Origin of the sequence: Streptomyces sp. NPDC085596 (assembly GCF_044541565.1) — a bacterium.
Classification (GTDB): domain Bacteria; phylum Actinomycetota; class Actinomycetes; order Streptomycetales; family Streptomycetaceae; genus Streptomyces.
On the sequence record NZ_JBITTC010000005.1, the window covers coordinates 281,518 to 336,599 of the forward strand.

53 protein-coding genes and 1 tRNA gene (2 of these 54 only partly in view) are annotated in these 55,082 nt (G+C 71.8%); 23 read left to right on the plus strand and 31 right to left on the minus strand.

Going from position 1 to position 55,082, the window contains the following annotated elements; all coding sequences use genetic code 11:
• The 3 genes from ACIGA3_RS17370 to ACIGA3_RS17380 form a co-directional block, all read right to left on the minus strand.
• Nucleotide 1, minus strand: partial view of an AI-2E family transporter gene (locus ACIGA3_RS17370; protein WP_399716061.1) — a 1-nt sliver only. 1,043 nt of this gene lie to the left of the window's left edge; a 1-nt sliver of its 1,044-nt coding sequence is all that appears in the window; only part of the start codon is in view: it crosses the left edge, with 1 base visible at nucleotide 1; its stop codon lies beyond the left edge, outside the window.
• Between the two features lie 158 nt (nucleotides 2-159).
• A complete protein-coding gene (locus ACIGA3_RS17375) occupies nucleotides 160-1,137 on the minus strand; it encodes a pirin family protein (protein ID WP_399716063.1) in 978 nt (325 codons plus the stop codon).
• 109 nt (nucleotides 1,138-1,246) lie between these two features.
• A complete protein-coding gene (locus ACIGA3_RS17380; protein WP_135791428.1) occupies nucleotides 1,247-1,717 on the minus strand; it encodes an SseB family protein in 471 nt (156 codons plus the stop codon).
• A gap of 191 nt (nucleotides 1,718-1,908) precedes the next feature.
• Here ACIGA3_RS17380 and ACIGA3_RS17385 point away from each other — a divergent pair, with 191 nt between their 5' ends.
• The 3 genes from ACIGA3_RS17385 to ACIGA3_RS17395 all read left to right on the plus strand — a co-directional run bounded on the left by ACIGA3_RS17385 (nucleotide 1,909) and on the right by ACIGA3_RS17395 (nucleotide 5,480).
• Complete coding sequence (locus ACIGA3_RS17385) at nucleotides 1,909-3,735, plus strand: acyl-CoA dehydrogenase (protein ID WP_399716066.1); 1,827 nt, start codon at nucleotides 1,909-1,911, stop codon at nucleotides 3,733-3,735.
• An 85-nt stretch (nucleotides 3,736-3,820) separates the two neighbouring features.
• The gene (locus tag ACIGA3_RS17390) at nucleotides 3,821-5,131 is read left to right on the plus strand and encodes a M18 family aminopeptidase (protein WP_399716068.1); all 1,311 of its coding nucleotides are present in this window, start codon (nucleotides 3,821-3,823) and stop codon (nucleotides 5,129-5,131) included.
• A gap of 94 nt (nucleotides 5,132-5,225) precedes the next feature.
• A complete protein-coding gene (locus tag ACIGA3_RS17395; RefSeq protein ID WP_399716070.1) occupies nucleotides 5,226-5,480 on the plus strand; it encodes a DUF6458 family protein in 255 nt (84 codons plus the stop codon).
• A gap of 1 nt (nucleotide 5,481) precedes the next feature.
• Here ACIGA3_RS17395 and ACIGA3_RS17400 read toward each other — a convergent pair whose 3' ends face one another.
• Together ACIGA3_RS17400 and ACIGA3_RS17405 are read right to left on the minus strand one after the other, a co-directional pair.
• Entirely contained in the window at nucleotides 5,482-7,338 is a 1,857-nt protein-coding gene (locus ACIGA3_RS17400; protein ID WP_399716073.1) for an NHL domain-containing thioredoxin family protein, read from the minus strand.
• Between the two features lie 43 nt (nucleotides 7,339-7,381).
• On the minus strand, nucleotides 7,382-7,777 hold the full coding sequence (locus ACIGA3_RS17405; RefSeq protein WP_399716075.1) for a cupin domain-containing protein: 396 nt from the start codon (nucleotides 7,775-7,777) through the stop codon (nucleotides 7,382-7,384).
• 51 nt (nucleotides 7,778-7,828) lie between these two features.
• Between ACIGA3_RS17405 and ACIGA3_RS17410 the strand changes: the two genes are divergently transcribed.
• Entirely contained in the window at nucleotides 7,829-8,818 is a 990-nt protein-coding gene (locus tag ACIGA3_RS17410) for a GlxA family transcriptional regulator (RefSeq protein WP_399716078.1), read from the plus strand.
• Nucleotides 8,819-8,850: 32 nt separating this feature from the next.
• The gene (locus ACIGA3_RS17415) at nucleotides 8,851-9,345 is read left to right on the plus strand and encodes an LURP-one-related/scramblase family protein (RefSeq protein ID WP_399716081.1); all 495 of its coding nucleotides are present in this window, start codon (nucleotides 8,851-8,853) and stop codon (nucleotides 9,343-9,345) included.
• A gap of 3 nt (nucleotides 9,346-9,348) precedes the next feature.
• On the opposite strand, the gene ACIGA3_RS17420 is transcribed toward ACIGA3_RS17415, so the two are convergent.
• Complete coding sequence (locus ACIGA3_RS17420; protein WP_399716083.1) at nucleotides 9,349-10,143, minus strand: carbon-nitrogen family hydrolase; 795 nt, start codon at nucleotides 10,141-10,143, stop codon at nucleotides 9,349-9,351.
• Between the two features lie 220 nt (nucleotides 10,144-10,363).
• Between ACIGA3_RS17420 and ACIGA3_RS17425 the strand changes: the two genes are divergently transcribed.
• Nucleotides 10,364-11,188, plus strand: a complete 825-nt coding sequence (locus ACIGA3_RS17425; protein WP_399716086.1) for a maleylpyruvate isomerase family mycothiol-dependent enzyme — start codon at nucleotides 10,364-10,366, stop codon at nucleotides 11,186-11,188.
• A gap of 55 nt (nucleotides 11,189-11,243) precedes the next feature.
• Complete coding sequence (locus ACIGA3_RS17430) at nucleotides 11,244-12,014, plus strand: SAM-dependent methyltransferase (RefSeq protein ID WP_399716089.1); 771 nt, start codon at nucleotides 11,244-11,246, stop codon at nucleotides 12,012-12,014.
• A 16-nt stretch (nucleotides 12,015-12,030) separates the two neighbouring features.
• Here ACIGA3_RS17430 and ACIGA3_RS17435 read toward each other — a convergent pair whose 3' ends face one another.
• Nucleotides 12,031-13,335, minus strand: a complete 1,305-nt coding sequence (locus tag ACIGA3_RS17435) for a nitrate/nitrite transporter (protein WP_399716091.1) — start codon at nucleotides 13,333-13,335, stop codon at nucleotides 12,031-12,033.
• Nucleotides 13,332-13,982, minus strand: coding sequence for a GntR family transcriptional regulator (locus tag ACIGA3_RS17440; protein ID WP_399716094.1), 651 nt, complete (start codon nucleotides 13,980-13,982; stop codon nucleotides 13,332-13,334). The genes ACIGA3_RS17435 and ACIGA3_RS17440 overlap by 4 nt, the downstream gene beginning before the upstream one ends.
• 212 nt (nucleotides 13,983-14,194) lie before the next feature.
• Between ACIGA3_RS17440 and ACIGA3_RS17445 the strand changes: the two genes are divergently transcribed.
• Together ACIGA3_RS17445 and ACIGA3_RS17450 are read left to right on the plus strand one after the other, a co-directional pair.
• Nucleotides 14,195-15,091 (plus strand): D-alanyl-D-alanine carboxypeptidase family protein, encoded by an 897-nt coding sequence (locus tag ACIGA3_RS17445; RefSeq protein WP_399716096.1) that lies wholly within the window; start codon nucleotides 14,195-14,197, stop codon nucleotides 15,089-15,091.
• Nucleotides 15,092-15,296: 205 nt separating this feature from the next.
• Complete coding sequence (locus ACIGA3_RS17450; protein WP_399716098.1) at nucleotides 15,297-16,187, plus strand: Bro-N domain-containing protein; 891 nt, start codon at nucleotides 15,297-15,299, stop codon at nucleotides 16,185-16,187.
• A gap of 85 nt (nucleotides 16,188-16,272) precedes the next feature.
• Here ACIGA3_RS17450 and ACIGA3_RS17455 read toward each other — a convergent pair whose 3' ends face one another.
• From ACIGA3_RS17455 to pdhA (ACIGA3_RS17465), 3 genes are read right to left on the minus strand one after another with little or no spacing between them, the layout of a single operon-like run.
• Nucleotides 16,273-17,652, minus strand: coding sequence for a dihydrolipoamide acetyltransferase family protein (locus ACIGA3_RS17455; RefSeq protein ID WP_399716101.1), 1,380 nt, complete (start codon nucleotides 17,650-17,652; stop codon nucleotides 16,273-16,275).
• 10 nt (nucleotides 17,653-17,662) lie between these two features.
• The gene (locus tag ACIGA3_RS17460) at nucleotides 17,663-18,640 is read right to left on the minus strand and encodes an alpha-ketoacid dehydrogenase subunit beta (RefSeq protein WP_399716103.1); all 978 of its coding nucleotides are present in this window, start codon (nucleotides 18,638-18,640) and stop codon (nucleotides 17,663-17,665) included.
• Nucleotide 18,641: 1 nt separating this feature from the next.
• Entirely contained in the window at nucleotides 18,642-19,832 is a 1,191-nt protein-coding gene (gene pdhA, locus ACIGA3_RS17465; protein ID WP_399716106.1) for a pyruvate dehydrogenase (acetyl-transferring) E1 component subunit alpha, read from the minus strand.
• A 493-nt stretch (nucleotides 19,833-20,325) separates the two neighbouring features.
• On the opposite strand from pdhA (ACIGA3_RS17465), the gene ACIGA3_RS17470 reads away from it, so the two are divergent.
• Nucleotides 20,326-21,369, plus strand: coding sequence for a phosphotransferase (locus tag ACIGA3_RS17470; protein ID WP_399716108.1), 1,044 nt, complete (start codon nucleotides 20,326-20,328; stop codon nucleotides 21,367-21,369).
• Between the two features lie 66 nt (nucleotides 21,370-21,435).
• Here ACIGA3_RS17470 and ACIGA3_RS17475 read toward each other — a convergent pair whose 3' ends face one another.
• Nucleotides 21,436-23,085, minus strand: coding sequence for a protein kinase (locus ACIGA3_RS17475; protein WP_399716111.1), 1,650 nt, complete (start codon nucleotides 23,083-23,085; stop codon nucleotides 21,436-21,438).
• A 360-nt stretch (nucleotides 23,086-23,445) separates the two neighbouring features.
• Between ACIGA3_RS17475 and ACIGA3_RS17480 the strand changes: the two genes are divergently transcribed.
• Nucleotides 23,446-25,044, plus strand: coding sequence for a protein kinase (locus tag ACIGA3_RS17480; protein ID WP_399716113.1), 1,599 nt, complete (start codon nucleotides 23,446-23,448; stop codon nucleotides 25,042-25,044).
• A gap of 25 nt (nucleotides 25,045-25,069) precedes the next feature.
• Here ACIGA3_RS17480 and ACIGA3_RS17485 read toward each other — a convergent pair whose 3' ends face one another.
• On the minus strand, nucleotides 25,070-25,492 hold the full coding sequence (locus ACIGA3_RS17485; protein WP_399716116.1) for a hypothetical protein: 423 nt from the start codon (nucleotides 25,490-25,492) through the stop codon (nucleotides 25,070-25,072).
• 176 nt (nucleotides 25,493-25,668) lie between these two features.
• On the minus strand, nucleotides 25,669-26,208 hold the full coding sequence (locus ACIGA3_RS17490) for a bacterial proteasome activator family protein (RefSeq protein WP_399716119.1): 540 nt from the start codon (nucleotides 26,206-26,208) through the stop codon (nucleotides 25,669-25,671).
• 216 nt (nucleotides 26,209-26,424) lie between these two features.
• On the opposite strand from ACIGA3_RS17490, the gene ACIGA3_RS17495 reads away from it, so the two are divergent.
• The gene (locus tag ACIGA3_RS17495; RefSeq protein ID WP_399716122.1) at nucleotides 26,425-26,937 is read left to right on the plus strand and encodes a hypothetical protein; all 513 of its coding nucleotides are present in this window, start codon (nucleotides 26,425-26,427) and stop codon (nucleotides 26,935-26,937) included.
• 14 nt (nucleotides 26,938-26,951) lie between these two features.
• On the opposite strand, the gene ACIGA3_RS17500 is transcribed toward ACIGA3_RS17495, so the two are convergent.
• From ACIGA3_RS17500 to pdhA (ACIGA3_RS17530), 7 genes are all read right to left on the minus strand, one after another.
• A complete protein-coding gene (locus ACIGA3_RS17500; protein WP_399716125.1) occupies nucleotides 26,952-27,932 on the minus strand; it encodes an NAD(P)H-quinone oxidoreductase in 981 nt (326 codons plus the stop codon).
• A 46-nt stretch (nucleotides 27,933-27,978) separates the two neighbouring features.
• Nucleotides 27,979-29,076 carry a potassium channel family protein gene (locus tag ACIGA3_RS17505; RefSeq protein WP_399716128.1) on the minus strand — a complete coding sequence of 366 codons (1,098 nt, stop codon included), beginning with the start codon at nucleotides 29,074-29,076 and terminating at the stop codon, nucleotides 27,979-27,981.
• Complete coding sequence (locus ACIGA3_RS17510) at nucleotides 29,073-30,503, minus strand: molybdopterin molybdotransferase MoeA (protein WP_399716130.1); 1,431 nt, start codon at nucleotides 30,501-30,503, stop codon at nucleotides 29,073-29,075. The genes ACIGA3_RS17505 and ACIGA3_RS17510 overlap by 4 nt, the downstream gene beginning before the upstream one ends.
• Nucleotides 30,500-31,435 carry an NTP transferase domain-containing protein gene (locus ACIGA3_RS17515; protein ID WP_399716131.1) on the minus strand — a complete coding sequence of 312 codons (936 nt, stop codon included), beginning with the start codon at nucleotides 31,433-31,435 and terminating at the stop codon, nucleotides 30,500-30,502. The genes ACIGA3_RS17510 and ACIGA3_RS17515 overlap by 4 nt, the downstream gene beginning before the upstream one ends.
• 88 nt (nucleotides 31,436-31,523) lie before the next feature.
• Entirely contained in the window at nucleotides 31,524-32,849 is a 1,326-nt protein-coding gene (locus tag ACIGA3_RS17520) for a dihydrolipoamide acetyltransferase family protein (RefSeq protein ID WP_399716133.1), read from the minus strand.
• Complete coding sequence (locus ACIGA3_RS17525) at nucleotides 32,849-33,853, minus strand: alpha-ketoacid dehydrogenase subunit beta (protein WP_399716136.1); 1,005 nt, start codon at nucleotides 33,851-33,853, stop codon at nucleotides 32,849-32,851. The genes ACIGA3_RS17520 and ACIGA3_RS17525 overlap by 1 nt, the downstream gene beginning before the upstream one ends.
• Nucleotides 33,850-34,995 carry a pyruvate dehydrogenase (acetyl-transferring) E1 component subunit alpha gene (pdhA, locus tag ACIGA3_RS17530; protein WP_399716139.1) on the minus strand — a complete coding sequence of 382 codons (1,146 nt, stop codon included), beginning with the start codon at nucleotides 34,993-34,995 and terminating at the stop codon, nucleotides 33,850-33,852. Before pdhA (ACIGA3_RS17530) ends, ACIGA3_RS17525 begins: the two co-directional genes overlap by 4 nt.
• A 175-nt stretch (nucleotides 34,996-35,170) precedes the next feature.
• On the opposite strand from pdhA (ACIGA3_RS17530), the gene ACIGA3_RS17535 reads away from it, so the two are divergent.
• Nucleotides 35,171-35,671, plus strand: a complete 501-nt coding sequence (locus ACIGA3_RS17535; protein ID WP_399716141.1) for an Lrp/AsnC family transcriptional regulator — start codon at nucleotides 35,171-35,173, stop codon at nucleotides 35,669-35,671.
• Between the two features lie 15 nt (nucleotides 35,672-35,686).
• Here the strand turns inward: ACIGA3_RS17535 and ACIGA3_RS17540 are convergent, their stop codons facing one another.
• Together ACIGA3_RS17540 and ACIGA3_RS17545 are read right to left on the minus strand one after the other, a co-directional pair.
• A complete protein-coding gene (locus tag ACIGA3_RS17540) occupies nucleotides 35,687-36,274 on the minus strand; it encodes a TetR/AcrR family transcriptional regulator (RefSeq protein ID WP_399716142.1) in 588 nt (195 codons plus the stop codon).
• Nucleotides 36,271-37,785 (minus strand): 3-hydroxyacyl-CoA dehydrogenase, encoded by a 1,515-nt coding sequence (locus ACIGA3_RS17545; protein ID WP_399716144.1) that lies wholly within the window; start codon nucleotides 37,783-37,785, stop codon nucleotides 36,271-36,273. The genes ACIGA3_RS17540 and ACIGA3_RS17545 overlap by 4 nt, the downstream gene beginning before the upstream one ends.
• Nucleotides 37,786-37,997: 212 nt before the next feature.
• On the opposite strand from ACIGA3_RS17545, the gene paaN reads away from it, so the two are divergent.
• Nucleotides 37,998-39,689: a phenylacetic acid degradation protein PaaN gene (gene paaN / locus ACIGA3_RS17550; RefSeq protein ID WP_399716147.1), complete on the plus strand. Its 1,692-nt coding sequence runs from the start codon at nucleotides 37,998-38,000 to the stop codon at nucleotides 39,687-39,689.
• A gap of 8 nt (nucleotides 39,690-39,697) precedes the next feature.
• Here the strand turns inward: paaN and ACIGA3_RS17555 are convergent, their stop codons facing one another.
• The 3 genes from ACIGA3_RS17555 to ACIGA3_RS17565 are packed head-to-tail and all read right to left on the minus strand — an operon-like array spanning nucleotide 39,698 to nucleotide 42,488.
• A complete protein-coding gene (locus ACIGA3_RS17555) occupies nucleotides 39,698-40,438 on the minus strand; it encodes a TrmH family RNA methyltransferase (protein ID WP_399716149.1) in 741 nt (246 codons plus the stop codon).
• On the minus strand, nucleotides 40,435-41,649 hold the full coding sequence (locus tag ACIGA3_RS17560; RefSeq protein WP_399716152.1) for an HTTM domain-containing protein: 1,215 nt from the start codon (nucleotides 41,647-41,649) through the stop codon (nucleotides 40,435-40,437). Before ACIGA3_RS17560 ends, ACIGA3_RS17555 begins: the two co-directional genes overlap by 4 nt.
• Nucleotides 41,646-42,488, minus strand: coding sequence for a DUF5819 family protein (locus ACIGA3_RS17565; RefSeq protein ID WP_399716155.1), 843 nt, complete (start codon nucleotides 42,486-42,488; stop codon nucleotides 41,646-41,648). The genes ACIGA3_RS17560 and ACIGA3_RS17565 overlap by 4 nt, the downstream gene beginning before the upstream one ends.
• Nucleotides 42,489-42,835: 347 nt before the next feature.
• Between ACIGA3_RS17565 and paaA the strand changes: the two genes are divergently transcribed.
• Genes paaA through paaE form a run of 5 tightly spaced genes read left to right on the plus strand, consistent with a single transcriptional unit; the run spans nucleotide 42,836 to nucleotide 46,461 of the window.
• Nucleotides 42,836-43,855 carry a 1,2-phenylacetyl-CoA epoxidase subunit PaaA gene (gene paaA, locus ACIGA3_RS17570; RefSeq protein ID WP_399716158.1) on the plus strand — a complete coding sequence of 340 codons (1,020 nt, stop codon included), beginning with the start codon at nucleotides 42,836-42,838 and terminating at the stop codon, nucleotides 43,853-43,855.
• Nucleotides 43,852-44,139 (plus strand): 1,2-phenylacetyl-CoA epoxidase subunit PaaB, encoded by a 288-nt coding sequence (gene paaB / locus ACIGA3_RS17575; RefSeq protein WP_130337920.1) that lies wholly within the window; start codon nucleotides 43,852-43,854, stop codon nucleotides 44,137-44,139. Before paaA ends, paaB begins: the two co-directional genes overlap by 4 nt.
• Nucleotides 44,136-44,855 (plus strand): 1,2-phenylacetyl-CoA epoxidase subunit PaaC, encoded by a 720-nt coding sequence (gene paaC, locus ACIGA3_RS17580; protein ID WP_399716160.1) that lies wholly within the window; start codon nucleotides 44,136-44,138, stop codon nucleotides 44,853-44,855. Before paaB ends, paaC begins: the two co-directional genes overlap by 4 nt.
• Entirely contained in the window at nucleotides 44,849-45,397 is a 549-nt protein-coding gene (gene paaD / locus ACIGA3_RS17585; RefSeq protein WP_399716162.1) for a 1,2-phenylacetyl-CoA epoxidase subunit PaaD, read from the plus strand. Before paaC ends, paaD begins: the two co-directional genes overlap by 7 nt.
• A complete protein-coding gene (paaE, locus tag ACIGA3_RS17590) occupies nucleotides 45,397-46,461 on the plus strand; it encodes a 1,2-phenylacetyl-CoA epoxidase subunit PaaE (protein WP_399716164.1) in 1,065 nt (354 codons plus the stop codon). Before paaD ends, paaE begins: the two co-directional genes overlap by 1 nt.
• 109 nt (nucleotides 46,462-46,570) lie before the next feature.
• On the opposite strand, the gene ACIGA3_RS17595 is transcribed toward paaE, so the two are convergent.
• From ACIGA3_RS17595 to ACIGA3_RS17615, 5 genes are all read right to left on the minus strand, one after another.
• Nucleotides 46,571-46,900 carry a rhodanese-like domain-containing protein gene (locus ACIGA3_RS17595; protein WP_399716668.1) on the minus strand — a complete coding sequence of 110 codons (330 nt, stop codon included), beginning with the start codon at nucleotides 46,898-46,900 and terminating at the stop codon, nucleotides 46,571-46,573.
• A gap of 59 nt (nucleotides 46,901-46,959) precedes the next feature.
• Nucleotides 46,960-47,781, minus strand: coding sequence for a hypothetical protein (locus ACIGA3_RS17600; protein ID WP_399716167.1), 822 nt, complete (start codon nucleotides 47,779-47,781; stop codon nucleotides 46,960-46,962).
• Between the two features lie 101 nt (nucleotides 47,782-47,882).
• Nucleotides 47,883-48,356, minus strand: a complete 474-nt coding sequence (locus ACIGA3_RS17605; protein WP_399716169.1) for a hypothetical protein — start codon at nucleotides 48,354-48,356, stop codon at nucleotides 47,883-47,885.
• Nucleotides 48,357-48,429: 73 nt separating this feature from the next.
• Complete coding sequence (locus tag ACIGA3_RS17610) at nucleotides 48,430-49,944, minus strand: DUF2252 domain-containing protein (RefSeq protein ID WP_399716172.1); 1,515 nt, start codon at nucleotides 49,942-49,944, stop codon at nucleotides 48,430-48,432.
• 194 nt (nucleotides 49,945-50,138) lie between these two features.
• Nucleotides 50,139-50,225: transfer RNA gene (locus ACIGA3_RS17615), tRNA-Leu, on the minus strand.
• 439 nt (nucleotides 50,226-50,664) lie between these two features.
• On the opposite strand from ACIGA3_RS17615, the gene ACIGA3_RS17620 reads away from it, so the two are divergent.
• The 4 genes from ACIGA3_RS17620 to ACIGA3_RS17635 form a co-directional block, all read left to right on the plus strand.
• Nucleotides 50,665-51,519 (plus strand): FhaA domain-containing protein, encoded by an 855-nt coding sequence (locus tag ACIGA3_RS17620; RefSeq protein WP_399716175.1) that lies wholly within the window; start codon nucleotides 50,665-50,667, stop codon nucleotides 51,517-51,519.
• A gap of 10 nt (nucleotides 51,520-51,529) precedes the next feature.
• A complete protein-coding gene (locus ACIGA3_RS17625) occupies nucleotides 51,530-52,063 on the plus strand; it encodes an FHA domain-containing protein (RefSeq protein ID WP_399716178.1) in 534 nt (177 codons plus the stop codon).
• A gap of 141 nt (nucleotides 52,064-52,204) precedes the next feature.
• Complete coding sequence (locus ACIGA3_RS17630) at nucleotides 52,205-53,755, plus strand: Stp1/IreP family PP2C-type Ser/Thr phosphatase (protein ID WP_399716669.1); 1,551 nt, start codon at nucleotides 52,205-52,207, stop codon at nucleotides 53,753-53,755.
• Between the two features lie 27 nt (nucleotides 53,756-53,782).
• On the plus strand, nucleotides 53,783-55,082 hold the 5' portion of the coding sequence (locus ACIGA3_RS17635; RefSeq protein WP_399716180.1) for an FtsW/RodA/SpoVE family cell cycle protein. 164 nt of this gene lie beyond the right edge of the window; the window shows 1,300 of its 1,464 coding nt (coding positions 1-1,300); its start codon is at nucleotides 53,783-53,785; the stop codon falls past the right edge of the window.

The following is a 55,082-nucleotide window of genomic DNA, read 5'->3' on the forward strand; positions in this document are numbered from 1 at the left end:
CGTCTTCAGCGGAGCACGCCGTGGGTCCGGCTGTCCTGCTGCGGCGGGCCGGGTGGGTGAGTGGCCGTCTCCCCGTGCCCCGTCCCAGGCGGCTCCCGCACACCGCCGCCCCGGCAGACGCCGTTGTCTGCCGGGGCGGCGGGGTTCAGCGGGGCCGGGTCAGCCCTGGGGGCCGCTCTCCGTCATGCCGTGCACCGCGGGCACCGTGCCCAGGCGGCCCTTCTGGAAGTCCTCGAAAGCCTGCCTGAGCTGGTCCTGGGTGTTCATGACGAACGGGCCGTAGTGGGCCATGGGCTCACGGATGGGCTGTCCGCCGAGGAGGACGACCTCCAGGTCCGGGGTGTTCGAGTCCTGCTTCTCGTCCGCGCGGACGGTCAGCGCGCCCCCGGAGCCGAACACCGCGGTCTGCCCGGTGTGCACCGGACGGCGCTCCGCGCCCACCGAGCCGCGGCCGGCGAGCACGTAGGCGAGGCCGTTGAAGTCCTCGCGCCACGGCAGGGTGATCTCGGCGCCCGGTGTCACCGTCGCGTGGATCATCGTGATCGGCGTGTGCGTGATGCCGGGACCCGCGTGCCCGTCCAGCTCACCGGCGATGACGCGCAGCAGGGCGCCGCCGTCGGGGGTGGTGAGCAGCTGGACGCTGCCGCCCCGGATGTCCTGGTAGCGCGGCGCCATCATCTTGTCCTTGGCGGGGAGGTTCACCCACAGCTGGAGGCCGTGGAAGAGACCGCCCGACATGACCAGGTGCTCCGGCGGGGCCTCGATGTGCAGCAGGCCCGAGCCGGCGGTCATCCACTGGGTGTCGCCGTTGGTGATGGTGCCGCCACCGCCGTTGGAGTCCTGGTGGTCGAAGATCCCGTCGATGATGTAGGTGACGGTCTCGAAGCCGCGGTGCGGGTGCCAGGGAGTGCCCTTGGGCTCGCCCGGCGCGTACTCCACCTCGCCCATCTGGTCCATCATGATGAACGGGTCGAGGTGGCGGTAGTTGATCCCGGCGAACGCGCGGCGCACCGGGAATCCCTCGCCCTCGAACCCGCTCGGCGCGGTCGTCACGGTCAGCACCGGACGCGTCACGGCGTCGGCGGGCGCGGTCACACGGGGCAGCGTCAACGGGTTCTCGACGGTCACTGCAGGCATGGTCGGTACCTCCTTGTGGACCCAGTTTAGTTGAGCATTGAACTTTCTGCCAGTCACAACACAGGAGGCCCGGAGGGAATTCCCTCCGGGCCTCCACCGGTGATGCGGACTAGCCGTACATCCGGCGCATGGCGAACTCGACCATCTGCTCCACCGCCTTGGCGTCGAACACCATCCGGTGCTCGCCCTCCATGTCGACCACGAAGCCGTAGCCGGTGGGGAGCAGGTCGATCACCTCGGCGCCGGTGATCACGAAGTACTTGGACTCCTTGCCCGCGTACCGGCGCAGCTCTTTGAGCGAGGTGAACATCGGGATCACCGGCTGCTGGGTGTTGTGCAGGGCGAGGAAGCCGGGGGTGTCACCGCGCGGGCAGTACACCTTGGACGTGGCGAAGACCTGCTGGAAGTCCTCGGCGGGCATCTGCCCGGTGGTGAAGGCGCGCACCGCGTCCGCCAGCGAGGGCGCGGACGGCTCCGGATAGAGCGGCGGCTGCTGGCCGTACCCGCCGACACCACCCGGCTGCTGCTGCGGCGGCACGTACTGCTGCTGGGCGCCCACGTTCTGGTCGTAGCCGTACATGGGCGCAAGAGTACCCAGCGCGGGCGGCGGGGTCAGGGGGCACCGCAGACTTCCCGGCGGCCACACCCGCCGCATCTCACACCCGGCGGGGTTGCGTCTTATTACCGACGGGTAGCATCATCGTAGCTACTTGCTGGTACGTGATCAGTCGCGAGGAGTCAGTGCCTCGCCGAGTCCGTGATGGAGTCACCATGGGGCACTACAAGTCCAACCTCCGCGACATCGAGTTCAACCTCTTCGAAGTCCTCGGCCGCGACAAGCTCTACGGCACCGGCCCGTTCGAGGAGATGGACACCGACACCGCCAAGAGCGTCCTCTCCGAGCTGACCCGCCTCTCGGAGAACGAGCTGGCGGAGTCCTTCGTGGACGCCGACCGCAACCCGCCGGTCTTCGACCCCGAGACGAACACCGCGCCGGTCCCGGCCTCCTTCAAGAAGAGCTACAAAGCCTTCATGGACTCGGAGTACTGGCGGCTCGGCCTGCCCGAGGAGATCGGCGGCACCAACACCCCGCCGTCCCTGATCTGGGCGTACGCGGAGCTGGTGCTCGGCGCCAACCCGGCCATCTGGATGTACTCCTCCGGCCCGGCGTTCGCCCGCATCCTCTTCGAGGAGGGCACCGAGGAGCAGAAGAAGTGGGCGCAGATCGCGGTCGACAAGACCTGGGGCTCCACCATGGTCCTCACCGAGCCGGACGCCGGTTCGGACGTGGGCGCCGGCCGCACCAAGGCGGTCCAGCAGGAGGACGGCTCCTGGCACATCGAGGGCGTGAAGCGCTTCATCACCTCCGGTGAGCACGACATGGAGGAGAACATCCTCCACTACGTCCTCGCCCGCCCCGAGGGTGCCGGCCCCGGCACCAAGGGCCTCTCCCTCTTCCTCGTGCCCAAGTTCCTCTTCGACGGCGAGTCCGGCGAGCTGGGCGAGCGCAACGGCGTCTACGCGACCAACGTCGAGCACAAGATGGGCCTGAAGGCGTCCAACACCTGCGAGATGACGTTCGGCGACCGCCACCCCGCCAAGGGCTGGCTGATCGGCGACAAGCACGACGGCATCCGCCAGATGTTCCGCATCATCGAGTTCGCCCGCATGATGGTCGGCACGAAGGCCATCTCGACCCTGTCGACCGGCTACCTCAACGCGCTGGAGTACGCCAAGGAGCGCGTCCAGGGTCCCGACCTGGCGAACTTCATGGACAAGGCCGCGCCCAAGGTCACCATCACCCACCACCCCGACGTGCGCCGCTCGCTGATGACGCAGAAGGCGTACGCGGAGGGCATGCGCGCCCTCGTCCTGCACACGGCCTCCGTCCAGGACACCATCGCGGTCAAGGAGGCGAACGGTGAGGACACCTCCGCCGACCACGCGCTGAACGACCTGCTCCTGCCGATCGTGAAGGGCTACGGCTCGGAGAAGGGCTACGAGCAGCTCGCCCAGTCGCTCCAGACCTTCGGCGGCTCCGGGTTCCTCCAGGAGTACCCGATCGAGCAGTACATCCGCGACGCCAAGATCGACACCCTCTACGAGGGCACCACCGCGATCCAGGGCCAGGACTTCTTCTTCCGGAAGATCGTCCGCAACCAGGGCGCCGCGCTGAACGGCATCGCCGAGGACATCAAGAAGTTCCTGGCGCTGGCCACCGGCGGCGAGGAGCTGGCGGGCGCCCGCGAGCACCTGGCCAAGGCGGCCGTGGAGCTGGAGGCGATCGTCGGCCTGATGCTGACCGACCTCGCGGCCACCGAGCAGGACGTCAAGAACATCTACAAGGTGGGCCTCAACACCACCCGCCTACTGCTGGCCTCCGGTGACGTGATCGTCGGCTACCTGCTGCTGCGTGGTGCCGCCATCGCCGCCGAGAAGCTGGAGACCGCCTCCGCCAAGGACAAGGCGTTCTACACCGGCAAGATCGCGGCGGCGAAGTTCTTCGCGGCCAACGTCCTGCCCGGCGTCACCCTGGCCCGCAAGATCTCGGCCGATGTCGACCTGGACCTGATGGAGCTGGACGAGGCCGCGTTCTAGTCGCCTCCCCTTCTCCACGACCCCGTCGCGGGCCCGCTCCCTCCTACCGGAGAGCGGGCCCGCGCTCGTCGTTAAGGTAAGCGCCATGAGCGCACCGTCCCGTTTCGACCGCGGCCACACCGACGACCTGATGGCCTTCCTGGCGGCGAGCCCGACGCCGTACCACGCCGTGGCGAACGTCGCCGCGCGGCTGGAGGAGGCGGGCTTCACGCAGGTCACCGAGACCGAGGCGTGGGACACCCCCGCGGGCACCGGCAGCGGCGGCCGGTACGTGCTGCGCGGCGGCGCGGTCATCGCCTGGTACGTCCCCGAGGGCGCCACCCCGCACACCCCGTTCCGGATCATCGGCGCGCACACCGACTCCCCGAACCTCAGGGTCAAGCCCGAGCCGGACAGCGGGGCGCAGGGCTGGCGTCAGGTCGCGGTGGAGATCTACGGCGGCCCGCTGATGAACTCCTGGCTCGACCGCGACCTCGGCCTCGCGGGCCGGCTCACCTTGCGCGACGGCAGCTCGGTCCTGGTCGACATCGACCGCCCGCTGCTGCGGGTGCCGCAGCTCGCCATCCACCTGGACCGGTCGGTCTCCTCGGACGGCCTCAAGCTCGACAAGCAGCGCCACCTCCAGCCCGTGTGGGGCCTCGGGAACGACGTCCGCGAGGGTGACCTGATCGCCTTCCTGGAGGAGGAGGCCGGCCTGGACTCCGGTTCGGTGGCGGGCTGGGACCTCATGACGTACCCCGTCGAGGCACCCGCCTACCTCGGCCGGGACCGCGAGCTGGTCGCCGGGCCCCGGATGGACAACCTGCTGTCCGTGCACGCCGGTACGGCCGCCCTGATCGCCGCCGCGACTTCTGGAGAAACGCTCACCCACATCCCCGTACTCGCCGCCTTCGACCACGAGGAGAACGGCTCCCAGTCCGACACCGGCGCCGACGGCCCGCTCCTCGGCAGTGTCCTGGAGCGCTCGGTGTTCGCACGCGGCGGCAGTTACGAGGACCGGGCGCGTGCCTTCGCGGGCACCGTCTGTCTCTCCTCCGACACCGGCCACGCCGTGCACCCCAACTACGCGGAACGGCACGACCCCACGCACCACCCGCGGATCAACGGCGGCCCGATCCTCAAGGTGAACGTCAACAACCGCTACGCCACGGACGGTTCGGGCCGCGCGGTGTTCGCCGCCGCGTGCGAGCGGGCCGGGGTGCCCTTCCAGACCTTCGTGTCGAACAACTCGATGCCCTGCGGCACCACCATCGGCCCCATCACCGCCGCCCGCCACGGCATCAGCACTGTCGACATCGGCGTGGCGATCCTCTCCATGCACAGCGCACGCGAACTGTGCGGCGCCGAGGACCCGTTCCTTCTCGCAAAAGCCCTGACGGCCTTTCTGGAGGACTAGCCGACCGGTCAGTTGGAGGGCTAGTCGGGCGGATAGGGGGTACCCGCCGAACGGGACCGGAGATTCCGGAACCTCTTAGGGGAGGCGAGATCTCATGGGCCTCGGCGGATGCATCATCCTCATAGCCGTGGGAGCGATCCTCACGTTTGCCACCGACTGGCACATGAGCGGCGTCAACCTCGACCTGGTCGGCATCATCTTCATGGCCACCGGCCTCATCGGCCTGGTGACCTTCAGCGGGATCGCCCGGCGCAGGCGCGTGATGGTGCCGCCGACCACCCCGGTGGTCGAGGAGGAACGCCACCACCACGCCCGCCGGGACGGCTACACCGACGGCTACGGCGCCTGATCTACCGCTCGTCGCCTGCGTCGAGGCCGGCCAGCACCAGCGGCAGGCGGTCCGTCGCGCCCTCGACGAGGCGCAGCGGGACGCCCCAGTCCTGCTGGTGGACGTGGCAGGCCGGGTACTCTCCCCCAGTCTTCGACCGGGAGGTGCCCCCAGCGGGGTCGTCGTCGCAGGACGCGGCCATCGCGGAGACGTGCAGGACGCCCTCGGTGACGGCCGGGTCGAGCTCCAGCTCGCGGCTCAGGTCACTGTCCGCGCCCTCGCCCTTGAGCAGCAGCTCGGGCGGGGTCGCGGAGACCAGCAGCCGGGTCGAGGGGCCGTAGCGCAGGTCCAGCTTCTGGCCCGCCGGGGCCTGGAAGATCACGTCCAGCCGCAGCCGGCCGGGGGCGACCTCGGTGGCCGCGCGCTGCGTGCGGTGGGCGACCGCCTCCACCCGTACCGCCTCCTCCGGCAGCCGCAGCCGGGTCAGCCGGTGGCGGGCGGATTCGACCACCACGATGTCGTCGCCGACGAGCACGGCGTCGCTGGGTTCGCGCAGGTCGGTGGCGAGGGTGGTGACCTCGCCGGTCGCGGGGTCGTAGCGGCGCAGGGCGTGGTTGTAGGTGTCGGCGACGGCGACCGAGCCGTCCGGCAGCGCGGTGACGCCCAGCGGGTGCTGGAGCAGGGCCTGGCCCGCCTCCCCGTCCCGGTGGCCGAAGTCGAACAGACCGGTGCCGACAGCGGTGTGCACCGCGCCGTCGAGGTCCACCCAGCGCAGCGCGGAGGTCTCGGAGTCCGCGAGCCACAGCCGGTCGGCGGTCGCCGCGAGCCCGGAGGGCTGCGCGAACCACGCCTCGGCGCCGGGTCCGTCCACCAGCCCCTCGTTGGTCGTACCGGCCGCGACCTGGACGGTGTCCGCCTCCGGGTCGTACGTCCACAGCTGGTGCACGCCCGCCATGGCGATCCACACGTTGCCGCCGAAGACGGCCACGTCCCACGGTGAGGACAGCTCGACCTCGCGGGCCGCTCCCGAGGTGGGCGCGCCCTGCATCCACTGCTTCCCGGTGCCGGCCAGGGTGGTGACCGCGCCGGAGGCGAGGTCCAGGCGGCGCAGGGCGTGGTTCACGGTGTCGGCGACGACCACGGAGCCGTCACCGAGCAGCGCGAGACCCTGCGGCTCGTTGAACGACGCCTGCGCGGCGGAGCCGTCCGCGAACCCGCGCTCCCCGGAGCCGATCCGGCGTACGACGCTCTCGCCGTCCTCGGCCAGCTCCACCAGCTGGTGCCGGGTGGTGTCGCTGACCAGGAAGTTCCCCGAGGGCAACAGCAGCGCCTTGCCGGGGAAGCGCAGCACGGTCGGCTCCGGCTCCGGCGCCACATAGGGGCCGTCGCCCCGGCGCAGGGTGCCCTTGGCCTCGTGCTCGGCCTCCAGCTCCGTCACCAGCCGCTCGATGGCGTGCACATGCCCCTCACCGGCGTGCTGGGCGACCACGTACCCCTCCGGGTCGATCACCACCAGCGTCGGCCAGGCCCGTACCGCGTACTGCTTCCAGGTGGCCAGCTCCGGGTCGTCCAGTACGGGGTGCTCCACGCCGTACCGCTCGACGGCGTCCACGACCGCCTGGTGCTCCGCCTCGTGCACGAACTTCGGGGAGTGCACACCGACGACGACCACCGTGTCCCCGTGCCGCTCCTCCAGCTCGCGCAGCTCGTCCAGGACGTGCAGGCAGTTGATGCAGCAGAAGGTCCAGAAATCGAGGATGACGATGCGTCCTCGCAGGTCGGCCAGGGTGTACTGCTGATCGCCGGTGTTCAGCCAGCCCCCCTTGCCGACCAGCTCGGGAGCACGGACACGGACACGTCGAGAAGCGGAGTCGTTCATCCTTCAAGGGTGCCACCCGACTCCGCCGGACCGGTCCGGGGGATCAGTCCAGGGTGTGCCCCGTGGTGGCGTCCACATGGTCCGGGACCTCGTCATGTCGGTCGCCCACAGTCAGGGTGCCGGTGGGTTCGAGGAGCAGGATCTCGGTGGGGACGGGGGCGTACGGCTTGTGCTCGGTCCCCCGGGGGACGGTGAAGACCGAGCCCTGGGGCAGGACGACCGTGCGCTCACCGGCCGGTTCGCGCAGCGCGATGTGGAGTTCGCCGGTGAGGACGAGGAAGAACTCGTCGGTGTCGTCGTGCGCGTGCCAGAGATGCTCGCCCTCGACCTTGGCCACGCGGACGTCGTAGTCGTTGACCGACGCGACGATACGGGGGCTCCAACGGTCGGTGAAGGAGGCGAGGACCTGGGGGAGGGAGCGGGGCTCTTCGGTTGCCATGCCTTCATCGTGGGGTGTGTGCGCGGACCACACGAGTGCTAGGAATCGCATATGGCGCAAGAATCCTCGCAGGTGCGACGCACCCATCAGGTCGCCGTCCTGGTGGACGCCGGCACCAACCCGTTCGAGGTCGGCGTCGCCACCGAGCTGTTCGGCCTGCCCCGCCCCGAACTCGGCCTGCCCGCACCGCTGTACGAGGTCACGCTGTGCGCGCCCACCCCCGAGGTGCGGATGAACCACGGCTTCTTCACGCTCAGCGGGGTGGCCGGGCTGGACGCGGTGGACGGCGCGGACACCCTCCTCGTGCCCGGCCGGCCGGACAACGTGGTCCCGCGCGAGGCGGCCGTACTGGACGCGATCCGGCGCACGCACGCGCGGGGCGCCCGCATCGTGAGCTTCTGCACCGGCACCTTCGCGCTCGCCGAGGCCGGGCTGCTCGACGGGCGCCGGGCCACCACGCACTGGAGGTGGGCCGACACCTTCCGGCGACTGCATCCGCGGGTCCTGCTGGAGCCGGACGTGCTCTTCGTCGACGAGGGGGACGTGCTCTCCGCCTCGGGCAGCGCCGCCGCGCTCGACCTCGGGCTGTACCTGTGGCAACGGGATCACGGCGCCGAGATCGCCAACGCGGTCTCCCGGCGCCTGGTCTTCGCCGCCCACCGCGACGGCGGACAACGGCAGTTCGTGGAACGCCCGCTGCCCGAGGTCCCCGACGACTCCCTCGGCCCGCTGCTGGCCTGGGCGCAGGAGCGGCTCGGGGAACCGATCACGGTGGCCGGCCTCGCCGCCCGCGCGGCCGTCTCCCCCGCCACCCTGCACCGCCGCTTCCGCGACCGCCTCGGCACCACCCCGCTGGCCTGGCTCACCGGTGAACGGGTGGCCCTGGCCTGCCGCCTGATCGAGCGTGGGGAAACCCGGCTGGAAGTGGTCGCCGCCCGCTGCGGGCTGGGCACCGCGGCCAACCTGCGGGCGCGGCTGCGCCGGGAGACCGGACTGAGCCCCTCCGACTACCGGAAACGGTTCGGGCCCGCCGCCCGGTGAGGAACGCCTCCCGCCGGGGAAGCGCTTCAGACATGAGATTCCTCGTGCGCGACCGTCTGCTGGGTATCGGCGACGACTACTGGATCGAGGACGAGAGCGGCCGCAAGGTCTTCCTCGTCGACGGCAAGGCCATGCGGCTGCGGGACACCTTCGAGCTGAAGGACACCGACGGCAACGTCCTGATCGACATCCACAAGAAGATGTTCGCCCTGCGCGACACCATGGCCATCCAGCGGGACGGCGAGGATCTGGCCACCGTCCGGCGCAAACACCTCTCCCTGCTGCGCAACCACTACCGCGTCCACCTGGTCGACGGCACCGAACTCGACATCAGCGGCAAGATCCTCGACCGCGAGTTCGCCGTGGAGTACGAGGGCGAACTCCTCGCCGTCATCTCCCGCCGCTGGCTCACCGTCCGCGACACCTACGGCGTAGACGTCGTGCGCGACGACGCCGACCCGACCCTGCTCATCGCGGTGGCGGTGTGTGTGATCCACCTGGCGGAGAAGGAGCGGGAGGACGACTGAGGCTCAGTGGCGGGGCGGGTCCAGGCCGAGGACACGGTCCTTCAGGGCGGGGAACTGCTCACGGGTCGCCGGGACCCTCGCCGGGTCGAACTCGACGGTGAGGACCTCCTCGTCCGGGCCCGCCTCCGCCAGGACCTCGCCCCAGGGGTCCACCACGATCGAGTGACCCGCCTGGGGAACTCCGGCGTGCGTACCGGCCGTTCCACACGCGAGGACGAACGCCTGGTTCTCGACCGCCCGGGCCTGGGCCAGCAGCGTCCAGTGGGCGCGGCGGCGCTCGGGCCAGCCCGCGGAGACGACCAGGGTCTCGGCGCCGGCGTCGGTGAGGGTGCGGAAGAGTTCGGGGAAGCGGAGGTCGTAGCAGGTGGCGAGGCCGAGGGTGGTCTCCGGCAGGCGGACGGTGACGGGTTCGCGCCCGGCGCCCATCAGCACGGCCTCGCCCTGGTCGAAGCCGAAGCGGTGGATCTTCCGGTAGGACGCGGCGAGTTCACCGGAGGGGGAGAAGACGAGGGCGGTGTTGTAGAGGGTGCCGTCGGGGTCCCGCTCCGGGACGGACCCGGCGTGCAGCCAGACACCCGCGTCCTTCGCCGCCTCGGCCATCGCCTCGTGGGTGGGCCCCTCCAGCGGCTCGGCCTCGGCGGCGAACGTGTCGTAGGCGAAGGCCCCGGTGGTCCACAGCTCGGGCAGGATCACGAGGTCGGCGCCCGCCTGGGCCCGTACGAGTTCCGCCGTGCGCGAGCGCCGCCCGGCCACGGATTCGCCCTCGTCCACACGGATCTGGATCAGCGAGGCGCGCACACTACCACCGTCCTGGCATTCGAGTCGTTCCCACGGGCCTACGATCGTCACACGAAAGCACTGCCGGGGCGTATCGGAGCAGCGTAACTTGGGGGTCCCCCCTGCTCGGGCTGAGCCGAGAGCGCGGGGGAGTGTCCAGACACCCGCCGAGTGCAGCCGCCGTCCGCCGGCAAAGCCGCCGATTCTGCCCGTGTAACGACCGCCGAGGGGTCCTGTTCCTGTGAGTCTGCATCCCACCCTCCAGCCCTACGCCGACGCCTGGACCCACTCGATCGACGCGATATCCGAGCTGGTGAATCCGCTGGCCGAGGGTGAGTGGAACCGGCGTACGCCGTGCCCCGGCTGGTCGGTGCGGGACGTGGTCTCGCATGTCATCGGCCTGGACTGCGAGATGCTCGGCGACCCCCGGCCCATCCACACGCTGCCCAGCGACCTCTTCCATGTCACCAACGAGGGCCAGCGGTACATGGAGATGCAGGTCGACGTCCGCCGCCACCACACGGCGCCGGAGATGACGTCGGAGCTGGAGTACACGGTCATCCGCCGCAACCGCCAGCTGCGCAACGAGTCCCGCGAGCCCGGCACCCTGGTGCGGGGTCCGATGGGCAGGGAGATCACCCTCGAACTCGCCATGCGGATGCGGGCGTTCGACGTGTGGGTGCACGAGCAGGATCTGCGTACCGCCCTCGGCCGCCCCGGCAACCTCGACTCGCCCGGCGCGCTCGTCACCCGCGATCTGCTGCTGGCCGGGCTGCCCAAGGTGGTCGCCAAGAAGGCCGGGGCACCGCGCAGTTCGGCGATCGTCTTCGAAGTGCACGGGCCGGTGGAGTTCCTGCGCACGATCCGCGTCGACATCCAGGGCCGGGGCACGCTGGAGACGGCACCCGCGCTCGGGCCCGCCGCGGCCTTCACCCTCGACTGGGAGACGTACTTCCGGCTGGCCTGCGGCCGGATCAGCCCGGAGGCGGCGGGCGACCGCGTCAAGACCGAGGGCGACCCGGAACTGACGGCGGCGATCCTGCGGAACTTCACCGTCACGCCCTGACGCGGGCCCTCTTAATCGGGTGCCGGTTGTCCGCCGCGCCGTTAGCGTGCCCGGCATGACCACGGACACCGCGCAGGACACCCGGCCGCCCCGGCTGAGCCGGCTCACCTTCCACGGCCCGCTCTCCGAAGCCCGCGCGGGTGCGCTCGTCGCCCGCCTCGCCATGACCCGCCCCCGCACCGTGCTCGACATCGGCTGTGGCTGGGGCGAGCTGCTGCTGCGGGTGCTGGACGCGGTCCCGGAGGCGCGGGGCACGGGTGTCGACGTCAACGAGGAGGACCTCGCGCGCGGGCGCCGCGACGCGCAGGAGCGGGGGCTCGCCGGGCGGGTGGACTTCCTGGCGGAGTCCGCGCGGGGCACCGGGCGCGGGCCCGCCGACCTGGTCCTGTGCCTGGGCGCGAGCCAGGCGCTGAGCGAGGCCGATCCGCCCACGGCGGAGGCGCTGCGCTCGCTGCGGCGGCTGGTGTCCGACGGCGGCCGGGTCCTGCTCGGCGAGGGCTTCTGGGAGCGGACGCCCACAAAGGCCGAGCTGGCGGGCATGTGGCCGGGCGCCGGTGAGGCCGACCACGTCAGCCTGGCCGAACTCCTCGACCTCGCCGTCGCGGCGGGCTTCCGCCCCGAGTGGACGGAAACGGCGGCCCTCGGGGAGTGGGAGGACTTCGAGTCGGCCTACCAGGCCGACCAGGAGGTCTGGCTCGCCGGACACCCGGACCACCCGGAGGCCACCGAGATCCGCGAACGCCTCGACCGGCACCGGGGTCAGTGGATGAGCTACCGGGGGGGGCTGGGGATGGCCTACCTCACCCTCGTACCGGTCCTCCGCTGAACGCCGGTCACGCCGGTCACGCCGCGGGTACGTGCACCGTCTCCACCCTGCTCGCCACCAGCCGTTCCCGCTCGCGGCGGACCGCGCGGCCGCGCAGGCGGAGGATCTGGCTGAGGCCGAGGGCCTGGAGGACGAAGACCGCGCAGAACGCCACGGAATAGTCGTCGCCGGTGGCGTCCAGCAGGACACCGACCGCGAAGAGCGTGGTCATCGAGGCGATGAAGCCGCCCATGTTGGTGATGCCGGAGGCGGTGCCCTGCCGCTCGGGCGGGTTGGCGGGGCGGGCGAAGTCGAAGCCGAGCATCGAGGCCGGACCGCACGCGCCGAGCACCACGCACAGCACCAGCAGCAGCGCCATCGGCGCGTGCTCGCCCGGCCAGGCGAGGGTCAGCGCCCACATCAGGGCCGTCGCGGCGACCGTACCGAGGGCCAGCGGCAGCCGGGCCGCGTGGTGCCGGGCGACGACCTGGCCGTAGACCAGCCCGACCACCATGTTGGACAGCACGACCAGGGTGAGCAGCTCACCCGCGGTGGCCCGGCTGAGCCCCTGCGCCTGCACCAGGAACGGCAGCCCCCACAGCAGCAGGAAGACCATCGCCGGGAACTGGGTGGTGAAGTGCACCCACATGCCCAGCCGGGTACCGGGCTCCCGCCACGCCTCCGCTATCTGCCGGCGCACATACGCGGCGCCCTGGTGCGGGAAGGGCGCCGGCTCGTGCCCCTCGGGGTGGTCCTTGAGGAACAGCAGCGTCAGCACCAGCACGACCACACCCGCGAGCGCGCTGCCCGCGAACGCCGGGGTCCAGCCGAGCCCGTGCAGCAGCCGGGCCAGCACCAGGGTGGAGACGAGGTTGCCCGCCATGCCGACCAGCCCCGCGAGCTGGGCCACGAACGGCCCGCGCCGGGCCGGGAACCAGCGCGTACCGAGCCGCAGCACGCTGATGAACGTCATCGCGTCACCGCAGCCCAGCAGCGCGCGCGAGGCGAGGGCCGTGCCGTACGACGGGGAGAAGGCGAAACCCAGCTGCCCGGCGGTGAACAGCACCGCGCCGATACACAGCACCTTCTTCGTGCCGAGCCGGTCGACCAGCAGGCCGACGGGTATCTGCATGCCCGCGTACACGAGCAGTTGGAGGATCGAGAACGTCGACAGGGCCGAGGCGTTCACCTGGAAGCGGTCGGCCGCGTCCAGGCCGGCCACGCCGAGCGAGGTGCGGAAGATGACGGCGACGAAGTAGACCGCGACACCTATGGACCACACGGCGACGGCGCGACGGCCGCCCGGAGGGTCACCCGGCAGGGTGGTGGTGGCCCGGCTCATCGGACCTCTCCGCGCGCCAGCTCGGAGAACCAGCCGACGTGCCGGTGCACGACCCCTACCGCCGCCTCCGTGTCCCCGGCGCGCAGCGCGTCCAGGATCTCGGCGTGCTCGGCGAGGGTCTTGGCGATCCGGTCGGGGTGCGAGTGCATCACGGCGACGCCCATCCGCAGCTGGCGGTCGCGCAGCTGGTCGTAGAGGCGGGACAGGATCTCGTTGCCTCCGCTGCGCACGATCTCGGCGTGGAAGCAGCGGTCGGTGACGGCGGCGGCGGCGAAGTCGCCCGCCGCGGCCTGCTCCCGCTGCCGCTGGAGCAGCTCGGCGAGCCGGTCCAGCAGGGCGGGCGGCGCGGGGACGGCCTTACGGGCGGCGTGCTCCTCGACCAGCAGCCGGGTCTCCACCACATCGGCGATCTCCTGCGCGGAGACCGGCAGCACCAGCGCGCCCTTCTTCGGGTACAGCCGGATCAGCCCCTCGGCCTCCAGCCGCAGCAGCGCCTCGCGGACGGGGGTCCGCGAGACACCCACCGCCTCGGCCAGCTCGCCCTCGGTGAGCAGGGTTCCGCCCTGGTACCGGCGGTCGAGCACGCCCTGCTTGACGTGGGTGTAGACGCGATCGGCGGCGGGTGGCTGCCTGGTGGCCGTTTGCATGCCCACAGGATAGATACAACATGCACGCAGGGCACAGTGCGGTCCAGCATGCGGACCTGGGTGAGGGGGCGTCAGCGGAGCGCCGGAAAATTCCTTCCGACGGAGTGCAACCATGAGGGCCGTTCACCTGTCCCACACGTGCGGCCCTCCTTTCAGGGCACCTCAACTAGGCCGCATTTAAAGGGCATTCCAGACAATCGAGGTATTTCGCTTTGATTACCGGCATCAAGGGCACCTCCCTCCGCAGGGCCGCCGCAGTCGCCGTCGCGTCCGGCGCGCTGCTCACCACCACCGCCCTCACCGCAGCGCCCGCGCAGGCCGCCGCCGCGCCGTCGATCGTGGCCGCGGGCGGCTACGTGATGAACAACTCGACCGGTGCGTCGCTGTTCACCAAGGCCGCGGACACCAAGCGCTCCACGGGCTCCACGACCAAGATCATGACCGCGAAGGTCGTGCTCGCGCAGCCGAACCTGAACCTGGACACCAAGGTCACGATCCCGAAGGGCGCCAGCGACTACATCGTCGCCAACAACGCCTCCTCGGCCGGCCTGATCGTCGGCGACAAGGTCACCGTCCGCCAGCTCCTCTACGGGCTGATGCTGCCGTCCGGCTGCGACGCCGCGTACGTCCTCGCGGACAAGTACGGCACGGGCAGCACGCACACCGCGCGTGTGAACTCCTTCCTCGGCAAGATGAACTCCGCCGCGAAGAGCCTCGGCCTGAAGAACACGCACTTCGATTCCTTCGACGGCATCGGCAAGGGCTCGAACTACTCGACCCCGCGCGATCTGACGAAGATCGCCAGCAGCGCGATGAAGAGCGCCAACTTCCGCGCGATCGTCAAGACCAAGTCGTACACGGCGAAGACGGTCACCAAGACCGGCAGCACGCGCACGATGAAGGCGTGGACCAACACCAACACGCTGCTGAGCAGCTACAGCGGCACCATCGGCGTCAAGACCGGCTCCGGCCCCGAGGCCAAGTACTGCCTGGTCTTCGCCGCCACCCGCAACGGCAAGACGGTCATCGGCACGGTCCTCGCGTCGTCCTCCGTCACCCAGCGCGGCACGGACGCGACGAAGCTCCTGAACTACGGCTTCACCAAGTAAGCCCGCAGCGCTTCAGGGCCCGCTCCTACGGATCACTCCGTGGGAGCGGGCCCTTTACGTTGCACCAACTCGCCCTCCCTATAACGGGATAGCCAGCACGAAGTCAGCGGAACAAACAACCTTCCCTCGCAATCGTGAACATCCCAGCCATCAACTGGCATATGCCTTTTGCCGGGCTCTACGTTCCACCGCGGAGGTGGTTCATATGAACGAGGCGATCGACATCAGCGACTTCGTCTACGCGGCGACCGGGGACCGCGTGCGGAGGCTGACGATGCCGGACGGGACACACTGGTTCCCGGCGGTGGATGTGTGCCGGAAGCTCGGTCACAGCAACACCAGCAAGGCACTCTCGGACCATGTGCCGGACGCTCATCGAGAGATGATTGAGACCCTAACTGGAGGTTACACTCTCAGCGTTCCCGCAGGTCGGGAGTGGCGCCGAGACATGAATCTGATCGACCTCCAGGGCCTGATCCTCCTCGTCAACGCCTGCACCAAGCCCGCCTGCGCGCCCTTCAAGCAGTGGGTCGCCCAGGTGATCGAGACGGTCCAGCGGGAGGGGTTCTACGCGCTGGATGAGGCCGAGGTACAGCCGGTCGGCCCGGGCGCCCCCATCGCTTACGCCATGCCGGAACAGGTCGCGGAGGCCATCGTCCGGCTGGAGGCGCACAACCTGAAGCTGGACGAGGAGTTGGCGGACGCACAGCGTCAATCGCTGGCGCTGCAACGGGAGATGTTGACGGCACAGACGGCCATGGCCCAGGCGATGGTGCGTATCGCGGACCGGATCGAGGGGCTGGCCCTCCGTCCCGCCGCTCCCTCCGGAGGCCCCGCCACCACCGCCTCCGTACTGGCCGGCTGGCGTGAGCGCCTGTCCGTGACGGAGGACGTCTGGACGGTGGCCGTGGTCATCGCACCGGTGCTCGTGGAGAAGGGCGAGCTGCGTGAGCCGCTCGAGTCGATCGCGTCCCGCACCGGACTGACCGTGCGCCGGGTCAATGAATGCTTGCGGATGCTGCGTCGGCACGCCTGCATTCGGTCGCGGGGCGGAGCCGAGGACGGGGCGCCGGTTTATGTGCTCAACACCGTTTGAGTAAGCGCGTGGGAGACGAACGAGAAATGCTGAGACCGTAACTGGAGGTTACGGTCTCAGCATTTCCGCAGGTGGAAAGGGCCTTCTACGCCCAGGTGATCAACCGCTTCGGCTGTTCCAGAATTGCCGCGACATCCGCCAGAACCTTGGAGCCGAGTTCGCCGTCGACCAGGCGGTGGTCGAAGCTGAGGGCGAGGGTGGTCACCTGGCGGGGCTTGACCTTGCCCTTGTGGACCCAGGGCTGGAGCTTGATCGCGCCGACGGCGAGGATCGCGGACTCGCCGGGGTTGAGGATCGGGGTGCCGGTGTCGACGCCGAAGACGCCGACGTTGGTGATGGTCACCGTGCCGCCCTGCATCGCCGCCGGGGACGTCTTGCCCTCGCGGGCGGTGGTCACCAGCTCGCCCAGCGCCGCGGACAACTGCGGGAGCGTCTTGTCCTGCGCGTCCTTGATGTTGGGGACGATCAGCCCGCGCGGAGTCGCGGCCGCGATGCCCAGGTTGACGTAGTGCTTGAGCACGATCTCCTGGGCGGCCTCGTCCCAGGACGCGTTGACCTCGGGGTTACGCTTGATGGCGACCAGCAGGGCCTTGGCGATCAGCAGCAGCGGGTTCACCCGCAGCCCCTGGAACTCCTTGTCCTGCTTCAGCTCTTCGACCAGCTTCATCGTCCGCGTCACGTCCACCGTCACGAACTCCGTGACATGCGGCGCCGTGAACGCCGAGCCGATCATCGCCTGCGCGGTCGCCTTGCGGACACCCTTGACCGGGATACGGGTCTCACGCGCGGAGTCGTACACCGCCACGGCGGGCGCGGGAACCGGGGCCGGGGTCTCGGCCACGGGCTCCGGCGGGGCCACCGCCGCGTGCACGTCCTCGCGGGTGATGATGCCGTCCGGCCCGGACGGGGTGACCAGGGTCAGGTCGACGCCCAGGTCCTTGGCCAGCTTGCGCACCGGCGGCTTGGCCAGCGGGCGCTCCTTCACGGGCGCGGCCGCACCGTGCCCGTTCAGCTCGGCCTGCACCGCCTGGGCGACGGCGGCCACCGGCACCTCGGGGCCCTTGCGGGGGCGCCGCTTGGTGGAGGAGGCGGCCACGCCGTACCCCACCAGCACCGGTGTGCGGCCCTGGGGCTCGGCCTCCTCGGGCTCGGCCGGAGCGGCCTCGGCGGGAGCGGCCGCCGGCGCGGGCTCGGGAGCCGCACCGCCCGACACGTCCACCGCGATGATCGACGTACCCACGTCGACCGTCGTGCCCTCGGCGAAGCGCAGCTCGCGCACCACCCCGTCGTAGGGGATGGGGAGTTCGACGGCCGCCTTGGCGGTCTCGACCTCGCACACCACCTGGCCGTCGGTGACCGTGTCCCCGACCTGCACGTACCACTTGAGAATCTCTGCCTCGGTGAGCCCCTCGCCCACGTCCGGCATCTTGAACTCGCGCACGGAAGCTTCCGTCATCGTCGTCACGAAACCTTCCTCAGTACGCAAGGGCGCGGTCGACGGCGTCGAGCACCCGGTCCAGACCCGGCAGATACTCGTCCTCCAGGCGCGCCGGCGGGTACGGGGCGTGATAGCCGCCGACCCGGAGCACCGGCGCCTCCAGGTGGTAGAAGCACCGCTCGGTGATCCGCGCGGCGATCTCCGCGCCGGAGCCGAAGAACACCGGCGCCTCGTGGACCACCACGAGACGGCGGGTCTTCTCGACCGAGGTCTGGATGGTGTCGAAGTCCAGCGGGGACACCGAGCGGAGGTCGAGGACCTCCAGGGACCTGCCCTCCTCGGCGGCCGCGTCGGCGACCTGCTTGCAGAGCTTGACCATCGGGCCGTACGCGGCCAGCGTCAGGTCGGTGCCCTCGCGGACCACGCTCGCCTTGTGCAGCGGGCCGGGGATCAGCTCGGGGTCGACCTCGCCCTTGTCCCAGTAGCGCCGCTTGGGCTCGAAGTAGATCACCGGGTCGTCGCTCTGGATGGCCTGCTGCATCATCCAGTAGGCGTCCGAGGGGTTGGACGGGCTGACGATCTTCAGACCGGCCACATGCGCGAACAGCGCCTCGGGGGACTCGGAGTGGTGCTCCACCGCGCCGATGCCGCCGCCGTAGGGGATGCGGATGACGACGGGCATCTTGACCTTGCCCAGCGAGCGGGCGTGCATCTTCGCCAGCTGGGTGACGATCTGGTCGTACGCCGGGAAGACGAAGCCGTCGAACTGGATCTCCACCACCGGGCGGTAGCCGCGCAGGGCCAGACCGATCGCGGTGCCGACGATGCCGGACTCGGCGAGCGGGGTGTCGATGACCCGCTCCTCGCCGAAGTCCTTCTGGAGACCGTCGGTCACCCGGAAGACACCGCCGAGCTTGCCGACGTCCTCGCCCATGACCAGGACCTTGGGGTCCGTCTCCAGGGCGCGCCGCAGCGACTCGTTGATCGCCTTGGCCAGAGCCATTTTCTCGGCCATGTCAGTTGCCCCCTTCCGCGTCCGCGAACGACGCCTGGTAGGCGGCGAACTGGGCGCGCTCCTCGTCGACGAGCGCGTGCCCGTCCGCGTACACGTTCTCGAAGATGGCGAACCGGTCCGGGTCGGGCATGGCGCGGACCGCTTCGCGCACTCGTTTGCCCAACGTCTCGGACTCGGCCTCCAGTTCCTCGAAGAATCCCTCGTCCGTGTGGTTTGCGGCCTCCAGGAACCGGCGCAGGCGCAGGATCGGGTCCTTCGCCTCCCAGGCGACGCGCTCGTCGTCGTGCCGGTAGCGCGTGGGGTCGTCGGAGGTGGTGTGGGCGCCCATCCGGTAGGTGAACGCCTCGACCAGGGTCGGGCCCTCGCCGTTGCGGGCGCGCTCCAGCGCCCAGCGGGTCACGGCGAGACAGGCCAGCACGTCGTTGCCGTCGACCCGGACGCCGGGGAAGCCGTAGCCCTGGGCGCGCTGGTAGAGCGGGACGCGGGTCTGCTTCTCGGTGGGCTCGGAGATCGCCCACTGGTTGTTCTGGCAGAAGAACACGACCGGGGCGTTGTAGACCGCGGAGAAGGTGAAGGACTCCGCCACGTCGCCCTGGCTGGACGCGCCGTCGCCGAAGTAGGCGATCACGGCCGAGTCCGCGCCGTCCTTGGCCACGCCCATCGCGTAGCCGGTGGCATGCAGCGTCTGCGAGCCGATGACGATCGTGTACAGGTGGAAGTTGTTGCCGTTCGGGTCCCAGCCGCCGTTGTTCACACCCCGGAACATGCCGAGCAGGTTGGCCGGGTCGACCCCGCGGCACCAGGCGACGCCGTGCTCGCGGTAGGTCGGGAAGACGTAGTCGTCCTCGCGGGTGGCGCGGCCGGAGCCGATCTGGGCGGCCTCCTGGCCCAGCAGCGACGCCCACAGGCCCAGCTCGCCCTGGCGCTGCAGGGCGGTCGCCTCGGCGTCGAAGCGGCGGGTGAGCACCATGTCGCGGTACAGGCCGCGCAGCTCATCGGGGGTGATCCCGGCGACGTAAGCGTCGAACTCGGCGTTCTTGACCCGCTTGCCCTCCGGCGTCAGCAGCTGCACCAGCTCCGGCTCGGTGCCCTGCTTCGCGGTGCTGCGGGTGCTGCGCCTGGTGCCGGCGGTACCGGCCTTGCCTGCGGCGCTGCGTCGCGGCTTGCGCGCGGCACTGCTCTCCACGGTCACGTGTGCTCCTCCGTCGTTCCGGCCCACGGGGTTGCCGGTGAGCCTGGGTTCCCCCTTGCTCGGTCGGAGCCGGGGGGAGCGGCCACCTCTTCTCGACCACCGGGCACGGGGTGGGTGCCGCTCGGCCGGGAACAGGCGTGACAGGTGCCCCGGCGAGCGCCTGCGGCTTTTAACGTTACCCAGTGCTCCACATTTCTGTGAAACCCCACCTGACCTGCGATTTTGCTTGGATTTCCAAGTAAATCGACACAGCCCGGAAGTTCGCTGGTCACAGCCTTGCAGGAGGCCGGAGCAACGGCACGTTATCCCGCGCACCCAGCTCAAAGGAAGAGTCCCGGCGCGTCACCGGGGGCCGTCGTCGATTTCTTTCGCGCGTCTCGCGAATTGCGCTTCGAAGTTCACCGGGACACCCGGAGTGACCGAATGCGACCGCTGGCGACTGCCTGTGATAAGCCCCAGCTCACGGGGGCTTTCCGTGCCCTAGCATCGGCGCGTGCAGCGCCTTCGTGTACCACCTGTCGTGCCCCACGCGCCCCCGCTCGGCGCCTTGTTACCCCTGTACGGAGCCGGTACGGCCCTCGCCTGCGAACCGGTCGACCAGGGGCTGCTCAACCGGGGCTACCGGGTGCGCACCACGCGGGGCCGCTACTTCCTCAAGCACCATTTCGACCCCGACACCGCCGACCCCGACGCCATCGAGCGCCGCCATCTCGCCACCCAGCGCCTCGCCGAGGTCGGCGTCCCGGTCGCCCCGCCGCTCACCCACCGCGAGGGCCGCACGGTCGCCGTCGTCGGCGGCCACGCCTACGCCCTGCACCCCTGGATCGACGGCGGTCATCTGCACGGCGGCCAGCTCACCCGCTCCGAGAGCGCGCGCCTGGGCGCGCTGCTGGGCGCCGTGCACGCCTGCCTGGAGCGCGTGATGCCCCCCAAGGGACGCACCCGCCCGGCCACCAGCCCGCACCCGGTGGAGAGCGCCGACCCGGCCGACACCTTCGCCCTCATCGACGACCTGCTCGGCCACGTCCACCGCCACAAGCCGGCCGACGCCTTCGACGACCTGGCCCGCCACCGCCTGCTGGAACGCCGGTCCCTGCTGGAGCAGCACACCCACCGGCGTCCGCCGCGCGGCGGCCCGGTGGGCTGGGTGCACGGCGACTTCCACCCGTTCAACCTGCTCTACCGGGGCGGCACCCCCGCCGCCATCGTCGACTGGGACCGCCTCGGGGTGCAGCCCCGCGCCGAGGAGGCCGTACGCGCCGCCGCGATCTTCTTCGTACGGCCCGCGGGGATGCTGGACCTGCCCAAGGCGCGGGCGTACGCGCGGGCGTACCGGCGCGCGGCCCGCGCCACCCCCTCGGAGCTGGCGGCGGCCGTGCACCGGGTGTGGTGGGAGCGCCTGAACGACTTCTGGATGCTGCGCTGGCACTACGAGCGCGGTGACACCCGCGCCGACTGCCAGTTCCCGGCCGCCTCCGCGCTCGCGGTGTGGTGGACACGGGAGTACGACGCGGTGTGCGACGCCTTCACGAGCTGAGCCGCTTCGGCGCGGTCAGCCGACAGGCCCGTCCGGGCCCGTTCCGGGGGCCGGCGTCGTCGGCCTTCAAGTGCCGTTCTGGCCGCCCGCGTCCGCGCCGGCCGCCGCACCGGCGTCCGCACCGCCGGCGCCGGCCGTGGTGCCCTGGTCGGTGCCGCCCGCGTTGCCCGTGCCGGCCGTGGTGCCCGCGTCCGTACCGGTGCCGCCTGCCGCGTCGCCTGTGGCGGGCGGCGAGGTCTGCGGGTCGGTCGGCGGCTGGCTGGTCTGCTGGTCGGTCGGGTCTTCCGACGGCTCGGCCGTGCCGGGGTCGGTCGGCCGGTAGGACGGGGTGTAGTCCGAGCCGCCGTTGCTCCAGCCCGAGCCGCCGCCCTGCGTGGCCGGGTTGTCCGTCGGCTCGTTCGTGGTGTCGTCGGACGGCGTCTCGGACGCGTTGTCGTCCTTGTGCGTCTGGGAGTGGCTCGGGGACGGCTTGTCGCTGGGCGTACCGTCGCCGCCGCCGTGGTTCAGCGCGAGCGCGACGCCGGCCACGACCGCCACCACCGCGAGCGCGGCCAGCACCCACAGCTTGCCCTTGCCGCTGCCCCGGTTGCCGTGGCCCTCGAAGCCGCTGTCGTCGCCGCCCCGGTATCCGCCGGGCAGGATCGGCTGCGGGATCTGCGTGGTGCCGCCGCCGTAGCCGCCGGACTGGGGCATCACGGTGGTGCCCGCGTAGCCGCCGGGCGGGGTCGGCGCGCCCGCGGAGGCGTCCACCGGGCCGGTGTTCCAGGTGCCGGAGTGGGCACCCTGGTCGTACAGCATCTGCAGGCCGTACTGGATCAGGCCGCGCATCTCCTCGGCCGTCTGGAAGCGGTCGTCCGGCTCCTTGGCGAGGGAGCGCATGACCAGGCCGTCCAGCTCGGGCGGGCAGCCGGCGGTGACCTGCGAGGGCGGGACGGGCATGTCCTGGACGTGCTGGTAGACCACCGACAGCGGGGTCTCACCGGTGAACGGGGGCCGCAGGGCGAGGAGTTCGTAGAGCAGGCAGCCGGTCGCGTACAGGTCGGAGCGGTGGTCGACGGCCTTGCCGAGCGCCTGCTCCGGGGAGAGGTACTGCGGGGTGCCCATGACCATGCCGGTCTGGGTCATCGTCGTGGAGGCGCCGTGCAGGGCGCGGGCGATGCCGAAGTCCATCACCTTCACCGCGCCGTTGTCGGTGATGATGACGTTGGCGGGCTTGATGTCGCGGTGCACGATGCCGTGCTGGTGCGAGTAGGCGAGCGCGTCCAGCACGCCGGAGACGATGATCAGGGCCTGCTCGGGGCCCGGTGCGTCGGCTTCGAGCAGCAGCTCGCGGATGGTGCGGCCCTCGACCAGCTCCATCACGATGTACGGCACGGCCTGGCCGTTCGCCTGGTCCTCGCCGGAGTCGTACACGGCGACGATCGAGTGGTGGTTGAGCCCGGCCACCGACTGGGCCTCACGCGTGAAGCGGGCCTTGGAGGTGGGGTCCTCGGCGAGGTCGGCACGGAGCAGCTTGACCGCGACCGTGCGGCCCAGACGGACGTCCTCGGCCGCGAACACCTCGGCCATACCGCCCCGGCCGAGCCGGTGGGTGAGCCGGTAGCGGCCGTCGCCGACGAGCCCGCCGTTGCCCCAGTTCTCCGGCGCCTCCGCCATGCCACCGCCGGCCGACGCCTCGGGGTCGGACGGGCCTTGGGCGCCGTGCGTCTGTGCCATCGGTCCTCGCCGTCGTTTCTGCCCGCGGTGCGCGCGGTGTTATTACGGTCTCCGTCGGCCACGCTACAGCCTCGCCGGTGGCCGCCGGTCCCGATCCGGCACCGGGATGAGCCCAGGACGGACCGGCCATGAAACCCGCAGCACAGGCCCACGTGCAAATTCCGTGCACCGCTCGTACGCCTGCTGTAACGCTTCCGCGACGCTTCTTTCGCGTACGGTCACGGAACGGGCACCGGGCTTGACGTGTCCGTGCCCTCGGGCAGACTTGGCCGGGAATGACACATTCGATCAAGGCGTGTGCGCTGTGGCACGTCTTCCGGTCGATGACGGCTCCGACGGGCCAGTGGGGGACACGGAACGATGAGCCAGGACGGCGCACAGGGCGGCCGCTACACGGGGCGGGCACTCGCCGGTGGCCGCTACCAGCTCCACGACCTGCTCGGCGAGGGCGGCATGGCCTCCGTGCACCTGGCCTACGACTCGGTGCTGGACCGTCAGGTGGCGGTCAAGACGCTGCACACCGAGCTGGGCCGGGAGCAGGCGTTCCGCGAGCGGTTCCGTCGCGAGGCCCAGGCCGTGGCCAAGCTCACGCACACCAACATCGTCTCCGTCTTCGACACCGGCGAGGACGAAGCGGACGGCATGCCCTACATCGTCATGGAGTACGTGGAGGGCCGCCCGCTCGGCTCCGTGCTCGCCGACGACGTACGGCGGTTCGGCGCGATGCCCGCCGACAAGGCCCTGAAGATCACCGCGGATGTGCTGGCCGCGCTGGAGATCAGCCACGAGAAGGGGCTGGTCCACCGGGACATCAAGCCGGGCAACGTGATGACCACCAAGCGCGGTGTGGTCAAGGTGATGGACTTCGGCATCGCGCGGGCCATGCAGTCCGGGGTCACCTCCATGACGCAGACCGGCATGGTCGTCGGCACCCCGCAGTACCTCTCCCCCGAGCAGGCCCTCGGCCGGGGCGTGGACGCCCGCTCCGACCTGTACTCGGTCGGCATCATGCTGTTCCAGCTGGTCACCGGCCGGCTGCCGTTCGACGCGGACTCCCCGCTGGCCATCGCCTACGCGCACGTCCAGGAGGAGCCGGTCGCGCCCTCCTCGATCAACCGCGCGCTGCCCCCGGCGGTGGACGCCCTGGTGGCCCGCGCGCTGAAGAAGAACCCCAACGAACGCTTCCCCACCGCCGAGGCCATGCGCGAGGAGTGCCTGCGGGTGGCCGCCTCGCTCCAGCAGGCGGCGCCGAGCATCGTGCCGGGCGCGGGTCCGGCGCAGAGCGGCTCGGGCGTGGGCTCGGCGGTGTTCCCGCCGGTGGACCGGACGGCCCCGCAGCACCCCGGCCCGGTGCAGCAGCCGTACCAGCCGGCACCGAACCCCTACGGCACCCCGCCCCCGTCGTACGGCTACCCGCAGCAGGGCGGCTATCCGACGCCGCCGGTGTACGGCGGGCAGACGGCGCCCGCGTACGGCGCCCAGCCGCCGACGGCGGTGCCCTCCTCCGGCGGCGGCCGGAGCAACAAGCCGGTCCTCATCGGCTCGGTCGCGGTGGCCGCGGTGCTGATCGCGGGCCTGCTGATCGCACTCGACATGAACAAGAAGGACGACACCGAAAAGGGCGGCGGCTCCCCCAGCGCCTCCGCGTCCACGCACGCCTCCGGCTACCGGGGCCCGGACACCTCCCGGACGATCGACGACACCGAGTGCACCGAGCCGCAGGAGTCCTACGACGACGAGGACAAGGTCCGGCTGCCCGACTTCCGGTACAAGAACATCGACTCCGTGAAGGCGTGCTTCCAGGCCGCGAGCTGGCAGTACACGGTGAAGAAGGAAGACAACAACACCTGGGGCGACGGCACGGTCCTCGACCAGTTCCCCGCCCCCGGCACCGACGTCGACCCGAAGAACATGGGCGAGGTCTCGCTCAGCGTCTCCACCGGCGAGCCCCCTCAGTGACCGGAGGCCGGGAACCGGGCCGCCCTCAGGTGTAGGGGTTGGTCTTGATGCTGGAGGTGCAGATCTTCAGCAGGTCGTTGCCCTCGAAGAGGCCGACGTCGATACGGACCGCCGCGATGCCGTTGGTGTCGGAGGCGGAGGTGTCCCAGACCTGGTCGGCGCCGTTGCCGCCGTAGTTGTGGTGCCAGGGCCACGCCTGGAAGTCGCCGTTGTTGCGGATGGTGGACAGGCGGACGGCCGCGTGGTGCCCGTCGGCCGCGTTGTCGAGCGCACGCAGGCGCAGCGGGTCGACGCGGGTCTTGCTGACGAAGAAGCCGGTGTAGGCGCCGTAGGCACCGGTGACACCGCAGTTGCCGGTGACCATCGAATCGGCGGCCGCCGGGGTCGCCGCCGCCGGGACGGCCAGACAGGCCAGAGCGCCCGCGATGACGAGCGCGGAACGTCGCATCTGCACAAGGGGTCCTTTCCTGGAACCGGAAAGCCCAAAGGCTAGACAGATCACGGTTCTTGACCAACCGTCGGCACACGGCCTGTGACGGGGATCACCGGGCATGCGGCAGGGCCCGGCGGTCGTCCGCCGGGCCCTGCCGTCTCCCTGACCTGGGGCCTTCTCGCGCCAGGCGGCTACAGGTACGGGCCGCCCGAGCGGCCGCCGGTGTGCTGGTCCTCCGGGACCTCCGGAACCGCCCCCGGCGGCAGCGCGCGGCGCATCTGCTCCAGCTGGGCCCGCGCGGCCATCTGCTGGGCGAACAGCGTCGTCTGGATGCCGTGGAACAGGCCCTCCAGCCAGCCCACCAGCTGGGCCTGCGCGATCCGCAGCTCCGAGTCGCTCGGCGTCACCTCGTCCGTGAAGGGCAGCGACAGCCGCTCCAGTTCCTCCACCAGCTCCGGCGCCAGACCGTCCTCCAGCTCCTTGACCGAGCTGGCGTGGATCTCCTTCAGCCGCACCCGGCTCGCCTCGTCCAGCGGAGCGGCGCGCACCTCCTCCAGCAGCTGCTTGATCATGCTGCCGATCCGCATGACCTTCGCCGGCTGCTCGACCTGCTCCGTCACCGGAATCTCGCGGGAACCCTCGTCCGTGCCACCACCGAGCGCCATCCCGTCCTGACCCACGACGAGGATCGGGGGGTTCTCCGGCGACCGTTCGTTCCTCGGCATCTCCATGCCGTCATTCTCTAACACCCCACCACTCCATCACCGACGCACCCCCGCGCGCCGGTGATCCGGCACCCGGACCAGCACCCGCCCGGACCGACCCCCGACGGCCCAACCTGAAATGCCCGTTCCGCCATGAAATGTGAGGCTGGATTCCGTCTTTCCCTCGGCATTCCTCCGGAGGTCACCGACGTGACTCCATGGCTACGACTCACGCTCCGCCTCGTGCGGGTGCTGCTCGTCCTGGCGACAGCGGCCCCCGTGTGCGGCACCGCGACCGCGTACGGCGCGGAGAGCGCCCCGCCGGGTTCGCCCACGCCCTCGGGGCGCTCCTCCGCCCCCGCCGTACGGGCCCGGAACGCCGCCGACACCGCTTCGCCGTCCCCGACCGTCTCCAAGCCCGCGCGGGCCGGGAGCCAGGCCGGGGAGGGGCGGCTGCGGCCGGGACGCCCCGCGCGGCCGGACCCGGAGGAGCAGGCCCAGGACCCGGTGGGCAGCGGCACGCCCGCCACCGCGGCGGCCGCCTACCCGGAGGAGCCGGAGACCGCCGACAGCCCCGCCGCGCCCACCCCGACCGCCTCGGCGGCCACCGTCCCGGTCTCGCGGCCCGCCGCCGTCCGGCAGGGGGAGGGCACCTCGGCACGGGCGCCGCGGTTCCTCCCCCTGGGCAGCGGACTGGTCCTGCTCGGCCTGGGACTCGCCCTGGCCCTGGTGGGCCTGCGCATCCGCCGCACCTGACCGGCCGGGCGGGGTTACGGGGCGACCAGCAGCACCTTGCCGATGTGGCCGCTGCCCTCCACCACCCGGTGCGCCTCGGCCGCGTCCGTCATCGGCAACTCCCGGTCGACCACCGGACGTACGACGCCCGACGCGATCAACGGCCAGACATGCTCGCGCACGGCCGCCACGATGGCCGCCTTCTCGCTCAGCGGGCGGGCCCTGAGCGAGGTCGCGCTGACCGCGCCGCGCTTGCCCAGCAGCAGGCCGATGTTCAGCTCGCCCTTGGTGCCGCCCTGCATCCCGATGATCATCAGGCGCCCGTTGACCGCCAGCGTCTCCACGTTCCGGCCCAGGTACTTGGCGCCCATGTTGTCGAGGATGACATCGGCGCCCGCGCCGTCCGTGGCCCGCTCGATCTCGGTGACGAAGTCCTGGTCGCGGTAGTTGATCAGGATGTCCGCGCCCAGCTCGGCACAGAAGTCCAGCTTCTCCTTCGTCCCGGCGGTCACCGCCACCCGCGCACCGACGGCCTTGGCCAGCTGGATCGCCATGGTGCCGATACCGCTGGAACCACCGTGCACGAGCAGCAGCTCGCCGGGCCTGAGGTGGGCCAGCATGAAGACGTTGGACCACACCGTGCAGGCCACCTCGGGCAGCGCGGCCGCCTGCTTCAGGCCGATGCCCTCGGGCACCGGCAGCAACTGCCCGGCCGGGACGACGACCTTCTGCGCGTAGCCGCCGCCCGAGAGCAGCGCGCACACCTCGTCCCCGGCGGACCAGCCGGAGACACCGGGGCCCAGCTCGGTGATCCGGCCGGAGCACTCCAGACCGGGGTACGCGGAGGCACCGGGCGGCGGGTCGTAGAAGCCCTGGCGCTGCATGATGTCGGCGCGGTTGACGGCGGTGGCCACCACCTCGACCAGCACCTCGCCCTCGCCGGGCACCGGATCGGGCACCTCGGTCCAGGTCAGGTTCTCGGGCCCGCCGGGTTCGGAAATCGTGATCGCATACATGCCCGCGACGCTACTCCCCGACCGGACCGCGGCCCTGGTGGCCCGCTCAGTCGCTCGGCAGCGGACGCGCGTGCGGGGCGACATGCGCGGAGGGGGTGGCGCGGACGATGGTGATCAGCCGGTCGGTGAGCTGCAACTCACCGACGGCCGGATCGTCGTAGCCGAGCACTCGGTGGCCGCGTACGACGCTGACCACGAGGTCCTCCGCCTCGCGCGGGCTGCGGCCCACCTCGGCACGGACCACCGGGCGGTCCACGATGTCCAGGCCGCTGCCCTGCTGGATCAGGTCCTCCATCACCATGCCGGCGGCAGGGCTGAGCACGGACAGACCGAGCAGCCGGCCCGCCGCTCCGGAGCTGGTGATGACCGCGTCGGCGCCGGACTGCTTGAGCAGCGGGGCGTTCTCCTCCTCGCGGACGGCGGCCACGATCTTCGCGCCCCGGTTGAGCTGGCGCGCCGTCAGGGCGACCAGTACGGCGGTGTCGTCGCGCTGCGGGGCGATGATGATCTGCCGCGCCTTGTGCACCTCCGCGCGCCGCAGCACCTCGCTGCGGGTCGCGTCGCCGGTGACGCCCGCGTAGCCCTCGGCGGTGGCCGCCTCGATCGCCTTGGAACTGGGGTCGACCACGACGACCTGTTCCTTCTTCAGCCCGGTCGCGCAGACGGTCTGGATCGCCGACCGCCCCTTCGTGCCGAAGCCGATGACCACGGTGTGGTCGCGCAAGGTGGACCTCCAGCGATTGAGACGCCATTCCTCACGGGTGCGTTCGGTGAGGACCTCCAGCGTGGTGCCGACCAGGATGATCAGGAAGAGCACGCGCAGCGGGGTGATGACGAGGATGTTGATGAGCCGGGCACCGTCGCTGACCGGGGTGATGTCGCCGTACCCGGTGGTGGAGAGAGTGACCGTCGCGTAGTAGAACGCGTCGAGCAGGTCGACGGGGCCGTCGGAGTTGTCGTGGTAGCCGCTGCGGTCGGCATAGACGACGAACGCGGTGGCGACCAGCACCACCAGCGCCATCACCAGGCGCTTGGCGACCTGGCGTATGGGGCGTTCCACCGCCTTCCTCGGCAGCTTCACCCGCGAGGGCACCAGATGCTCGCCGGCCTGGCGGGCTATGGCGTCATGGCCCGGAAGTTTCACGTGAAACACACCCCGATTCCGGCCGTGGTCCACGGCAGGTCCAGCAGTTCCATTCCGGCGCCGGGCGGCGCGCCGCCCGGCGGGACGACGGCCAGCGCGTCGGCGGTGGCGATCCCGCGCAGCATGGCGGGGCCGCTGTAGTGCAGCGGTACGGCCCGCTCACCGCGCAGCACCACGGGGACGAGCCGGGTGTCGTGCGGATGCCCCTGCACCCCTTCCCTGAGCGGCGTCCGGTACGGCTCGGGCGCCGGGTGAGCGGCCAGCGCCCGCAGCAGGGGCTCGGCGAGCGTGATCAGTCCGGAGACGGCCGCGAGCGGGTTGCCGGGCAGCCCGACGAGGTGCTGGTCCGCCTTGGTACGGGCCAGCAGCATGGGATGGCCGGGGCGCACCGCGACGCCGTCGACGAGGAGTTCGGCGCCGATCCGGTCCAGCGTGGGGTGGACATGGTCCACGGGTCCGGCGGCGGTGCCCCCGGTGGTGACGATCAGGTCGGCGCGGGAGGTGGTGATCGCCCTGCGCAGCGCCTTGGCGTCGTCGCCGAGCCTGCGGACGGCGATGACCTCGGCGCCCAGCGCGCGCAGCCAGGGCGCCAGCATCGGGCCGAGCGCGTCCCGGATCAGCCCGTCGTGCGGCAGGCCCTCGGTGAGGAGTTCATCGCCCAGGACCAGGACTTCGGCGCGCGGGCGGGGGACGACGGTGACGGTGTCGTACCCGGCCGCGGCGGCGAGGCCCAGCACGGCCGGGGTGATCAGGGTGCCGGTGGGCAGCAGCTGGTCACCGCGACGGCACTCCTGGCCTCGCGGCCGGATGTCCTGGCCGTGGCTCGGCATGGGGGTCCCCCCTGCTCGAGCGGAGTCGAGAGCTTGGGGGATGGTGGCGTGCAGCCGGTCCTGGGGGCCGGTGCGGCCGTGCTCGCTGCGCAGGACGGCGGTGACTCCGGTGGGGATGCGGGCGCCGGTGGCGATCCGGACCGCCTCGCCGTCGGTGAGCGGCTCGGGGGGCGCGTGCCCGGCGAGCACACCGCCGTCGCGGATCTGCCAGGGTCCCGGTCCGGCGACGGCCCAGCCGTCCATCGCGGAGGTGTCGAAGGAGGGCAGGTCGCTGAGCGCGTCCAGGGGCGCGGCGAGGACCAGCCCGAGGGCGTCGCCGAGGGCGACGGAGACAGCGGGGCGCCGCGTGGCCTGGCGAGCGGCTCGGGCGGCGATCTCGCGGGCCCGGGGCCAGGGGGTGGCGCCCTCGTGGCCGTGCGGATGCGGGTGCCCGGGGTGCCCGGCCGGGCGGGCGGGCGCGTGGCCCGTCCGCCCGGCCGGGTCGGCCCGGTCGGTCCGGTCGGCCCTGGGCTCGCGGACGAGCGCCAGGGCGTCTTCTACGTCGAGGTCGTCGCCGTTTCCGGCGTGCGGCCCGGTGTGGGTGCCGGAGGCGGTCATCCGGCGTCCGGGGCGGACCCGCCCCCGCTGTGCTCGGCCTCCCAGCGGATGGCCAGGGCGGCGACCTTGGCCGACGCCTCGGCGATGGACTCGGCGTCGCCCTTGCCCTGGGCGGCGGCGTAGCCGACGAGGAAGGTGGTGAGCGGTGCGGCGGGGCGGGCCACGCCATGAGCGACGTCGCGGGCGACGTCGAGGAGGACGCGGGTGTCGACGTCGAGGTCGATGCCCAGCTCGTTCTTGACTGCGGTGATCCATTCGTTCAGCACGTGCCCATGCTCCCTGATCCGCGCCCTGGCGTGGGCGATGTCGTCCCAGGTGTCGCAGTCGAAGGAGGCGAGCGGGTCCGTGAGCCGGGTCAGGCGCAGGGCGGCGGTCAGCCGGCGCAGGGGCAGCCCGGTCAGACCGCCGTGCTCGGCGGCGAGGTCCGCGAGGGCGCCGCGCAGGGCGGCGGTGCGGTAGGCGGCCACGAGCGGCTGGTCGCGGCCGTCGTCGTCGGTGAGCAGCGCCCCGTCGGCACCGGTGTCCCGCAGGGCGGCCAGCAGCCGGTGCACGGTGTCGGCGCCGAGGAACGGCAGGTCGGCGGAGAGCACCACCGCGTGCTCGGCGGTGCTGAGCCGCAGCCCCGCGTCGAGAGCGGCGACGGGTCCGGCGCCGGGCGGCTCCTCCCGCGCCCAGCGCACCGGCCGGGCGGTGGACCGGGGGTCGGCCACGACGACGGTGGTGGCGGCGTCGGCGCAGGCGTCCAGCACCCGGTCGAGCAGTGCCCGGCCGCCGACCTGGACACCGGGCTTGTCGGCCCCGCCGAGCCGGCGCGCACCGCCCCCGGCCAGCACGACGGCGTCATAGGCGGTGCCGGTCGCCGGCGCCGGGCCGGACCCGCTGGACTCGGGGGATGCGGCCGGAGAGGGGCCGGCCGGGGCGTTGTCGGTCACCCTTCGAGTATGGCTGGTGCTTCCTTCGGGGCGGGCGCCGCCCGTCTCCCGGGCCGCCGCGTGGGAAGCGGGCGGCCCGGAACCCGTCTCACACCGTGCGCAGCAGTACGGCCGGCTGTTCCACGCAGTCCGCCACGTACCTGAGGAAGCCGCCCGCCGTGCCGCCGTCGCAGACCCGGTGGTCGAAGGTGAGCGAGAGCTGCACGACCTGGCGTACGGCCAGCTCGCCCTCGTGCACCCAGGGCTTGGGGACTATGCGGCCGACGCCGAGCATGGCCGCCTCGGGGTGGTTGATGATGGGGGTGGAGCCGTCGACGCCGAAGACGCCGTAGTTGTTCAGCGTGAAGGTACCGCCGGTGAGTTCCCCCGGTGTCAGCCGTCCGGCGCGGGCGGCCTCGGTGAGCCGGGCGAACTCGGCGGTCAGCGATTCGGCGTCCCGCGTGTGGGCGTCCCGGACGACCGGCACGACCAGCCCGCGTTCGGTCTGCGCGGCGAACCCCAGGTGCACACCCGGCAGTTGGACGACCTCACGGGCCTCGGTGTCGACGTAGGAGTTCAGCTCCGGGAACCGGGCGAGCGCGGCGGCGCAGACCCGGGCGAGCAGTGCGACCAGGGAGATCTTCGGGCCCCCGGCGGCGTTCATCGCGGCCCGGGCGCGCAGGAGTTCGGTCGCGTCGGCATCGACCCAGCAGGTGGCGTCCGGGATCTCCCGGCGGCTGCGGCTCAGCTTCTCGGCGACGGCCCCGCGCACGCCCTTGAGGGGGATACGGGTGCCTTCGGGGCGCGGGGCCGGGGTGAGGGTGGAGGTGGGGGCTTCCGTGGGCGCCGTGGCTTCGACGCGCAGGGCCGCCTCGACGTCCGCGCGCAGGATGAGGCCGTCCGGTCCGGTGCCGCGCAGTCCGCGCAGGTCCACGCCGTTGTCACGGGCGAGCTTGCGGACCAGGGGCGAGATGACGGGCACGGGGCCCTGCGGGGCGGGTGCCGTCGTCGGCACGAGTGCGGGCGCGGGCGCGGCCGGTGCGGCGCCGTTGGCCACGGTGACCTGCGCGCGCACCCGGCGACGGCGCCGCGCGGGCGCCTGTGTGCCGTAGCCGACCAGTACGTTCCCGGAGCCCTCGGCCTGGGCGGTGTGGTCCGGGCCGGTGTGGTCGGAGCCGGTGTGATCGGGGGAGCCGACCGCGACGGTGATCAGCGGTGCTCCCACGGGCAGTTCGGTGCCCTCCTCGCCGAAGCGGGCGGTGACCACGCCGCCGTAGGGGCAGGGCACCTCCACCATCGCCTTGGCCGTCTCGACCTCGACGACCGGCTGGTCGATGGCGACCACGTCGCCCACGGCCACCAGCCAGCGCACGATCTCCGCCTCGGTGAGCCCCTCGCCGAGGTCGGGCAGCTTGAACTCCAGTACCTGTGCCATCAGTTCTCCGCCTCCCACTGGAGACGGGCCACCGCGTCCAGCACGCGGTCGACACCGGGCAGGTGGTGCCGCTCCAGCATCGGCGGCGGATAGGGCAGGTCGAACCCGGCCACGCGCAGCACCGGCGCCTCCAGATGGTGGAAGCAGCGCTCGGTGATCCGGGCCGCGATCTCGCCGCCCGGCCCACCGAACCCGGTGGACTCGTGCACGACGACCGCGCGTCCGGTGCGCCGGACGGAGGCGCAGACCGTCTCGTCGTCGAAGGGCACCAACGAGCGCAGGTCGACGACCTCCAGGTCCCAGCCCTCCGCGCGGGCGGCCTCGGCCGCCTCCATGCACACCGGCAGGGAAGGCCCGTAGGTGATGAGGGTGGCGCTGCTGCCGGGTCGGCGGACCACCGCGCGCCCGATGGGCTCGACCTCGGTGGGGTGGTCGGCGTTCCAGGAGTCCTTGGACCAGTACAGCCGCTTGGGTTCCAGGAACACCACGGGGTCGTCGGAGGCGATGGCCTGCCGCAGCAGCCCGTAGGCGTCGGCGACGGTGGCCGGGGTGACGACATGCAGGCCGGGGGTGGCCATGTAGTACGCCTCGGAGGAGTCGCTGTGGTGCTCGACGCCGCCGATGCCGCCGCCGTAGGGGACGCGCACCGTGATCGGCAGGGGCATGCGGCCCCGCGTGCGGTTGCGCATCCGGGAGACATGGCTGATGAGCTGCTCGAACGCCGGGTAGGCGAAGGCGTCGAACTGCATCTCCACCACCGGCCGCAGGCCGTACATGGCCATGCCCACGGCGGCGCCGAGGATGCCCGCCTCGGCCAGCGGGGTGTCCGTGCAGCGGTCCTCGCCGAACTCGGCGGCGAGCCCGTCGGTGACACGGAAGACACCGCCGAGGGTGCCGACGTCCTCGCCCATGACATGGACGGCGGGGTCGGCGGCCATCGCGTCGCGCATCGCGCGGGTGAGGGCCTGTGCCATGGTGGCGGGCTTGACGGCGACGGTGGTCATCGCGGGTCGCCTTCCTGCTCGCCCTGCTCGGCGGCCAGCTCGGTCCGGAGCAGCGCGCGCTGTTCGCGCAGCTGCCCGGTGGGCTCGGAGTACACGTGGTCGAAGAGGTCCATCGGGTCGAGCCGGGGGTCCTGGTTCATGCGTTCGCGCAGGTCGGCGGCCATCGCCTCGGCGTCCTGCCGGACCGCGTCGATGGCGGCCTCGTCGAGCAGCCCGCGCGCGGTCAGCTCGCGCTCCAGGAGCTGGACGGGGTCGTGCCGCCGCCAGGTCTCGACCTCGTCGTCCTCGCGGTAGCGGGTGGCGTCGTCGGCGTTGGTGTGGGCCTCCACGCGGTAGGTCACCGCCTCGACCAGGGTCGGGCCGCCGCCCGCGCGGGCGTGCCGCACCGCGTCACTGAGCACCTCGTGCACGGCGGCCGCGTCATTGCCGTCGACCAGGCGGCCCGGCATGCCGTACCCGACCGCTTTGTGGGCGAGGGAGGGCGCGGCGGTCTGCTTGGCGAGCGGGACGGAGATGGCGAAGCCGTTGTTCTGCACGAGGAAGACGACCGGCGCCTGCCAGACGGCGGCGAAGTTCAGCGCCTCGTGGAAGTCGCCCTCGCTGGTGCCGCCGTCGCCGACCATGGCGAGCGCGACCACGTCGTCCCCCTTGAGGCGCGCTGCGTGCGCGAGACCCACGGCGTGCGGGAGCTGGGTGGCCAGCGGGGTGCTGAGGGGGGCGACGCGGTGGGTGTGCGGGTCGTAGCCGTTGTGCCAGTCCCCGCGCAGCAGGGTGAGGGTCTCCACCGGGTCGACGCCCCGGGCGACGACAGCGAGGGTGTCGCGGTAGCTCGGGAAGAGCCAGTCGCGCTCCTCCAGGGCCAGGGCGGCGGCGACCTCGCACGCCTCCTGGCCGGTGCTGGAGGGGTAGACCGCGAGCCGGCCCTGCTTGGTGAGCGCGGTGGCCTGCGTGTTGTAGCGGCGGCCGCGGACCAGCTGGGCGTAGAGCCGGCGCAGCAGGTCCGGGTCGGCCTTGGCGGCCGTGTCGGTGCCGAGAACGCGATAGGGCTCGGCGTCCGGCAGCAGCGGCGCGGGGTCCATGCGGGGCTGCCAGGCGGGCGGCGGCGATGGCCGATACGCGCCCCGCTGCTCCATGACCGTCATGACGGCACCTCCTCGTGGGACCGGCTACGAGAGGCGGGTCGGTTGCGACCCGTCTCACCTACCGATTGTTCGGTCGTCGGCGCATTTTGGCTACTGGCCCCCTCAGGCTGTGGACAAACGGTTTTGCACAGCCTGGAATGAATGCAGGACGTCCACGGCGATGAAGCGGGGGGACATGACGCCTGAACAAATGGCCCAGGCAACGGAGCCGGGTGGCGCACTGCCCCCGCCCCGACCGCTGGACGCCATAGATCAGGACATCCTGAAGATCCTCCAGGCGGACGGCCGTGCCTCCATACGCTCGGTCGCCGAGCGCGTCCACGTCTCCCGCGCCAACGCCTACGCGCGTATCAACCGGCTGGTCGAGGACGGGGTGATCCGGGGCTTCGGCGCCCGTGTCGACCACGAGCGGGCCGGGCACGGCACCTCGGCGTACATCACGCTGAACATCGTCCAGAACACCTGGCGCACGGTCCGCGAACAGCTGCGCCGCCTGCCCGGCGCATCCCACATGGCGCTGGTCGGCGGCGACTTCGACGTACTGCTGCTGGTGCACACTCCGGACAACAGGGCGCTGCGCGAGCTGGTGCTCACCCGGCTCCAGTCGATCCCCGAGGTGCTCGGCACCCGCACGCTGCTGGTGTTCGAGGAGGAGGACCTGGAGCCGGACGCGTGAAGCCGTGCGCGGGGCTCACTCCTTGCGCAGCCCCGCGAAGACCAGCCGCACCACCGCGTCGGCCACCTCGCGCCCGCTGGCCCCGCGCGTCTCGGGCCGGTACCACTCCACGACGGAGTTGATCATCCCGAAGACCAGCCGGGTCGCCAGCCGGACCTCCACGTCCCCGCGCACGTCCCCGTCCTCGGCGGCCGCCCGCAGCAGCTCCGCCACCCGGTGGTCGAAGTCCCGGCGCCGTTCCAGCGCCCACCGCTCCGCCTCGGTGTTGCCCCGCACGCGCAGCAGCAGCGTCACATAGGGCAGCTCGGATATGAGGACCTCGACCATGCGCCGTACGACATGCTCCAGCCGGTCCACCGGGCGGCCCACGCGCGCGTGCTCCTCGTCGAGGATGGCGAACAGCCCGTCCAGCGCCCGGCTGACGGCGCGGCGCAGCAGTTCCTCCTTGCCGCTGACGTGGTGGTAGATCGAGGACTTGGAGATGCCCGCGGCTCTGGAGAGGTGCTCCATGGAGGTGCCGTCGTAGCCGCGCTCGTTGAAGACCCCCACGGCGACCGAGAGCAGGGTCTCGGGGGTGTATGTGTCGCGCTTGGCGGTGGTCATGAGGTGCCCTCCCGCTTGTCGGTGGCGTACGCGTGGCGGTAGAGCGCGAGGGACGGCGCGTACCGGCCGGAGGGGTCGCGCAGATGAAGATCGTCCAGCAGTTCGTAGGCCCAGCCGCGGCCGAGCCTGCGGCTCCACTCGAAGGGCCCGAGGGGGTAGTTGACGCCCAGGCGCATCGCGGTGTCGATGTCCGCCTCGGTGGCCACGCCCTTGGCCACGGCGTCGTGCGCGAGGTCGACGATCCGGGCCACCGTACGGGCGACGATCATGCCGGGCACGTCACCGATGACGCTGACGTCCTTGCCGAGCGCCTGGAAGAGGCCGATGGCTTCGGCGAGGGTGCGCGAGGAGGTGTCCTGGGAGGCGGAGAGCGCGATCCGGGTGGCGGCGCGGTAGTCGAGGGCGAGGTCGAAGTAGACGACGTCCCGGAACTCCACGGCGGTCTGGCCGTCGGCGAGGACGAGTTGCCCGCCGCTGGGCAGGGCCAGCCGGCTGCCCTGGTCCTCGCCCTCCTCGTGGACGGGGATGCCCGCCTCGCGGATCAGCGGGAGCAGTCCGGCGGCCGGGCCGAGGTCGCCCTCTACGGTGACGTGCGCCGGGGGCTTCTCCTTCTCGGCGGTGTGCGGCTCGGGGCGCTCGGCGTCCTCGGCGTAGTCGAACCAGCCCTGCCCGCTCTTGCGGCCGAGCCGCCCGGACTCCACCAGGCGGCGCTGGGCGAGCGAGGGCGTGAAGCGGACGTCCTGGAAGAAGGAGTTCCACACCGAGTGGGTGACGGATTCGTTGACGTCCTGCCCGATGAGGTCGGTCAGTTCGAAGGCGCCCATGCGGAAACCGCCGCACTCGCGCAGGACCGCGTCGATGGTGGCCGGGTCGGCGCCCTGGGCCTCCAGCACGGCGAACGCCTCGGCGTAGAAGGGCCGGGCGATGCGGTTGACGATGAAGCCGGGGGTGTCCGCGCAGGCCACCGGGGTCTTCCCCCAGGCGCGGGCGGTCTCGTACGCGCGCGTGACCGACGTGACGTCGGTGGCGTACCCGGAGACGACCTCCACCAGGGGCAGCAGCGGGGCCGGGTTGAAGAAGTGCAGGCCCAGGAAGCGGCCGGGGGAGACCAGCGCGCCGCCGATGGCGGTCACCGACAGGGAGGAGGTGTTGGTGGCCAGCAGACAGTCGGCGGAGACGATGTCCTCCAGCTCCCGGAACAGCTCCTGCTTGACCTCCAGCCGCTCCAGCACGGCTTCCACGACCAGCGCGCAGTCGGCCAGGCCGGTGAGGTGCCCGACGGGCGTGAGCCGGGCGCGCGCCGCGTCCCGTTCGTCCGCGCCGAGCCGGCCCTTGGCCACGAGCCGGTCGAGGCGGGCGCCGATGGCCTCGGTGGCCTCCCGCGCCCGTCCGGGCACCGTGTCATGGAGCCGCACGGGGTGGCCGGCGGCCAGCGCGACCTGGGCGATGCCCTGGCCCATGGTGCCGGTGCCGACCACGGCCACGGGGCTGCTGAGGTCGATAGCTGTCATGTGCGCGATCCTCCCGCACGACGTTGTCCACAGATGCGGCGGACCCCCTTGTCCCGACCGATCGTTCGGTTACTCTAGCCCTGACCGCCCGCAGCCCACCACCGTCCGGCGGAAGGCTCCGCGAGCCGCGCCCGCCGCCACCCTGCCGTCTCTCCAAAACCCCAGGTCACGAACTCGACGACGAGTTCACGCAGACGAGGAGTTGGTCCCGGATGACCGCCCGACCGACCGCACACCAGCTGATCGCCAAGCACCGGCCCACACTCGATCAGGCCCTGGAAGCGATCCGCACCCGCGCGTACTGGTCCCCGCACCCCGAGCACCCCAAGGCGTACGGCGAGCACGGCAGCCTGGACGCCGGCGCGGGCAAGGCCGCCTTCGACGCGCTCCTCGGCACCCGTCTCGACCTGGACCAGCCCGGCACGGACGACTGGGTGGGCGGCGAGGTCTCGCCGTACGGCATCGAGCTGGGCGTGAGCTACCCGCACGCGGATCTCGACGTGCTGCTCCCCGCGATGCGCGCCGGGCAGGCGGCCTGGCGCGACGCGGGCGCGGAGACCCGCGCGGCGGTCTGTCTGGAGATCCTGAAGCGGATCAGCGACCGGACGCACGAGTTCGCGCACGCGGTCATGCACACCAGCGGCCAGGCGTTCATGATGGCGTTCCAGGCGGGCGGCCCGCACGCCCAGGACCGCGGCCTCGAGGCGGTGGCGTACGCGTTCGCGGAGCAGACCCGCACCCCCGGGACGGCGGAGTGGAGCAAGCCGCAGGGCAAGCGCGACCCGCTCACGCTGACCAAGAGCTTCACCCCGGTCCCGCGCGGCATCGCCCTGATGATCGGGTGCAACACCTTCCCGACGTGGAACGGCTATCCGGGCCTGTTCGCCTCCCTGGCCACCGGCAACGCGGTCCTGGTCAAGCCGCATCCGCGCGCGGTGCTGCCGCTCGCGCTCACCGTCCAGGTCGCGCGCGAGGTGCTGGCCGAGGCCGGGTTCGACCGCGACCTGGTCGCGCTGGCCGCCGAGCGGCCCGGCGAGGGCATCGCCAAGGCGCTCGCCACCCGCCCCGAGATCCGGATCATCGACTACACCGGCTCCACGGAGTTCGGCGACTGGCTGGAGGCCAACGCCCGCCAGGCACAGGTCTACACGGAGAAGGCCGGCGTCAACACGGTGATCGTGGAGTCCACCGACGACTACCAGGGCATGCTGGCCAACCTCGCCTTCTCGCTCTCCCTGTACAGCGGCCAGATGTGCACCACCCCGCAGAACCTGCTGATCCCGCGCGAGGGCATCAGCACGAACGAGGGCCACAAGTCCTTCGACGAGGTGACCACCGGCCTCGCCCGCGCCGTCGACGGCCTCCTCGGGGACGACGCCCGCGCGAACGCCCTGCTGGGCGCCATCGTCAACCCGGATGTGAAGGCCCGGCTGGAGGCCGCCGCCGACCTCGGCGAAGTCGCCCTGGCCTCCCGCGAGATCACCAACCCGGACTTCCCGGACGCGGTCGTGCGCACCCCCGTCATCGTGAAGCTGGACGGCACCAAGCCGGACGCCGAAGCCGCCTACCTCAGCGAGTGCTTCGGCCCGGTGTCCTTCGCCGTGGCCGTCGACTCGGTCGCCGACGCGGTGGAGCTGCTGCGGCGCACGATCCGCGAGCAGGGCGCGATGACGGTCGGCGCCCACACCATCGACCCGGAGGTCGCGCGGGCCATCGAGGAGGTCTGCCTGGAGGAGCCCGCCCAGCTGTCCCTGAACCTGACCGGCGGGGTGTACGTCAACCAGACCGCCGCCTTCTCCGACTTCCACGGCTCCGGCGGCAACCCGGCGGCGAACGCGGCCCTCACCGACGGCGCGTATGTCGCGAGCCGCTTCCGCGTGGTGGAGGTCCGCCGGGATTCGTAGGCCAGGGCTCAGGCGGCGCGCAGGCTCCAGTGGTACAGCGTCATGGCCACACTGGTGGCCAGGTTGTAGCTGGAGACCTGCGGCCGCATGGGCAGCGCCAGCAGCCGGTCGGCGCGGGCGCGCAGCGGCGCCGAGAGCCCGCTGCGCTCCGAGCCGAACGCCAGCACGGCGTCGTCGGGCAGCTCGACCCGCCGGATGTCGTCGCCCTCGGGGTCGAGGGCGAACAGCGGCCCGGCGGGCAGCTCCTCGACACCGAGCCGTTCCACGGCGGTGGCGAAGTGCAGCCCCGCCCCGCCCCGCACCACGGTGGGGTGCCAGGGGTCGAGGGTGCCGGTCGTGACGACCCCGGTCGCGCCGAACCCGGCGGCAAGCCGGATCACCGCGCCCGCGTTGCCGAGGTTGCGCGGCTCGTCCAGCACCACCACGGGGGCGGTGCGGGGCAGATGGGCCAGCGTCTTGAGGTTGGCCTCGCGGGCCGGCCTTACGGCGAGCGCGGCCACGCCGGTCGGGTGCGGGCGGGGCACCAGCGTGGCGTAGACCGCCTGGGGCACCTCCGTCAGCAGCGCGTCCAGCGTGTCCCTGACGTCCCCGGCGAGTTCGCCGGCGAGGGCGAGCGTGGCCTCGCGGTCGGTGGTGACCGCCACGGGCACCTCGGCCCCGAAGCGCAGCGCGTGCTTGAGGGCGTGGAAGCCGTCCAGGAGCACGGCGTCCCCGGCGCGCTCCCGCCAGCGGTTCAGGGGATCGGTCATGCCGTGAACCCTACGTGGCCCGCGGTGGACTCCTCCGGGGCGCGGGGCGGCGGCACCCGGCCCGTCCCGCCGCGTCGTATCAGCCATCCACGCGCGCGTGCGACCCAGCCGCCGAGCAGAAGCAGGAAGGCGGTGGGCAGGAAGACCGCGTCCGCCGTGATCATCGCCAGGGAGAAGAAGGGCAGTCCGAGGACGACGGCGATCACCGCGTGCTCGGTCATCATCAGCACCAGCAGGACGTTCTTCACCCGCCGGTTGAACAGGGTGAAGGGGAAGGCGACCTGCACCATGACCGTCCCGTAGGTCACGATCATCATGATGACGCCGCTGGCGGACATCAGGTCGGCGAGGGCGGGCCAGGGGGAGAAGTAGTCCAGGTGGAGCGGGTAGTAGACGGCGGTGCCGTCCTGCCAGCGCGAGCCCTGGATCTTGTACCAGCCGGCCGTGGCGTAGATCAGGCACGCCTCCGCCATGATCACGGCAAGGGCGGCGTTGTGCAGCACGTTCGCCAGCACGTCGAGCAGCATCCGGGGCTGCGGCGACCGCGCCCAGCGGCCCGCGGCCCACCACAGGCCGAGCCCGGCCCACGCCGTCCACAGCAGCGCGGGCACCAGCCAGCCGCCGTCGAAGCGGCCGGTCAGCGCGGCCGTGACCAGCACCGCGCCGGAGAGAGTCCACAACACCGGACCCACCCGGTCGGCGGGAACACGCTCCCCACGCGCGCGTGCCGCCTCCGCGCGCTCCGCCCGGCGCGCGTCCAGCGACCACACCTGGCCGCAGCGGGTGAACACCAGGTAGAGGGACATCAGATGCAGCACGTTGTCGCCGCCGTCCCCCATGAACACGCTGCGGTTCTGGAGCGACAGCACCCCCACCATGAACAACGCGGCGGCGGTACGGGTGCGCCAGCCGACCAGCAGCGCGGCACTGGCCAGGACCGCCAGGAGGTAGCAGACCTCGAACCACAGCCGCCCGTCGGACCACATCAGCACCGTGAAGGCGTGGTTGTCGGCGATCAGCTGATGGGCCAGGTTCCAGCTCCAGGGGCCGGCCGGGCCGTACAGCTCCTGGCGGTGCGGGAACTCGCGCAGCAGGAACAGCAGCCAGGTCCCGGCGAATCCGATACGGATCACGGCACTCTGGTACGGGCCGAGGGCCGAGCCGGTGACGCGTTCGACACCGCGGGCGAAGGTCTGGGAGAGCCGGTTCATCGCGCACCCGCCTCGGTCTCGTCACCGGTCACCGTCCACCAGGGCAGCACCCGGAAGACGGGATTGGCGGACACCCTCTCCCGGCTCCACTCGGGCGGCGGCACATTGACGGTGCGGGAGCGCACCTGCACGCGCTGGAGCGTCCCGGCGCGGCCGATCGCCTCGTCCCGCCGCAGGCGCAGCACCACGATCCGGCGCACGTACTGCTCGGAGAGCGCCCCGCGCACACCCACGGGCCGGTTGTCCGTGCCGTGGGTGGTGCCGAGGAAGTCCCAGGCGCGGCGCAGTTCGTTCTGCTGGGTGTGGCTGGGCAGCAGGTTGCCGTCGATGGCGGCGCCGTCCTGCGCGGACAGGTCGGTCCAGCCGGTGGTGCGCAGGTCACCGCCCTCGGTCCGGACCTGGGCGCGCACCTGTACGGCGACGTTCTGCTGCAACGGGTTCGGCGCGAACAGCTTCCAGTTCTGCTCGAACTCCGGGTACACCCACGCCTCCACCGCCTTGCCGTGCCGCTTGCTCACGGTGTTCGCGGGCGCGAGGCTGAAGAACACCATGCCCAGGTGCACCGCGGCGACGGCCGCCACGACCGCGAGCGCGCTCCCCGCCACGACCCGGTAGCGGGGCGACAGCGCGGCCAGTCCGGCGCTCGGCGCCGGTTCCGGTGCGGGGGCAGCGGGGTCAGCGGGGTCAGCGGGGTCAGCGGGGTCAGCCGCCACGGTCGCCCCACCTGGTCCGCTGCCTTCGGGCGGTCCGCCGGGGCCGTCGAGGGCCCCCGCGCGACGCGCTCCGGCCGACCCGTCCGGCCCGTCCGGGCCCTTCGAGTCCTCGTCGTACGCGTCCATTCCGCCCCGTCCCCCGCTTCCGCTCCGTCGACGACGCGCCCGTCACAGGCGCCCCCTGATCCTCGGACGCCTTTGCTTCCACTTGGCACCCGCACGGAACGGTACTCAGCCCCACCCTCCCGCGCAGCCCTGGGCCCGGCCCACGTTCCCCGCCCGCCGCACGGTGCCCGGCACCGCCGGGACCGCCGACGGGCCACGGAGGTTTTCCACAGGCGCCCCACGACGTTGTCCACGGCGTTGTCCACAGCGGTTGACACCCGAGGACGCCCCGGCACACCATTGACACGCACGAACCGAACGATCGGTCGGGACGTGTTTCCGGCAGAGTCCTAGGTCAGGGGGACCGCATGGCCACAGCAGCCGCGCCTCGCACGGACCGCACATCCGCGGGCGGCGCACCCGGCGCCACCGCGGACACAGCGGCGCACCAGCACGCCTTCGACGCGGCCGTGGCCGCCGAGGAACGCATCGAGCCACGCGACTGGATGCCGGACGCCTACCGCGCCACCCTCGTCCGCCAGATCGCCCAGCACGCCCACTCCGAGATCATCGGCATGCAGCCGGAGGCGAACTGGATCACCCGCGCCCCCAGCCTGCGCCGCAAGGCCATCCTGATGGCCAAGGTCCAGGACGAGGCGGGCCACGGCCTCTATCTCTACAGCGCCGCCGAAACCCTCGGCACCAGCCGCGAGGAGCTGCTCGACAAGCTGCACACCGGCCGCCAGAAATACTCCTCGATCTTCAACTACCCGACCCTGACCTGGGCCGACGTGGGGGCGATCGGCTGGCTGGTGGACGGCGCCGCCATCACCAACCAGGTCCCCCTGTGCCGCTGCTCCTACGGCCCCTACGCCCGCGCGATGGTCCGCATCTGCAAGGAGGAGTCCTTCCACCAGCGCCAGGGGTACGAGCTGCTCCTCGCGCTCAGCAAGGGCACCCCCGAGCAGCACGCCATGGCACAGGACGCGGTCGACCGCTGGTGGTGGCCCTCGCTGATGATGTTCGGCCCGCCCGACGACGCCTCCCAGCACTCGGCCCAGTCCATGGAGTGGAAGATCAAGCGCCACTCCAACGACGAGCTGCGTCAGCGTTTCGTCGACATCTGCGTCCCCCAGGCCGAATCGCTCGGCCTCACCCTCCCCGACCCGGACCTCAAGTGGAACGAGGAACGCGGGCAGCACGACTTCGGCGCCATCGACTGGACCGAGTTCAAGGAAGTGCTGAAGGGCAACGGCCCCTGCAACGAACAGCGCATCACCCAGCGCCGCCGCGCACACGACGAGGGCGCCTGGGTCAGGGAAGCGGCCGCCGCCCACGCGGCCAAACACGCCGGGAGCACCGGCCGGACAGGAGCGACGCGCGCATGACCCACACCGACTGGCCCCTGTGGGAGGTCTTCGTCCGCTCCCGCCGCGGTCTCTCCCACACCCACGCCGGCAGCCTGCACGCCCCCGACGCGGAGCTGGCCCTGCGCAACGCCCGCGACCTCTACACCCGGCGCGGTGAGGGCGTCTCCATCTGGGTCGTTCCGGCCACCGCGATCACCGCCTCCTCGCCCGACGAGAAGGACCCGTTCTTCGAGCCGTCCGCCGACAAGCCCTACCGGCACCCGACCTTCTACGAGATCCCGGAAGGGGTGAAGCACCTGTGACCGCCACCGTCCCCACCACCGCCGCGCTCGCCCTCGGCGACGACGCCCTGGTGCTCTCCCACCGCCTCGGGGAGTGGGCCGGGCACGCTCCCGTCCTGGAGGAGGAGGTCGCCCTCGCCAACATCGCGCTCGACCTGCTCGGCCAGGCCCGCGTCCTGCTCTCCATGACGGGCGACGAGGACGAACTCGCCTACCTCCGCGAGGAACGCGCCTTCCGCAACCTCCAGTTGGTGGAGCAGCCCAATGGGGACTTCGCCCACAGCATCGTCCGGCAGCTCTACTTCTCCACCTACCAGCACCTCCTGTACACCGAACTCGCCTCGCGGGAAGGCCCGTTCCAGCCGCTGGCCGCGAAGGCGGTCAAGGAGGTCGCCTACCACCGCGACCACGCCGAGCAGTGGACCGTGCGCCTCGGCGACGGCACCGAACTCAGCCACGACCGGACGAGCCGGGCCTGCGACGCGCTGTGGCGCTTCACCGGCGAGATGTTCCAGCCGGTCCCCGGCGTGGACATCGACTGGACCGCTCTGGAAGCGAGCTGGCTGGCATCCCTCACGGACGTGCTCGACCGCGCCACCCTGACCGTCCCCGAAGGCCCCCGTACGGGCGCCTGGGCGGCGGGCGCGGGCCGACAGGGCCTGCACACCGAGCCGTTCGGGCGGATGCTCGCCGAGATGCAGCACCTGCACCGCAGCCACCCGGGGGCGTCATGGTGACCGTCACCGCGCTGGAGACGGAGCTGCTGGAGCTGGCCGGCTCGGTGCCCGACCCCGAACTCCCCGTGCTCACCCTGCATGAGCTGGGCGTACTGCGCGCGGTGCACCTCACCGGCGCCGACTCGGTCGAGGTGGACCTCACCCCGACCTACACCGGCTGCCCGGCCGTCGAGACGATGAGCGCCGACATCGAGCGGGTCCTGCGCGCCCACGGCATGCACGAGGTCACCGTCCGCACCGTCCTCGCCCCCGCCTGGTCCACGGACGACATCACCCCCGAGGGGCGCCGCAAGCTCCAGCAGTCCGGCATAGCCCCGCCCCGCGCCCAGCACCTCACCGGCCCGGTCCCCCTCGCCCTGGGCCCGACCCGCACCGGGCAGGGCCTGGAGACGGCGACCGGGACGGCACAGGAAGCCATCCACTGCCCGCACTGCGACTCCGCCGACACCGAGCTGCTGAGCCGGTTCTCCTCCACGGCCTGCAAGGCGCTGCGCCGGTGCCTGTCCTGCCGTGAACCCTTCGACCACTTCAAGGAGTTGTGATGGCACGCTTCCACCGGCTCCGGGTGGCCGAGATCGACCGGCTGACCGACGACTCGGTCGCCGTCACCTTCACCGTGCCGGCCGAACTGCGCGAGGAGTACCGGCACAAGCCGGGCCAGCACCTCACCCTGCGCCGCCGCGTGGACGGCGGGGACATCCGCCGCACCTACTCGATCTGCTCCCCGGCCCCCGACCCGGCCGGGGACGGCCCGAGCACGCTGCGCGTGGGCGTGCGACTGGTCGACGGGGGCGCGTTCTCCACGTACGCGTTCAAGGAGATAGCGGTCGGGGACGAGCTGGAGGTGATGACCCCGGCCGGGCGTTTCACCCTGGACCCGGCGCCGGGGCACTTCGCGGCGGTCGTGGGCGGCAGCGGCATCACACCGGTGCTGTCGATCGCCGCCACGCTGCTGGCCCGCGAGCCGGGCGCGCGGTTCTGCCTGATCCGGGCCGACCGTACGGCCGCCTCGACCATGTTCCTGGAGGAAGTGGCCGACCTGAAGGACCGTTACCCGGAGCGGTTCCAGCTGGTGACGGTGCTCTCCCGCGAGGAGCAGCAGGCGGGCCTGCCGTCGGGGCGCCTCGACCGGGACCGGCTCACCGGGCTGCTGCCCGCGCTGCTCCCGGTGGACCAGGTGAAGGGCTGGTTCCTGTGCGGACCGTACGGGCTGGTGGAGGACGCCGAGCGGGCCCTGCGCGGCCTGGGCGTGGACCGGTCCGGCATCCACCAGGAGATCTTCCACGTGGACGGCGGCACCGCCCCGGCCACCACCGCACCGGCGGCCGCACACAGCACGGTCACCGCCCGCCTCGACGGCCGCGGCGGCAGTTGGCCGGCTCAGCAGGGCGAATCCCTGCTGGACACCGTCCTGCGCAACCGCCCCGACGCCCCCTACGCCTGCAAGGGCGGCGTGTGCGGCACCTGCCGCGCCTTCCTGGTCGCCGGCGAGGTCCGCATGGACCGCAACTTCGCCCTGGAAACAGAGGAAACAGAGGCGGGCTACGTCCTGGCCTGCCAGTCCCACCCCCTGACGGAGAAGGTGGAGGTGGACTTCGACCGGTGAGGGGGGGTGTTCCGGGGTCGCGACTGCCGACCAAGTAGGAGATCCGGCCCGGTCCCACTCATTGAGCGGACGGCGCAAGCCGTCCCGACCTCGCTCCGAATCGCCCTGCCTAGATCACAACTCCGGCCTGACCGGCGTCCGTCACCACCGGGCGCCCCGTGGCCTCCCAGTACTTCATGCCGCCGTCGACGTTCACGGCGTCGATGCCCTGCTGGACGAGGTACATCGTGACCTGGGCCGAGCGGCCGCCGGAGCGGCAGATGACGTTGACGCGGCCGTCCTGCGGGGCGGCCTCGGTCAGCTCGCCGTACCGGGCGACGAACTCGCTGATCGGGATGTGCAGCGCCCCCTCGGCATGACCGGCCTGCCACTCGTCGTCCTCGCGGACGTCCAGCAGGAAATCGCCGTCCTTGAGGTCCGTGACCTCGACCGTGGGCACATCAGCTCCGAAACTCATGCCCCCGACGCTACCCGAAGCGCCTCACACGACGCCGAGGCTCACTCCTGCGTCAGCAGGGCCGCGAGATCCGACTCGCGACGCGCGATGTCGCCGTGCAGCCGCTCGGCGATCTCCGCGAGGAGGCTGTCGGGGTCGTCCGGGGCGAGACGGAGCATGCCGGCGATGGCGCCGTTCTCCAGTTCGTGGGCGACCAGGGTGAGCAGTTCCTTGCGCTGGGCGAGCCACTCGAGGCGGGCGTACAGCTCGTCGCTGGGGCTGGGCTGCCGCTCGGGCGGCACCGGGCCCGCGGCCCACTCCGCGGCGAGTTCCCTGAGCAGGGCCTCGTCGCCGCGGGCGTAGGCGGCGTTGACGCGGGTGATGAACTCCTCGCGGCGGATGCGCTCGGCGTTCTCCTGGGCGAGGTCGGGGTGGGCCTTGCGGGCGAGATCGCGGTAGAGCTTGCGGACCTCCTCGCTGGGGCGCACCCGCTCCGGAGGCCGCACCGGCTGGTCGGTGAGCATCGCGGTGGCCTCGGGGAACAGGCCCTGGCTGTCCATCCAGCCGTGCAGCAGTTCCTCGACGCCGGGGATGGGCGAGAGGTTGGCGCGGGCCTCGGCGGCGCGGCGGATGTCCTCGGGGTCCTGGGTACGGGCCGCCCGCGCCTCGGCGATCGAGGCGTCCAGTTCCTCGATGCGGGCGTAGAGGGGGCCGAGCCGCTGTTCGTGCAGCCGGGCGAAGTTCTCGACCTCGACGCGGAAGGTCTCCACGGCGATCTCGAAGTCGATCAGCGCCTGCTCGGCGGCGCGGACGGCCTTTTCCAGCCGTTCTTCGGGCCGCGGCGACTGGGACTGCTCGGTCTGCTCAGCTTCCGGGGTCGTCACCCGACCAGCCTAGGCCACGGCCACAAGAGCCGAACCGGGCCGAACCGGACGACCGCCCGGCCCAACTCGCCTCCTCCGCGGCCACCCCCGCCCGAGCACCCTCATCCGCCCCCCGTATCCGGGCAGGCGGCCGGTACCCACTCGGCCACCAGATCGCGGCAGGCCACCACCAGCCGGCCGGGGCGGCAGGCCACCTCGTGGGTGCAGCCGCCGGGCAGCGGCAGGATCTCGTCGAGGATCACATCGCCCAGCGAAGCCGGATCGCACACGTCCAGCACGTCCGACTGGAAGCGGGAGACGCCGGTGTAGCGGACGAGGAGGTCCTCCTCGTGGCGGAAGCAGTTGTGCCGGAAGCGGATCTCGACGTCACCGTCGGCCGTGCGGTTCACCCGCGTGGGCAGCAGGTCGCGGACGCAGCGCTTGGCGTCGGGGTCGTAGTGCGCCGGGTCGGTGGCGAAGGCGCGGGCGCCGGGCGGAAGTCCGGCGGCGATGCCGGGCAGCCGGGCGAGATAGGGGCGGGGGTCGGCGAGCACCGGCTCCTCGCTGCCGCCGCCGCGCAGTTCGACGTACTTCATCTCACCACCCCGGTCGGCGTCTGCCCGACAACGGCGGCTGTCCCGACAACGGCGGTCGTCCCGGCATCGGCGGTCACACCCCCGTCTCGGCCGCGATCCGCCCGGAGCGCACCGCCGCCACCAGCTGGGCGTGGTCGGCCTCGGTGCGGTCGGCGTAGGCGGTGGCGAAGTCGGCCACGGCGTCGTCCAGTTCCTCGTTCTTGCCGCAGTAGCCGGCGATGAGGCGGGGGTCGGCGCTGTGGGAGTGGGCGCGGGCCAGCAGGGCGCCGGTCATCCGGCCGTAGTCGTCGACCTGGTCGGGGGCGAGGGCGGCGGGGTCCACGCTGCCCTTGCGGTTGCGGAACTGGCGCACCTGGAAGGGATGTTGGTCGACGGTGGTCCAGCCCAGCAATATGTCGCTGACGACCTGCATCCGTTTCTGCCCGAGGACCACGCGCCGTCCCTCGTGCTGGGCGGGCGGCACCGGGAAGCCCGCGGTGGCCAGGTGCGGGGTGAGCGCGGAGGGCCGGGCCTCCTTGGCCTGGAGGACGAGCGGCTCACCGCGGTGGTCGAGGAGCAGCACCACGTAGGAGCGGGTGCCGACGCTGCCGGTGCCGACGACGCGGAAGGCGACGTCCTGCACCGCGTACCGCGCGAGCAGCGGCAGCCGGTCCGAGCCGAGCGTCGACAGATACGGCTCCAGCGAGGCGGCGACGACGGCGGCCTCGGCGTCCGGGACGCGGCGCAGCACCGGCGGCGCGTCCACGAACCGGCGGCCGCCGTCCCCGGTCTCCTCCGTCGACCTGGCGGCGAAGCGGCCGCTGGTGTTGGCCCGCGCCTTCGCCGAGACCCGCTCCAGGGTGCCGAGGAGGTCGTGGGCATCGGTGTGGGAGACGAGTTCCTCGTCCGCGATGGCGTTCCAGGCGTCCAGCGCGGGCAGCTTGGCGAGCAGCCGCATGGTGCGCCGGTACGCGCCCACGGCGTCCCGCGCGGCCGCGCGGCAGGTGTCCTCGTCGGCCCCGGCCTCGCGCCCGGCCAGCACCAGGGAGGCGGCGAGCCGCTTCAGGTCCCACTCCCACGGGCCGTGCACGGTCTCGTCGAAGTCGTTGAGGTCGATGACCAGACCGCCGCGCGCGTCGCCGTACAGACCGAAGTTGGCCGCGTGGGCGTCGCCGCAGATCTGGGTGCCTATGCCGGTCACCGGGGTGCGGGCCAGGTCGTACGCCATGAGGCCGGCCGAGCCGCGCAGGAAGGCGAAGGGGGAGGCGGCCATGCGGCCCACCCGGATCGGGGTCAGCTCGGGGATACGCCCGGCGTTGGACTCCTCGACCGCGGCGACCGCGTCCGGCCGCGCGTCGTCCACCACCAGGTCCCGGTGGGAGGCACGGGGTACGCCCGCCCGCAGCGCCTTGCCCTGGTGCTTGGCGGACCCGTTCGGCGGCCACTGCGCGAACCCACGCAGCCGTGGCACCCGGCTCTCCGGCCCCGCGCTGCCCACCGCGTCAGCCAGCTCCACCCCGGCTCCGGTCACCGTGACCGCCTCCCCCGCACACCGACCGCCGACGCCCCGCACGAGCGTCTCGAACATCAACTCGTGCCGAAGGTACATGCGGTGACCGAAACGCGTCAGACCCTGTGGACAACTCACCACTTGTGGACATCCACGGCCTCTCCCGCGGCCGGCATCCGCCCGTCGACGCGCGCCGCGCACCCCTGAGACCTTCCTCACAAGCACCCACCGGGAAGCGCCTGGCCGGGAACGCCAAAGTGGGCGGCATCTTTACGATGCCGCCCACTTGACTATGGTGCGCGAGGGGGGAGTTGAACCCCCACGCCCTTTCGGGCACTGGAACCTGAATCCAGCGCGTCTGCCTATTCCGCCACCCGCGCATTGGGTGTGCCTTCCGGCTTGGCCCCTGCGGGCTGGCCCCTTCCGACATGCAGAACATTAGCACGGCCCACGGGGTGGAATCACATCCCTTCTCCAGGCCCCCCACCAGGCCATCTGCCCCGCCCGGCCCGGTAACGCGCACCGCACGGCGGCCCCGGCGGGCGCTCCCGCAACCCCTGCCCCTGTGGACAAAGCTGTTCAGGTATCAACCTCGTACCGGTCCCGGCCATCTCATCCACAGGGGGACCGGACCGGCCGCCGGGTGCGGGACACTGGAGCGAGGCCGCCTCTACGATCCTCCTCCGAAGGAGTTCGAAGGGGAGCCGCTGGGGGAACCGGCTGATTGCCGGGCGCGTAGATACGATCAGTGAGCAGTACCGGCGAGGCTGCCGCGCCGAGCACGGCACGGCAGAACGGCAGCGACGGAGGAGGTGCCCCATGGGAGTCCTGAAGAAATTCGAGCAGCGCCTCGAAGGTCTGGTCAACGGCACCTTCGCCAAGGTGTTCAAGTCCGAGGTCCAGCCGGTGGAGATCGCCGGCGCGCTCCAGCGCGAGTGCGACAACAACGCGACCATCTGGAACCGGGACCGGACCGTGGTCCCCAACGACTTCATCGTGGAGCTGAGCACGCCCGACCACGAGCGGCTCAGCCCCTACTCCGGACAGCTCGGCGACGAGCTGGCCGGGATGGTGCGCGACTACGCCAAGCAGCAGCGCTACACCTTCATGGGGCCGATCAAGGTCACCCTGGAGAAGGCCCCCGACCTGGACACCGGTCTGTACCGGGTGCGCAGCCGCACCCTCGCCTCCTCCAGCAGCCAGGAGCCCCAGGCTCCCCAGGCCGGCGGCCCGGGCCCCGCGGGGCCCCAGGCCCCCCAGAGCGGTTACGGCTACCCGCCCGCCGGAGCCCCCCCGATGCCGTCCGCGCCGCCTCCCGGCGCCCGGCCCGGCGGCTACGGCTACCCCCAGCCCGCCACCCAGCGGCCCTCGGCCGCACCGATGGGCGGCGGCGCGACCCGGTACTGGGTCGAGGTCAACGGCAGCCGCCACCAGATCTCCCGCCAGACCCTGGTGATGGGCCGCAGCACCGAGGCAGATGTACGGATCGACGACCCCGGCGTCTCCCGCCGGCACTGTGAGATCCGGACCGGAACGCCCTCGACCGTCCAGGACCTCGGCTCCACCAACGGCATCGTGGTGGACGGACAGCACACCACCCGCGCTACGCTCCGCGACGGCTCGCGGATCGTCGTGGGCAGCACCACCGTTATCTATAGGCAAGCCGAAGGGTGAAGCGGGGGCAATGTCAGAGCTGACCCTCACGGTCATGCGGCTGGGTTTTCTGGCCGTACTGTGGCTGTTCGTCATCGTGGCCGTGCAGGTCATCCGCAGCGATCTGTTCGGTACGCGTGTCACACAGCGGGGAGCGCGCAGGGAGGCCCAGCGTCCGCAGGCCGCCGCCCGGCAGCAGTCCGCGCCCTCGCAGACGCGCGGCCAGCGCGGACAGCGGGCCCAGCAGAGCGGCGGCCGCCAGCGGCGCAACGCGCCCAGCAAACTCGTCGTCACCGAGGGCACCCTCGCCGGGACCACCGTGGCGCTCCAGGGCCAGACCATCACCCTGGGCCGCGCGCACGACTCGACGATCGTGCTGGACGACGACTACGCCTCCAGCAGGCATGCCAGGATCTACCCCGACCGTGACGGCCAGTGGATCGTGGAGGACCTCGGTTCCACCAACGGCACCTACCTGGACCGGTCCCGGCTGACGACCCCGACGCCGGTCCCGCCGGGCGGGGCGATCCGCATCGGCAAGACCGTCATCGAGCTGCGGAAGTAGTGCTACACCAATGAATGAGCGCGAGCGGAGCGAGCACGCGGCGGCGGACCGCAATCCGGTCCCCGGCGCGCTCCCGACCGGAGGGTGGGCAGTGTGGCTCGACACGACCGGCTGTACCCGGAGCCGACTGGCGAGGTGCGCATGAGCCTGTCCCTGCGCTTCGCCGCCGGATCGCACAAGGGCATGATCCGGGAGGGCAACGAGGACTCCGGTTACGCCGGTCCCCGCCTGCTCGCCATCGCCGACGGCATGGGCGGCCAGGCCGCCGGTGAGGTCGCCTCCTCGGAGGTCATCTCCACCCTGGTCACGCTCGACGACGACGTGCCCGGCTCCGACATCCTCACCTCGCTGGGCACCGCCGTGCGCCGCGCCAACGAACAGCTGCGCACCATGGTCGAGGAGGACCCCCAGCTCGAGGGCATGGGCACCACCCTCACCGCGCTGCTGTGGACCGGCCAGCGGCTCGGCCTCGTGCACGTCGGCGACTCGCGCGCCTACCTGCTGCGCGACGGCATGCTCAGCCAGATCACCCAGGACCACACCTGGGTGCAGCGCCTGGTCGACGAGGGCCGGATCACCGAGGAGGAGGCCAACGCCCACCCGCAGCGCGCGCTGCTGATGCGCGCCCTCGGCAGCGGCGACCACGTCGAACCCGACCTCTCCATCCGCGAGGTCCGCGCGGGCGACCGCTACCTCATCTGCTCCGACGGGCTCTCCGGCGTCGTCTCCCACCAGACGATGGAGGAGGCGCTCGCCAGCTACCAGGGCCCGCAGGAGACCGTGCAGGAGCTGATCCAGCTCGCGCTGCGCGGCGGTGGCCCCGACAACATCACGGTGATCATCGCCGACGTGCTCGACCTGGAGACCGGTGACACCCTCGCCGGTCAGCTCTCCGACACCCCGGTCGTGGTCGGCGCCGTCGCCGAGAACCAGCACCACCTGAACCACGACAACGGCATCATGCAGACCCCGGCCGGCCGCGCCTCGCACCTCGGCCGCCAGGGCCGCAGGCAGGGCGGCGGCAGGCACGGCCAGGCCCCCGGTGACACCGACGAGTACGCCCCCGAGGGCGGCTTCGACGAGTACTCCGACGACGACTTCACCAAGCCCCGCAAGGGCCGCCGCTGGCTGAAGCGTTCCCTCTGGAGCGCCCTCGCCCTCGCGGTGATCGGCGGCGCGGTCTACGGCGGCTGGCGCTGGACCCAGACCCAGTACTACGTCGGCATCAACGGCGAGCACGTCGCGCTCTACCGGGGCATCAGCCAGGACCTCGCCTGGGTCTCGCTGTCCAAGGTCGAACAGGACCACCCCGAGATCGAACTCAAGTACCTGCCGCCGTACCAGCAGAAGCAGGTCAAGAACACGATCGTGGTGGCGGGCGGTCTGACCCAGGCCCGCTCCAAGGTGGAGACGCTCTCCGTGCAGGCGTCCGCCTGCCGCAAGCAGGCCGAGCGCACCGCCGCCGAGCGTGAGCAGCAGAACTCCAAGACGGGCCAGGGCGCGACCGGCGGCACCACCGGTGCCACCAAGACCGCCTTCACCAAGGCCAGCCCCACGCCGGACCCCTCGGCCTCCTCGCCGAAGTCGCAGGCGTCGCCCTCGAAGTCCCCGACCGCAACCGCCACTCCCCGGCCCGGCCCCAGCCTCTCCGAGGATGAGCAGAAGGTCGCCGATCAGTGCGGCAAGCAGTAGGAAAGCCGTGAGAGGCCCCGTCACACGATGAGCAGTACTACCAACACGCCGACGCACCACACGTCCACGATCGGCTCGATCGGCGCGCCGAGCCGCCGCAACACCGAGCTGGCCCTGCTGATCTTCGCCGTGGTCATCCCGGTGTTCGCCTACGCCAACGTGGGCCTGGCCCTCAACGACCAGGTCCCCGCGGGCCTGCTCGGCTACGGCCTGGGCCTCGGTCTGCTGGCCGGCGTCGCCCACCTCGCGGTGCGCAAGTTCGCCCCGTACGCCGACCCGCTGCTGCTGCCGCTGGCCACCCTGCTCAACGGGCTCGGCCTGGTGTGCATCTGGCGCCTGGACCAGTCGAAGCTGCTGCAGTCCATCGGCCAGGCGGGCGGCAAGGCCACCAACCAGCTCGTCTACACCGCGCTGGGCATCATCCTGTTCGCCGTCGTGCTGATCTTCCTCAAGGAACACCGCACGCTGCAGCGGTACACCTACATCTCCATGGCGGCGGCGCTGGTCCTGCTGCTGCTCCCGCTGGTGCCCGGTCTCGGCGCCAGCGTCACCTACGGCGCCAAGATCTGGATCCAGATCGGCAGCTTCACCATCCAGCCCGGTGAGTTCGCCAAGATCGTGCTCGCGGTCTTCTTCGCCGGCTATCTGATGGTCAAGCGGGACGCGCTGGCGCTGGCCAGCCGCCGCTTCATGGGTCTCTATCTGCCGCGCGGCCGCGACCTCGGACCGATCCTGGTCGTCTGGTTCATCTCGATCCTGATCCTGGTCTTCGAGACGGACCTCGGCACCTCGCTGCTGTTCTTCGGCATGTTCGTGATCATGCTGTACGTGGCCACCGAGCGGACCAGTTGGATCGTCTTCGGTCTGCTGATGAGCGCCGCGGGCGCGGTCGGCGTCGCGAGCTTCGAGACGCACGTCCAGCAGCGTGTCCAGGCGTGGCTCGACCCGATGAAGGAGTTCACGCTCTCCCGGCAGGGCCAGGTCGGTCACTCCGACCAGCTCCAGCAGGCCCTGTGGGCGTTCGGCTCCGGCGGCACCCTCGGCACCGGCTGGGGCCAGGGCCACTCCGAGCTGATCCGCTTCGCCGCCAACTCCGACTTCATCCTCGCCACCTTCGGGGAGGAGCTGGGACTGGCGGGCATCATGGCGATCCTGCTGATCTACGGCCTGATCGTCGAGCGCGGTGTGCGCACCGCCCTCGCCGCCCGCGACCCCTTCGGCAAGATGCTCGCCATCGGCCTGTCCGGCGCGTTCGCCCTCCAGGTGTTCGTCGTCGCGGGCGGTGTGATGGGGCTCATCCCGCTGACCGGTATGACGATGCCCTTCC

Coding starts and splice junctions, on each gene's coding strand:
- ACIGA3_RS17375 (WP_399716063.1), bottom strand. CDS start 1,137: ATGCCTGCAGTGACCGTCGAGAACCCGTTGACGCTGCCCCGTGTGACC.
- ACIGA3_RS17380 (WP_135791428.1), bottom strand. CDS start 1,717: ATGTACGGCTACGACCAGAACGTGGGCGCCCAGCAGCAGTACGTGCCG.
- ACIGA3_RS17385 (WP_399716066.1), top strand. CDS start 1,909: ATGGGGCACTACAAGTCCAACCTCCGCGACATCGAGTTCAACCTCTTC.
- ACIGA3_RS17390 (WP_399716068.1), top strand. CDS start 3,821: ATGAGCGCACCGTCCCGTTTCGACCGCGGCCACACCGACGACCTGATG.
- ACIGA3_RS17395 (WP_399716070.1), top strand. CDS start 5,226: ATGGGCCTCGGCGGATGCATCATCCTCATAGCCGTGGGAGCGATCCTC.
- ACIGA3_RS17400 (WP_399716073.1), bottom strand. CDS start 7,338: ATGAACGACTCCGCTTCTCGACGTGTCCGTGTCCGTGCTCCCGAGCTG.
- ACIGA3_RS17405 (WP_399716075.1), bottom strand. CDS start 7,777: ATGGCAACCGAAGAGCCCCGCTCCCTCCCCCAGGTCCTCGCCTCCTTC.
- ACIGA3_RS17410 (WP_399716078.1), top strand. CDS start 7,829: ATGGCGCAAGAATCCTCGCAGGTGCGACGCACCCATCAGGTCGCCGTC.
- ACIGA3_RS17415 (WP_399716081.1), top strand. CDS start 8,851: ATGAGATTCCTCGTGCGCGACCGTCTGCTGGGTATCGGCGACGACTAC.
- ACIGA3_RS17430 (WP_399716089.1), top strand. CDS start 11,244: ATGACCACGGACACCGCGCAGGACACCCGGCCGCCCCGGCTGAGCCGG.
- ACIGA3_RS17435 (WP_399716091.1), bottom strand. CDS start 13,335: ATGAGCCGGGCCACCACCACCCTGCCGGGTGACCCTCCGGGCGGCCGT.
- ACIGA3_RS17440 (WP_399716094.1), bottom strand. CDS start 13,982: ATGCAAACGGCCACCAGGCAGCCACCCGCCGCCGATCGCGTCTACACC.
- ACIGA3_RS17450 (WP_399716098.1), top strand. CDS start 15,297: ATGAACGAGGCGATCGACATCAGCGACTTCGTCTACGCGGCGACCGGG.
- ACIGA3_RS17460 (WP_399716103.1), bottom strand. CDS start 18,640: ATGGCCGAGAAAATGGCTCTGGCCAAGGCGATCAACGAGTCGCTGCGG.
- ACIGA3_RS17475 (WP_399716111.1), bottom strand. CDS start 23,085: ATGGCACAGACGCACGGCGCCCAAGGCCCGTCCGACCCCGAGGCGTCG.
- ACIGA3_RS17480 (WP_399716113.1), top strand. CDS start 23,446: ATGAGCCAGGACGGCGCACAGGGCGGCCGCTACACGGGGCGGGCACTC.
- ACIGA3_RS17485 (WP_399716116.1), bottom strand. CDS start 25,492: ATGCGACGTTCCGCGCTCGTCATCGCGGGCGCTCTGGCCTGTCTGGCC.
- ACIGA3_RS17490 (WP_399716119.1), bottom strand. CDS start 26,208: ATGGAGATGCCGAGGAACGAACGGTCGCCGGAGAACCCCCCGATCCTC.
- ACIGA3_RS17500 (WP_399716125.1), bottom strand. CDS start 27,932: ATGTATGCGATCACGATTTCCGAACCCGGCGGGCCCGAGAACCTGACC.
- ACIGA3_RS17510 (WP_399716130.1), bottom strand. CDS start 30,503: ATGACCGCCTCCGGCACCCACACCGGGCCGCACGCCGGAAACGGCGAC.
- ACIGA3_RS17520 (WP_399716133.1), bottom strand. CDS start 32,849: ATGGCACAGGTACTGGAGTTCAAGCTGCCCGACCTCGGCGAGGGGCTC.
- ACIGA3_RS17525 (WP_399716136.1), bottom strand. CDS start 33,853: ATGACCACCGTCGCCGTCAAGCCCGCCACCATGGCACAGGCCCTCACC.
- pdhA (WP_399716139.1), bottom strand. CDS start 34,995: ATGACGGTCATGGAGCAGCGGGGCGCGTATCGGCCATCGCCGCCGCCC.
- ACIGA3_RS17535 (WP_399716141.1), top strand. CDS start 35,171: ATGACGCCTGAACAAATGGCCCAGGCAACGGAGCCGGGTGGCGCACTG.
- ACIGA3_RS17540 (WP_399716142.1), bottom strand. CDS start 36,274: ATGACCACCGCCAAGCGCGACACATACACCCCCGAGACCCTGCTCTCG.
- ACIGA3_RS17545 (WP_399716144.1), bottom strand. CDS start 37,785: ATGACAGCTATCGACCTCAGCAGCCCCGTGGCCGTGGTCGGCACCGGC.
- paaN (WP_399716147.1), top strand. CDS start 37,998: ATGACCGCCCGACCGACCGCACACCAGCTGATCGCCAAGCACCGGCCC.
- ACIGA3_RS17555 (WP_399716149.1), bottom strand. CDS start 40,438: ATGACCGATCCCCTGAACCGCTGGCGGGAGCGCGCCGGGGACGCCGTG.
- ACIGA3_RS17560 (WP_399716152.1), bottom strand. CDS start 41,649: ATGAACCGGCTCTCCCAGACCTTCGCCCGCGGTGTCGAACGCGTCACC.
- ACIGA3_RS17565 (WP_399716155.1), bottom strand. CDS start 42,488: ATGGACGCGTACGACGAGGACTCGAAGGGCCCGGACGGGCCGGACGGG.
- paaA (WP_399716158.1), top strand. CDS start 42,836: ATGGCCACAGCAGCCGCGCCTCGCACGGACCGCACATCCGCGGGCGGC.
- paaB (WP_130337920.1), top strand. CDS start 43,852: ATGACCCACACCGACTGGCCCCTGTGGGAGGTCTTCGTCCGCTCCCGC.
- paaD (WP_399716162.1), top strand. CDS start 44,849: ATGGTGACCGTCACCGCGCTGGAGACGGAGCTGCTGGAGCTGGCCGGC.
- paaE (WP_399716164.1), top strand. CDS start 45,397: ATGGCACGCTTCCACCGGCTCCGGGTGGCCGAGATCGACCGGCTGACC.
- ACIGA3_RS17605 (WP_399716169.1), bottom strand. CDS start 48,356: ATGAAGTACGTCGAACTGCGCGGCGGCGGCAGCGAGGAGCCGGTGCTC.
- ACIGA3_RS17610 (WP_399716172.1), bottom strand. CDS start 49,944: ATGTACCTTCGGCACGAGTTGATGTTCGAGACGCTCGTGCGGGGCGTC.
- ACIGA3_RS17620 (WP_399716175.1), top strand. CDS start 50,665: ATGGGAGTCCTGAAGAAATTCGAGCAGCGCCTCGAAGGTCTGGTCAAC.
- ACIGA3_RS17625 (WP_399716178.1), top strand. CDS start 51,530: ATGTCAGAGCTGACCCTCACGGTCATGCGGCTGGGTTTTCTGGCCGTA.
- ACIGA3_RS17630 (WP_399716669.1), top strand. CDS start 52,205: ATGAGCCTGTCCCTGCGCTTCGCCGCCGGATCGCACAAGGGCATGATC.